Origin of the sequence: Methylorubrum salsuginis, from assembly GCF_900114375.1 — a bacterium.
Classification (GTDB): domain Bacteria; phylum Pseudomonadota; class Alphaproteobacteria; order Rhizobiales; family Beijerinckiaceae; genus Methylobacterium; species Methylobacterium salsuginis.
The window spans coordinates 1-57,382 of sequence record NZ_FOSV01000015.1; the positions used below are offsets into that span (position 1 = coordinate 1).

Sequence of the window (57,382 nt, forward strand, 5' to 3'; positions counted from 1 at the left end):
CCAAGTGGTGGCAGCTCGCCTTCGGCGTGCTCTGCATGGCGATGATCGCCAACCTGCAATACGGCTGGACGCTGTTCGTCGATCCGATCGACCAGCAGCACCATTGGGGTCGCACCGCGATCCAGTTCGCCTTCACGATTTTTGTCGCCACCGAGACGTGGCTGGTGCCGATCGAGACATGGTTCGTGGACCGCTACGGCCCGAAGGTCGTGGTCTTCTTTGGCGGCGTGATGATCGCCCTGTCCTGGGTGCTCAATGCCTACGCAGACTCGCTCTTCGTGCTCTACACGGCGGCCGTCATCGGCGGCATCGGCGCGGGCTCCGTCTACGGCACCTGCGTTGGCAACGCGCTGAAGTGGTTCCCGGACCGCCGGGGACTGGCCGCGGGTGCGACCGCGGCAGGCTTCGGCGCGGGCGCGGCGATCACCGTGATCCCGATCGCCAACATGATCGCCACGAGCGGCTACGCTAAAGCCTTCCTCGTCTTCGGCCTCGGCCAGGGGCTCGTGGTCGTGCTGCTCTCGCTACTGCTGCGCAAGCCGTCCGTCGCCGTCCCGATCCGCCGCAAGAACCTGCTCCTACCCCAGACCAAGGTCGACCGCAGCCCGCGCGAGGCGGTGCGGACGCCCGTGTTCTGGACGATGTACGCCCTGTTCGTGATGGTGGCCTCCGGCGGCCTGATGGCGGCAGCCCAGATCGCCCCGATCGCCCACGACTTCGAAGTGGCCGGCGTGACGATGAACCTGTTCGGACTGCAGATGGCTGCACTGACGCTCGCGATCTCCCTCGACCGCATTTTCGACGGCTTCGGCCGGCCGTTCTTCGGCTGGGTGTCAGACAATATCGGCCGCGAGAACACGATGTTCATCGCCTTCACCATCGCGGCGGCGGCCTGCATCCTGCTGCTCGGCTACGGCCGGAATCCGGTGATGTTCGTGCTCTGCACGGCGATGTACTTTGCCGTCTTCGGCGAAATCTACTCGCTGTTCCCGGCCACCTGCGGCGACACGTTCGGCTCGAAATATGCGGCGAGCAATGCCGGGCTCCTCTACACGGCCAAGGGAACGGCGGCCTTCCTCGTGCCGTTGGCCAGCGTGTTGTCGACGGCCTATGGCTGGTCGGCGGTGTTCGGGCTGATCATCGGCCTCAACATCCTGGCCGCAGCCCTGGCCGTCTTCGTACTGAAGCCGATGCGCCGCCGCTACCTCGCGGCCGAGGCTGAAATCGCCGAGCAGGCGGACGCTCGCAAGATCAGGCTTGCCTAGGCAGGGATAAGGGCCGCGCTCGGTTCTCGTGCCGCATCGGCTTTTTCCCGAAAGCCGGCAGCCACCTTTCGGACCGATATCCCCCACCCGCCCCTGGTCGTTCGGGGGCGGGCAGACGACGACAGGATCGACCGGCGATCGAGATGTGCCGATATCTCGGCCTTCGCACGAATGCCCGCCCCTTCCACTGACACGGACATCTCTAATCGAAGGCATCGACAGGGCTGCGGGGGCTCTTTCGGCGGGCGCGGCGTCCGCAAAGACGTCCTCAGCGGGGTCTGGCCGCCGCCCCGCCCCGGCGCAGCACCAGCGTGGCCCAGCCCTCGATCAGGCCGGAGCGGGCGAGGTGGAAGCCGCGGTGGCGGTAGGTCGAGAGGACGCCGGGCACGTCGCGCTCGATCAGGCCCGACAGGATCAGCACGCCGTCATCGGCCACCACCGCGGTGAGCGTGGGGGCGAGGCGCTTGAGCGGGCGGGCCAGGATGTTGGCGAACACCACGTCGAAGCCACGGGGGCGGTTCGCGAGCGCGTGGCGCACGCCCGGCCCCTGGTAGAGCCGCATCAGGGGGCCCAGCCCGTTGAGGCGGGCGTTCTCGCGGGCGGTCAGGACGGCTTCCGGGTCGAGGTCGCCGGCCACCACGGGGGTATGCAGCGCGCGGGCGGCGGCAAAACCCAGAATGCCGGTGCCGGTGCCGACATCGAGCACGCGGGCCGGGCGGCGGCGCTTCAATTCGGCCACCAGCGCCCGCAGGCAGCCGAGCGTGGTGCCGTGATGCCCCGTGCCGAAGGCCAGCGCCGCCTCGATCTCGATGGCGAGGTCGTTGGGGCGCACATGCGCGCGGTCGTGCGAGCCGTGGACGAGAAAGCGCCCGGCTCGCACGGGTTTGAGTCCTTCGAGGGAGGCCCGCACCCAGTCCTGCTGGTCGATGGTGTCGAACGAGACCGCGTCCGCCTGGTCGCCCACGAGCGGGCGGATCAGGTCGCGGATCATCTCCGCGTCGGGCTCTTCCGAGAAATAGGCTTCGAGACGCCACGCCCCGGTCTCCTCGACCTCGAAGGCGGCCACCGCCGTCTCCATGGGATCGAACATCTCGCCCAACAGTTCCGTCATGGCGCGCGCGGACGGTTCGTCCGTGATCAGGCGCAGGACGTGCGTGGGTCGGTGCGGCGGCAGGCCTTCGAGCATGGAGCGCCCTCTACCATCCGCCGCCCCGTCCGGCCACGGGTTTTGCAAGCAGGCCCGTCGCAGGGCCCGATGTCGCCGCCACGCCACACGCAAGCCGAAAGCCGCCTAATCCGCAGGCAAGGTGTTTAATTTGTAGTCGAAAATCGCGGAACCGCCGCGAAAAGCGAGCGTTCACACCCGCACTTCGTTCCCACACAGGCGTCCTCGAGTTCCGGTCGTCATGACACCCAGATCCGTCCGCCGCCGCGCGCCCGTCGTCGTGAAGCAGGAGCCGCGGCCCGACCGCCGCCGCCCCGGCCGCCCGGCGCTCCTCGACGCGGGCGCCCTCGAAGCGCCCCTGCCGGGCCCGCTGCTCGTGCTGCTCAGCCGCCTCCACCGCGCCGAGACGCGGCCGGGCGACGAGCCGAATCCGCAGGGCTGAGGCGCGCCCCCCGGCCGCTCCGGGAACCCGGCGGCCGCGAGCGTCTTGTCGGCCCGTCGATGCTTCGAGAGGATTGATCTGATGGCAGTTGTGTCGCGTGCGATCTACGACGAGGGCCGGGCCGCCAAGGCGCAGGGCCAGCCGGATTCCGCCAACCCCTACGAGGCCGGCTCGCAGGAGAGCCTCGACTGGCTCGAAGGCTTCACCGCGGGCGAGCCGGAGCCGTCCGCGACGGGGCCGGACAACAGCTGAGGCCGGGATAGGGGACCACGCCGCCCTGGCAGCGTCGTTCCCGTTCGGCTATAGCGCTTCCGGGCCGCCGCGACGGCGGCGCCGGAGGCTCTGGCCATGACCGCATCCCGCACCCGCCGCGCCTGGATGGCCGGCCTGCTCCTGGCGCTGACGGCGGGCAGCCTTCCGGCATCGGCCGACGAGCCGGTGACGGTCTTCGCCGCCGCGAGCCTGAAGACCGCGCTGGACGAGGCGAGCGCCGCCTGGACCCAGGCGACGGCCAAGACGACCCGCATCTCCTATGCGGGCTCGAACGCGCTGGCCAAGCAGATCGAGGCGGGCGCGCCCGCCGACCTGTTCGTCTCCGCCGACCTCGCCTGGATGGACTACGCCGAGAAGAACGGCACGATCCGCCCCGACAGCCGCGTCAACCTCCTGCGCAACGCCATCGTGCTGGTGGCGCCGAAGGGCTCGGGCCGGAAGATCGCGCTGGAGCCGGGCCTCGACCTCACCAAGGCGCTCGCCGGCGGGCGGCTCGCCATGGGCCATGTCGATGCGGTGCCGGCGGGCAAGTACGGCAAGGCGGCGCTCGAAAAGCTCGGTGCCTGGGACGGCGTGAAGGCCCAGGTCGCCCAGGCCGAGAACGTGCGGGCGGCGCTCCTCCTCGTCGCCCGCGGCGAGGCGCCGCTCGGCATCGTCTACGCCACGGACGCGGCGAGCGAACCGGGCGTCGAGGTGGTGGCGACCTTTCCCGAGGGCAGCCATCCGCCGATCGTCTACCCGGCGGCGCTCACATCGGAATCCAAGAACGCCGACGGCGCCGCCTTCCTGAGCTATCTGCGCAGCCCCGCCGCCCGGCCGTTCTTCGAGCGCCAGGGCTTCGTGGTGATCGGCACGGAGAAGCGCACCTGAGCCCGCTTCCATGCTGAGCGGGCTCGGCCTCAGCCCGGACGAGGTGACGGCGCTCCTCCTGTCGGTGAAGGTCGCGAGCGTCGCCACCCTGTGCAGCTTGGCCCCCGGCCTCGCCGTGGCGTGGCTCCTGGCGCGCAAGCGCTTTCCCGGCCACGCCCTGCTCGACGGGCTGGTGCATCTGCCGCTCATCCTGCCGCCGGTGGTGACGGGCTACCTGCTGCTGCTCGGTTTCGGCCGTCGCGGCGTGTTCGGCGCGTGGCTTGCCGAGTTCGGGATCGTGTTCTCGTTCCGCTGGACCGGGGCGGCGCTCGCCTGCGCGGTGATGGGCTTTCCCCTGATGGTGCGGGCGATGCGCCTGTCGATCGAGGCGGTCGACCGCAGGCTCGAACAGGCCGCAGGCACGCTGGGCGCCGCCCCGCCGCTGGTGTTCCTGCTCGTCACCCTGCCGCTGAGCCTGCCCGGTTGCCTCGCGGGCGCCGTGCTGGCCTTTGCCAAGGCGATGGGCGAGTTCGGCGCGACGATCACCTTCGTCTCGAACATCCCGGGCGAGACCCAGACCCTGCCGTCGGCGATCTACACGCTCACCCAGGTGCCGGGCGGGGAGGGGGCGGCGCTCCGGCTCACGCTCGTCTCGGTGGCGGTCTCGATGCTGGCGCTCGTCGCCTCCGAGATGCTGGCCCGGCGCATGAGCCGTCGGCTGGGGGCGGGGTGATGCTGGCCGCCTCAGGCATAGGCGTAGGCGCCGCCCCGCTCCAGCGCGCGCCGGTAAGCGGGCCGGGCGTGGATGCGGGCGAGCCAATCCGTCACGAGCGGGCCCGCACCGGTCCCGCGGGCGGCGAAGGCTTCGAGGGGAAAGCTCATCATGATGTCGGCAGCCGAAAAGTCCGGCCCGCAGAAGAACGGGCGCCCGGCCAGCTCCGCCTCCCAGTAGGCGGCGTGGCGGCGCAATTCCGGATCGACGAAGCGGCCGGTGACGTTTTTCGCGATCGCCCGCACCAGCGGCCGCAGCAGGGCCGGGCTGCCCGGCGCGAGGCGGGAGAAGACGAGCTTCAGGAGCAGCGGCGGCATCGCCGAGCCCTCCGCGTAGTGCAGGAAGTAGGTGTAGCGGTCGCGCGCCTCGCTGCCCGGCGGCGGCACCAGGGCGCCGTCCGCGCGCGCCGTCAGGAATTCGACGATGGCTCCGGTCTCGGCCACCACCCGGCCGTCCGCCTCGATCACCGGCGACTTGCCGAGCGGATGCACGGCCCGCAGCTCCTTCGGCGCCAGCATCGTGGCGGGGTCGCGCGCGTAGCGCTTCACCGTGTAGGCGAGCCCGAGTTCCTCGAGCAGCCACAGCACCCGCTGCGAGCGGCTGTTCTCCAGATGGTGGACGGTGATCATCGGGTCTCCTCGTGTCCCGCGGACAACGCGGGGATCCCGTTCCGGAGCCCGAACCCGTGACGATCGAGATCGACGTCGCGCTTCATCGCAGGACCTTCGCGCTGGAGGTCGCCTTCACCGCGGGCGCCGGACTCACCGCGCTGTTCGGGCGCTCCGGCTCGGGCAAGACCACGGTGATCGACCTGATCGCCGGGCTGAGCCACCCGCAGCGCGGGCGCATCGTGATCGACGGCACCGTGCTGCTCGATACGGCCCAAGGCGTGCGGATGCCGGTGCACCGGCGCCGGATCGGCTGCGTGTTCCAGGAGGCGCGGCTCCTGCCGCATCTCTCGGTGCGGCAGAACCTGCGCTTCGGCCGGCTGTTCGCCCGCGGGAGCGGCGGCCCCAGCCTCGATGCCGTGGCCGACCTCCTCGGCATCGCCCCGCTGCTGGAGCGGCGCCCGGCGGGGCTGTCGGGGGGCGAGCGCCAGCGCGTCGCCATCGGTCGGGCACTGCTCGCCCGCCCGCGGCTGCTCCTGATGGACGAGCCGCTCTCGGCGCTGGACGAGGCCCGCAAGCGCGAGATCCTGCCCTATATCGAGCGGCTGCGCGACGAGGCCGGGCTGCCGATCGTCTATGTCAGCCATTCGGTGGCGGAGGTCGCCCGCCTCGCCTCGACGGTGGTGGTGCTGGACGGCGGCCGCGTCGCGGGCCAGGGCCCGGTCGATGCGGTGATGCGCCGGGCCGACCTGATCCCCGACGCGGCGGAGGCCGGCAGCGTGCTCGCCATGACGGTCGCGGGCCACGACGACACCGCCGGCCTGACCCGGCTGACCGGCCCCGCCGGCCCGCTCTCCGTACCGCTGCTGGCGCTGCCGGTGGGACGGCGGCTGAACCTGCGCCTGCCGGCCCGCGACGTGCTGCTGGCGACCGAGGCGCCGCAGGGTCTGTCCGCCCGCAACGTGCTGCCCGGCCGCGTCGTGGGCCTGCGGGAGGAGGGGGCCGCCTGCCTCGTCGAGGTCGCCTGCGGCGCGGCGATCCTGCTCGCCCGCCTCACCCGCGCCTCGGCCCGCGACCTCGGGCTCACGGAAGGCAGCCCCGTCCACGCCATCGTCAAGAGCGTCGCGCTCGATGCCGGCCTCGGGCCCGGAGGCGGACGCCTCGAGATCTGATCCGGATCGCCTCGGACGGGCGCATCCCGGTCCGTCGCGTGCGCTGCGGCTCTCCCACCCCACGCCCGGATGGGCTACGAGCGTTCCCGCCATGGCCATGCTGTCTCGCCTCTTCGCCTACGCCTCCGCCGCCTTCGGCCTGCCGCCGGAGGCCGAGCCGTTGCCCGACGGCAGCGAGGAGCATCTCGCCGCGACCGCGCTCCTCGTCCACGTCGCCCGCGCCGACGGGGTGCTCGACGCAGCCGAATCCGAGCGGCTGGTCCGGCTCGTGCGCGGCCGCTACGCCGAGACCGACGCGGAGGCCGCCGCCCTGATCGAACGCGCCGCCGCCTTCGACACCCAGACCCGCGACCTCGCGAGCCTCGTCGAGCTGATCGGTGAGGACGGCGCGCCGGAACAGCGCGAACGGCTGCTCGCCATGGCGTGGTCGGTCGCGGGCGCCGACGGGACCGTCCATGAGTTCGAGGAGGCGCTGGTCTGGCGGCTCGGCAAGCTGCTGGGCTTCGACGAAGTCGGCATCCAGGCCGCCCGCAGCCGAGCTCAGGGCGGCGCCGCCGTCCTCTCCTGAGCGACCGCCCCGATGATCGTCAGCTTCACCGCGATCCTGCTGGCGCAGCTCCTCGGCGAGGCCCTGGCCCGCGCCGTCGGGATGCCGGTGCCGGGGCCGGTGATCGGCATGGCGCTGTTCCTGGCCTTCCTGACCTTGCGCGACCGGTGGCGGCAGGCCTCGGCCCGCCTCCTGCCGCCGCCGCTGGTCGATGGCGGGGTGGAGAACGCCGCCAAGGGGCTGCTCGCCCATCTCTCGATCATGTTCGTGCCGGCCGCGGTCGGCATCGTCGGCAAGCTCGACGTGCTGGCGAGCCACGGGGTGGCGCTCGCCATCGTGCTGTGCCTCTCGGTGACGCTGACGCTGGCCGCCACCGTGCTGACCTTCGTCGCGGTCTCGCGCCTGATCGCCCGGCGGGATGCGTCGCGGACATGAGCGGCGACTTCGCCCTCTGGGTCTATCTCAGCCGCACGCCGCTGCTGTGGCTGACCGTGACGCTGCTGGCCTACGCCGTCGCCGACCGGTTCTTCCAGGCCGCCGGGCGCCATCCGGCCGCCAACCCGGTGATCCATTCGGTCTGGATGATCGGGCTGGTGCTGCTCGTCACCGGCACGCCCTACCCGACCTATTTCCAGGGCGCGCAGTTCGTCCACTTCCTGCTCGGCCCCGCCACCGTGGCGCTCGCCGTGCCGCTCTACGAGCGCCGCGAGACGGTGATGCGCGCGCTCCTGCCGATGGGGGCCGCCCTCGTCGTCGGCTGCGTCACCGCGATGGGCTCGGCGCTGGTCTTCGCCCGGCTCGCCGGCATCCCCTACGACGTGATGCTGGCCATGGCCCCGAAATCCGTGACCACGGGCGTGGCCATGGGCATCGTCGAGGCGCTCGGCGGCGACCCGACGCTCGCCGCGGTGCTGGTGATGATGACCGGCATGGCCGGCGCCCTCATCGTCACGCCGCTGATGCGGCTCCTTCGCATCGAGGACATGCGCGCCCGCGGCTTCGCGGCGGGGCTGGCCGCCCATGGGCTCGGCACCGCCCGCGCCTTTCAGGTGAGCGAGGTCGCCGGCACCTTCGCCGGCATCGCCATGGGGCTGAACGCGTTCCTGACCGCCGTGCTGGTGCCGGTGGCGGTGAGCTTCCTGCGCTGACACCGCCGCGAATCGCCAGCAGCCGGATGTCGATCACAGGGCCGGAGCCGTGCTCGGGCCGCTGATTCGCGTGTGGGACATCGCCTTCCGAGACCGGGAGAGAGTCCCGAAGATCATTGCCTAATGATCCCGCTTAGATTTCCTTTTTACCAGATATATCTTCGACAAACCGGCAAAGCCGCGTTGCATAGAAAGCACTTATATTGGTTAATCATGTGCAAATCGGCGAAAAGACGATGTCGTGAACCGCGACATCGTCCCACCTCCCTCGACTCGCGAAGGTGGCCGGCCCCAGACATCGAGAGCGAAGTCAGTCTCCCTGCACACGGCGAGCTATCCTGAAAACAGGCGCCCGAACGCACCGGCCCGAACGCCGAAGACAGACCGAGCGGGAGATCAACGACAAAAAGCGAGTCGAAAATGGCCAACTACTTCGCGACGACGGGCGACGATATCGTCTCAGGGACCAATACCGCCAACGGCACGAGCGCCAACGACAGCATCTACCTGCAAAACGACATTACGCTGACGAGCGGCCAAGTTCCCAATCTAAATTCGCCGTCGACGGCCGGAACCCTTCGTTTCCGCGGCGGCACGCCGGCCAACTACCCGGCGACGGGAGATGCGGCCAACCCGATCAACTACCGGCTGACCGTCGTCGACTCGCTCAATATCAGCGACACGTCGCCCTCGACCGCCCAGCCGAGCTTCACCATCGGACCGCTGACGCTGCAGATCGGCAACGGCACCACGGCCGGCGGGATCGCGGGCAACATCCGCGTCGACGACGGCGGCGTCCTCGAGTTCAACCGCTCGGTCGACACCACCTATACCGGCACGGTCAGCGTCGAGGACGAGGGCAACGCGATCATCAACAGCGTCGCAGGCACGACCGTCACGCTCACCGGCGGCTCGGGCAATCCGGGCGGCACCGCGATCCGCGCCAGCCAGAACACCGGCGCGGCGGATTCCTTCGAACTCACCCTCGGCGGCGCCGGCAACGGCGTCGTCAGCGGCACCATCGTCGACCAGAACACGGCCACGAACAGCGGTGCCCTGATCAAGACCGGCAGCGGCACCTGGACGCTCACCGGCGCCAACACCTATGCCGGCGGCACCACGCTCTCGGGCGGCAACCTCGTCCTCGGCAACGCGAACGCCGCCGGCACCGGCGACATCACGTTCTCGACGCTGTCGGGCAACGCCACCGCCCGCCTCACGCTGGACACGGCGGCCCAGGCCAACGGCGTCACCTTCGGCAACACGATCGCCAACTTCAACGGCAGCAGCGAGCTCGACCTGAAGGGGCTGACCAATGCCAGCGTCAGCTTCAACAGCAGCAACAGCCTCCTGACCGTCACGGGCACCCGCGGCGGCGGCAGCTTCAGCCAGAGCTTCACCCTCGAAAACCCGACCTCGACGGCCTACGAGGCGCGGGACGACGGCAACGGCGGGACCGTGGTCGTGGTCTGCTTCGCCGCCGGCACGCGCATCCGCACCACGCGCGGCGACGTGCCGGTCGAGACCCTGGCGGTCGGCGAGCGCGCCGTCACGGCCTCCGGCGAGGCCCGCCCGATCCGCTGGATCGGCCATCGCACCATGCCCTGCCGCGGCCGCAGCGACGTGATGCCCGTGCGCATCGCCGCGGGAGCCTTCGGCGAGAGGCGGCCGTTCCGCGACCTCCTCGTGTCGCCGGCGCACGCGATCTGCGTCGATCCGATGGGCGACCGCTCGGGCGAGGTGCTGATCCCGGCGATCCGCCTCCTCAACGGCTCCACGATCACGCAGGTCGAGGCCGAGACGGTGAGCTACTGGCACGTCGAACTCGACAGCCACGACATCCTCATCGCCGATGGGCTTCCGACCGAGAGCTACCTCGATTGTGGCAACCGCCGCTTCTTCGCCAACGCCGACGTCACCGACATCACCCTCCCGCCGGATGCAAGGCCGATGGGGGCATTGCCGTTCTGCCGTCCGTTCCACGAGAGCGGGCCGGTGGTCGAGACCGTCCGGGAGCGCCTCGACGCGCGGGCGCGGGCGCTCGGCTGGCAGGTGGTCGAGGAGACCTTCGCCGGGCTGCACCTCGTCGCCGACGGCCGCACGATCCGCCCCGAAACGGCGGGCCTCACCGCCCGCTTCGTCCTGCCTGCCTGGGCCCGTGAGGTCCGCCTCGTCTCGGCGGCCTCCGTGCCGGCCCATGTCCGGCCGGGCACGCGCGACGTCCGGCGGCTCGGCGTGCCGCTGGCCGGTCTCACGATCGACGGCACGCGCACGATCGCCATCGCGGATCCGCGTCTGGAGGCTGGCTTCCATCCGGTGGGCCGCGACGGCCAAGGGAGGTCCTGGCGCTGGACCGACGGGTCGGCGGTGCTGCCGGCCTCGCTCTGGGCCGGGTGCCCCGGCCCGGTCACGCTGGAGGTCCACCTCTCCGGCCCCGCCCTGCCGCGCTGGGTCGGCCCGTCCGAGCGGATCGTGCCGGCCGCGCTTCGGCACCACGCCTGAGCCCCGCGCCGCAGCAACCGCCGGCGCCTTCCCCTTGCGGTGAAGCAGCGGCCCCGCCCATGGCGGGGCCGTTTGCCGTGGCGGCCCGTGTTGCGCCGCAACAGCACACATTGTAGGAGCGGCGGCATTCGCCTGGACCCGGTGCAAGCCCGGGTGGCTCTTCCGGCCGCCGATCCGCCGGATCACGCATTCGAGACGCGACCATCGCCCGCCTTCGGCGCGGGCCTGCGTCCTTGCGGAAATTTTCAAAGATGTCTCGTGTCAAGAACGCCGCCCGTGCGTGGCTCGGCTCGCCCTGGGCCGACACGCTGTCGGGCCTCGTCGTGGCGCTGGCGCTGATCCCGGAGGCCATCGGCTTCTCGGTCATCGCCGGGGTCGATCCCAAGGTCGGGCTCTACGCCTCCGTCGTCATCGCGATCATCATCGCGTTCGCGGGCGGGCGGCCCGCCATGATCTCGGCGGCCACCGCCGCCACCGCCGTGGTGATGGTCGATCTCGTGCGCGATCACGGGGTGCAGTACCTGTTCGCCGCCACCATCCTGATGGGCGTGATCCAGATCGCCGCCGGGCTGATGCGGCTCGGGCGCCTCATGCGCTTCGTCTCCCGCTCGGTGATGACCGGCTTCGTCAACGCGCTGGCGATCCTGATTTTTTTGGCACAGTTGCCCGAACTGACCGGCGTCACGCCCGCCACCTACGGGCTGATCGCGTTGGGGCTCGCCATCATCTACGGCTTTCCCCGGATCACCCGCGCAGTGCCCTCGCCGCTCGTCGCCATCGCGGTGCTGACCGCGCTGACCGCCTGGCTCGGGCTCGACGTGCGCACGGTGGCCCATCTCGGCGCGCTGCCGACGACGCTCCCGTCCTTCGCGCTGCCCGACGTGCCGCTGACCTTCGAGACGCTGCGGATCATCCTGCCCTATGCGGCCACGCTCGCCGCGGTGGGGCTGCTGGAGAGCCTGCTCACCGCCCAGATCGTCGACGACATGACCGACACGGGCAGTTCCAAGAACCGCGAATGCGTCGGCCAGGGGCTCGCCAACATGGGCTCGGCGGTGTTCGGCGGCATGGGCGGCTGCGCCATGATCGGGCAATCGGTCATCAACGTCTCGTCGGGGGCCCGCGGCCGGCTCTCGACGCTGGTGGCGGGCGTCGTGCTGCTGGTGCTGTTGGTGGCGTTGCAGGACCTGCTCGCCGTGGTGCCGGTCGCGGCGCTGACGGCGGTGATGATCATGGTCTCGCTCAACACCTTCTCGTGGCGCTCGCTCATCGCGCTGCGCACCAACCCGCTCTCCTCCTCGGTGGTGATGCTGGCCACCGTCGCGGTCGTCGTCGCCACGAAGGATCTGGCCATCGGCGTTCTGGTCGGCGTGCTGCTGTCGGGGGTGTTCTTCGCCGGCAAGGTCTCCCGGATGGTCCGCACCACCTCCGAGCTGTCGCCGGACGGGCGCACCCGCCTCTACCGGGTGAGCGGACAGGTGTTCTTCGCCTCGGCCGGCACCTTCGCCGAGGCGCTCGACGCCCGCGAGCCGGTGGACCGCCTCGTGATCGACCTGCACGCGGCGCATTTCTGGGACATCTCGGCGGTGGCCGCCCTCGACCGCGTCGTGATGAAGGCGCGCCGCCAGGGCCGGAGCGTCGAGGTGATCGGCCTCAACGCGGCGAGCGCGACCCTGGTCGAACGCTTCGGGCAGCACGACAAGCCGGGTGCCGAATTGCCGGCACACTGAACGGAAAGCGGCTACTTCGTCAGCGCCACATGCACCCCCGACCAGTCGGCCGGGGGCGGCACGCACTCGAAAGCGGCGACGCGCTCCAGATAGAGGTCGTAGAGGCCGCTCAAGCCGAAGGCCGCGCCCTCCGCGCGGCAGGCGCCGATGCGGGCGCGGGCGCTCGCCCAGTCGCGGCGGCGATAGGCGACGAGCATCTCGGCGTGCCGCGCCGCGAGCCGCCGGAAGGCCGCGGAATCCCGCACGTCCGCATCGCCCACGAGGGTCGAGATCGCTTCGGCTTCCGTCTTCCCCTTCACCCGGATGAGGTCGATCTCCAGCACGGCGAAGCGGTCGGCCACGGCCGCGGCGGTGGCGGCCCCCAGCACGACCTTGACCCGGTAGGCCTTGGACTGCCCCTCCAGCCGCGAGGCGACGTTCACGGGGTCGCCCAGCACCGAGTAGTCGAAGCGCAGGGACGAGCCCATGTTGCCGACGACGCAGAGGCCGGTGTTGAGGCCGATGCCGATGTCGATCGGCAGGACCGGATGCCCGCCGGTTTCGGCCTCCGCCCTGCGCCGGGCGTTGAGCGCCTCCATCCGGGCGATCATGGCGAGCGCCGCCGCGCAGGCGTTGGCCTCCTGATCGGGGTCGTCGAGGGGGGCATTCCAGAACGCCATGATGGCGTCGCCCATATACTTGTCGATGGTGCCGCGGCTCTCGATGATCGCGTCGGTGAGCGGCGACAGGAACCGGTTCATCAGCGCGGTCAGGCCCGCCGGATCGTGGCGGTAGAACTCGGCGATGCCGGTGAAGCCGCGCACGTCCGAGAACATGATGGTGAGCGTGCGCTCCTCGCCGCCGAGCCGCAGCTTGTCGGGGGAAGCGGCGAGTTCGTCGACCAAGGCGGGCGAGAGGTATTGGCCGAAGGCCGCGCGGATGCGCTGCCGCCCGGTCTGCTCGCGGGTGTAGTTGGTGAAGACCAGCACGGCGTAGACGGTGAGGCTGGCTCCCAACGGGAAGGTGGCGTCGAGCAGGATGCCGAGTTCCTTGAAACGGAACCACGCCGTCGCGGCCAGGAACACGGCGATGACGGTCCCGAGCAGCAGCAGCCGCGCGGCGCCCAGGAGCGGCGCGAACACGACAACGATCAGGCCAACGCCGAGCGCGAGCGCGATCTCCACGACGATGGCGTCGTTGGGATAGGAAAGGGTGGCGCGGGACAGCACGCTCTCGAGGAGCTGCGCCTGCACCTCGACGCCGGGCATCACCCGCTCGACCGGCGTGGTCTTGTTGTCGAGGAGCCCCAGCGCCGAGGTGCCGACCAGCACGATCTTCTGCGCCACCTTGTCCGGGTCGAGGCTGCCGTCGAGGACGGTCCGCGCCGGGACGTAGCGGGCGGGGTCGCGGCCCGAGAAGTGGAGCCAGACCGAGGCCGTGGCGTCGGTGGGAATCTCGAAGCCCGGCAGCGCCAGCGCCTGCGCCCCCGCGGCGTCGGCCCGCAGCAGCACCGCCCCCGACCCGGTGAGCACCCGCAGGATCTCGAGCCCGAGCCCCGGCACCAGCCGCCCGCCGGCCTGCACCGCGAGCGGAACCCGCCGGACGATGCCGTCGCGCTCCGGCACGATGGTGAACAGGCCCCGCCCGGCGGCGGCGCGCTCCAGTTCGGGAATGTTGTGCAGCAGGCCCGGAAAGCGGGCGAGATGGGGGGAGGGGTCCGGTCCGAGCGTGGCGAAGCCGGTGCGCGGCAGGTCGGGGGCCTCGTGCGAAGCCTGCTCCAGGGCCGACTGGCCCAGGATCACCCGCCCGGCCCGGATCGCATCGGCCAGCACCGCATCGTTGTCGGGCAGGCGGGCGAGCGCCTCGCGGGCGCTCGCCTCGAGCCCGTCGAGGCCGTCAGCAACCCGTGCGGGGGAGAGTCGGTCGGGCTCGGGGAACACCATGTCGAAGGCGATCACCGCCGCCCCGGCCTGACTCAGCCGCCGCACCATCTCGGCGACCCGGGTGCGGGCCCAGGGCCATTGGCCGTAGGCGCGGATGCTGTCCTCGTCGATGTCCACGATGGTGACCGGGCGCAGCGTCACCGGCCGGGGATGCAGCGCCTGCAGCGCGTCGAAGGTGCGCAGCCGCAGGGTCTCGACCGGCGCCGGATCCCAGATCCGCACCGCCATCAGGGCGAGGAGGACGAGAAGCGCGAGCGCCCGGTCGAGGCCGATTCTGTTGGATGATAGGGCGCGCGAAGCCGGGGCAGCGGAGCGGCGGAAGGGGCGGGGGAGGGGCAAGAGCGGCGCTCAGACCGCACGCGCGCAAGGTCGGGCTCCCCCCTCTCCCCGCGTGCGGGGAGAGGGAATGCGCGGGCGGCTCGTCGTCACGTTCGCCGACCCCTCACAGGATATGGATGTCGCTGGCATGGAGGTTGTCCAGCAGCACGTTCTTGAGCGTCAGCACCTGCGTGCGGTCGTAGGCGATGGTGACGTCGTCGCCCGATTGCGTCGCGCGGGCCAGCACCGCCTCGGCGCTGGAAAACACCGAGCGGTCGAATTCGAGGCTGTCGGCGCCCGCGGTGAAGTCCGTGATCGTGGTCTTCCCGAAGGCCGCCGTGTCGAACACGAAGGTGTCGCGGCCGGTACCGCCGGTCAGCGTGTCGCCGCCGCCGAGCCCGAGGATGATGTCGTCGCCGCCGCGCCCGTCGAGCGTCTCGGGCCGCGACGACCCGACCACGAGGTCGTTGGCGCCCTGGCTGCCGTTGAGCGAGGTGTAGAAGGTGTGGGTCTTGGTTTCGCCCGGGCGCAGGTCACCGAACTTGATGTTGAGCGAGATGCCGGTGTCGATATGGGCGCCGTCGGGGTCTTTCGGCGTATCGTAGACGTTCGGCAGATAGGCGTCGTGGTTGTAGAAGCCGTCGCTGGAGGCCCGCGCCGCCCCATCGAAGGCGATGAGATTGACCGACACGCCGGACTTCGTGCCGTAGGCCTGCACCACTGCGACGCCGCCCTTGCCCGTCGGGTTGGCCAGCACGTCGTTGTCGGTGGCGTAGTCGCCGTAGCGGATCGCGTCCTGATCGGGATCGAAGCTGCGCAGGAAGCGGGCGTCCGTCATCGTCGCGTCGGTGGTGTTCGTCAGCGTGACCGTGGTGCGGAAGTAGGTGGCGTTGGGATCGAGGTCGATCACCTGTGTTACTTTGAGGCCATCGGTCGTCGCTCCGGTCGTCGTCGCCTGGAGCCGTCCGCCGCTCGACGTGTCGGTGGTGGTCGCCTCGAACTGAATCGTGCCGGTGCGCTCGGAATTGGCGAAGCTCTTCCCGTCATGGGCGATGACGATGGCGTCCTCCGGCGTGCCCGGGATGGTGACGTCGTTGGAGGTGGTCTCCTTGCCGGTGTCCCAGCCGTCGTCGTCGATCACGAAGGACAATTGCCTGGAGCCGCCCGCCTGCGGGTGGAAGCCGTCGGGCGCCTCCGATTCCGTGCCGAGCGAGCCGTGCTTGGCGATGCCGATCTCCATGTAGGCGCCTTGGAGAAACACGTCGCCGCCGACCGTCTGGTGGCCGGCCCGCCCCACGATCACGTCGACGGTGGCCTCGGCCGTCATGCCGTCGGCGTCGCGGATCGTGTAGGTGAAGCTGTCGGGGCCGGTGAAGCCGGGCTTCGGCGTGTAGGTGACCGTGCCGTCGCGGTTGAGCACGACCGTGCCGTGGCCGGGCTCGCCAAGCGCATCGATCCGCACCGCGCGGCCGTCGGGGTCCGCGTCGTTGACCAGCACCGCGACCGTGACCGCGCTGCCGGCCTCGACGAAGGCGTTGTCGTCGCGGGCCTCCGGCGCGTCGGGCGTGGCGATCACCGCGACGTCGCGCAGGACCGGCGCGCTCGCCACCCCGTCGCTGTCGACCACCACGATCGAGACCGTGCGCGGCGCTTCCGAGGGCGCATCGCTGCCGTTGGCGTAGGTCAGCGAGGCCAGAACCGTCCGGTACTCGGACAGGCTGGCCGCCCCGTCGAGCGTCAGCACGCCGGTGCGGGCGTCGTAATGGGCGCGGATCGGGCTCCCCTCGGGCAGATCGACGCCGAGCGTGTCCGCACCCTTCTGGAAATGCTCGGCGATCCGCACGGTGGCGCGGCTCAGGGCCGCGCTGTCGGCGTCGCGGATGATCAGCCCCTCGGCGAGCCGGATCGGCGCGCCGTCCTCGTGAAAACGCGCGCCCTCGCCCGGCAGGGTCAGGACCGGGGCAGCCTCCGCGTCGATCAGCGCGAAGGTCGCGGTCTGGAGGCAGGCGCCGCCATGGCCGTCGCCGACGCGGTAGCCGAGCGTCACCGTGCCGTGCGACTGGGCACCGGGCTCGTAGCGGAAGCGGCCCTCGCCGAGATCGACGATGGTCCCGCCGCCGCTCACCACCGTGAGGTCGGTGACGGAGAGGCTGTCGCCGTCGATGTCGGAGGCGCCCGCGCAGAGGTCGGCGACGGTCAGGGTGCGGGCCTCGCCGGCCCGGCTCTCGGCGAGCGTCACGGGCCTCGCGACCGTCGGGGCGTCGTTGAGGCCGGTCACGTCGATCGAGAAGATCGTGTGCAGGATCGCGCCGTTCGGCCCGCCGACGGTGACGCTGAACGCGTCGGTGCCGACCCGGCCCTCGGACAGAAAGGCGGCGCGGTCGGCCGTATAGGCATAGGTGCCGTCGGCGTGCAGGACGAGCTCGCCATAGGTGCCCCGCAGGGTCACGCTGCCGTCGGAGAGCGTCGTGTCGGCCCCGCCGAGCACCGTGCCGGCGCGGGCGGCGAGCACGCTGAGCGTCGCCGAACCGGTCACGGCGCCGGAGCCGAGCAGGCCTCGGGCCGGATCGGTGGTGACGAGGGCGGCGTCCTGCACCACCGGCACGGTCTGGGGCGCGACCGCGAGCGGCGGCGCATCGGGGTCCGGCTCGGTCGGCGGCACGCCGGAGCCGCCCTCGCGGGGGGGCTCGTTGCCGCCGGGGACCGGCGTCACCGGGCCCGGGGGCTGGAGCGTATCGGGGGGCGTGCGCGGCCCGGTCGAGTCCGGACCGCCGCCGCCGGGCCCGTCGGGAAAAGCGTTCGGCGGCACGCCCGAGCCCGGCCCGCCCCCCGGCCCCGGCACCACCGGCAGGCGCGGCGATTCGGCGAGGGTCTTGAACAGCGACTGGACGAGGCCGTTCTCCTCGGCGATCTCGGCGGGCGTCTTCTGCGCCGTCTCGATCCGCGGCGCGCGCCCGTCCTCCGGGATGACGACGGTGGCGACGTTCGGGTCCGAGACCGTGAACAGGAGCTTCGACGGATCGCTGCGGTCGTAGACCTCGAAACGGCCCACCGTGCCGTCCGGTTCGGTCATCACCGAGAAGCGGGTGTTGCCGCCGTCCGCCTCGATCTGGATGTGGACCGCGGTGCCGCGGATGCCCATGGTGGCGACCGGCGTGCCGACCTTCATGTCGCCGGACTTGGCGACCTTGCCGGCCACGAACGAGATCGTGCCCTGGACGAGGTCGAACAGCGCCGAATTGCCGGACCCGCCCTCGGCGTAGACCATGCCGTTCAGCACCATCCGGGCGTCGGAGGCGAGGCTGAACAGGGTGCCGTCGAGGAAGGAGACGGCCAGCGAGGAGTCGCGGCCGGTCTGGAGCGCGTCGTTCTTGTAGACGAGGTCGCCCACCTGCAGCGTGACGCTGGTGCCGTTGCGGATGACGGTGGCGGTGCCGGTCAGCGTCTGGACCCGGCCGATCGGCCCGTTGCCCTCCGGCGCACCGGCCTGGGCCACCTGCTCGCCATGCGGATGCAGGCTCAAGGCCTCGATGGCGCTCCCGCTCAGCGCGGCGCCGTTCGGCGCCTCCAGCCGCGGGCGCACCTCGACCCGGAAATAGTCGTGGACGACGACGCGGTGGAACGCGTCGCCGATGACGAGGTCGGCGCCGACGCGGGCGAACTCGCCGCGGAACAGCAGGGCGGCATCGTCGAGCCGAATCGTGCCGCCCGATGCGGCTTCGTAGACGCGAGTGGAGAACAGCCCGCCATAGGACGGGCCGGGCGCCGGCGCCGGAATGTCTTCGAAAATTCTCACGGCCGATCACGTCCCGTTGGGACAGGCGCGTCCCTCGTCAGCACACCTGAGGTGCTAGAGCGAAAGCGTCTGCGCGGGGGTGCGCCCGGTCACCGGGCGAACACGGGGCGCTCAAGACATGGACGATCCGGCAACCACGTTGCTCGCAATAAAATCGGACGCGAAACCTTCGACGATCATGATGCCGGCCCTCAGAATCGTTGGATGTCTGTCGCATCCTCACCCGACCATCGTCCGAAACCGCAGGGGCGTTCAAGCGAAAACGCGCCGCCGGTCTCGGAGTCTGGTGACGGCGCCGCCGCCGCGCGACCTCCATTGCAGAAATCGGGCCGAACCTATCGGCTGTCCGCCAGAGCGCGGGCGAGGGCCACGAAACCTTCGACCGGGATTTCCTCCGCCCGCGCCGTCTCGGGCAGCCCCGCGGCGGCCAGCAGCCCGGCCGGATCGGGGCTCGCCGCCTTGAGGCTCTGGCGCAGCATCTTGCGGCGCTGGCCGAAGGCCGCGCGGGTCACCCGCTCCAGATCGGCGATGCGGCAGGGCAGGGGATCTTGTCGCGGGCGCAGGTGGACCACGCTGGAGGTCACTTTGGGCGGCGGCACGAAGGCGCTCGGCGCCACGTCGAACAGGATGGTGGCCTGCGTGCGCCAGCCGCACAGCACGCCGAGGCGCCCGTAATTGGCGCGGTCCGATTCGTCAGCGACGATGCGCTCGGCCACCTCGCGCTGGAACATCAGCACCGCCGCGTCCCACCAGGGCGGCCACGCCGCGTCGTGGTCGTCGGCGCCGAGCCAGCCGGTGAGGAGCGGCGTGGCGACGTTGTAGGGGAGGTTGGCGACGATGCGCGCCGGCCCCGCGCCGATCATCGGGCGCGGATCGAACGCGAGGGCGTCGGCATCGACCACGTCGAGGCGGCCGGGATAATGCGAGGCGATCTCGGCCAGAGCCGGCAGCGCCCGTGGGTCGCGCTCGATGGCGATGACGCGTTGGGCGCCCGCCGCCAGCAGGGCGCGGGTCAGGCCGCCGGGGCCGGGGCCGACCTCGACCACGGTGACGCCGTCGAGCGAGCCCGCGCCGCGGGCGATGCGCCCCGTGAGGTTGAGATCGAACAGGAAGTTCTGGCCGAGCGCCTTCTTCGGCTCCAGGCCGTGGCGGCGCACGACCTCGCGCAGCGGCGGCAGGCCGTCGGAACTGACGGGTTCGGTCGTCATGGGCGGGTTTTTCTACGAGCGGACGGGGAAGGGGGTGACGTTGCTCGACGCCAGCCGCCGCGCCAGCTTGAGCGCCGCGATCAGGCTGTCGGGCCGGGCGACGCCCTTGCCGGCGATGTCGAAGGCGGTGCCGTGGTCGGGCGAGGTCCGGACGAAGGGCAGCCCCAGCGTGACGTTCACGCCCTCGTCGAAGGCGAGCGTCTTGATCGGGATCAGCGCCTGATCGTGGGTCGGGCACAGCGCCACGTCGTAGGTCGCCCGGGCGCGCTCGTGGAACAGGGTGTCGGCCGGCAGCGGACCGCGGATGTCGATGCCCTCGGCGCGGAGCGCGGCGACGGCGGGCGCCAGCACGTCGCGGTCCTCGGTGCCCATGGTGCCGGACTCGCCGGCATGCGGGTTGAGGCCCGACAGGACGAGGCGCGGCTTTTCGTAGCCGAAGCGGGCGCGCAGATCCGCCTCGACGATGCGGGCCGTACGCTCGACGAGGGCTTGCGTCAGTAGTTCCGGAACCCGGCGCAGGGCCACGTGGATCGTCACGGGGACGACGCTCAAGGTCTCGCTCCACAGGAGCATCACCGGCAGCGGCGGCTCGCGGCCGGGGCCGGCCGAGAGCGCGGCCAGGAACTCGGTATGGCCCGGATGGGCGAAGCCGACCTTGGTCAGCACGAACTTGGCGATGGGGTTCGTCACCACAGCCGACGCACGGCCCGTCCGCACCAGATCCACGGCCGCCGTGATCGATTCGACGATCGCCCCGGCATGGGCCGAATCCGGCGCGCCGGGCACGGCCTCGACCGTCGCGCCGCTCGGCAGCGGCAGCACGGGGAGGGCGCGGGGAAACACCTCGACGGCATCGTCCGGCTCGACCTCCGCCACCGGCACCGACAGGCCGAGCCGGTGGGCGGTGCGCTCCAGGAAGTCGGGATCGCCGATCAGCTGGAACGGCGGCACGTCCCGCTCCGCCCGCAGCCGCCACGCGGCGAGCGCGAGTTCCGGTCCGATCCCTGAAGGGTCGCCGAGGGTGAGGGCAAGCGGGCGTTCGGCGGGGGGCATCGGGGCGGACATGGACGGGAGCTATACAGCGATCCCGCCCGCTTGCCGACGCGTGAGAGCATCGTGCCGGCGATCCCCCATCACGATGCGCTCGGTTGTCGTGCCGCATCGGCTTTGTCCCAAAGCCGGCTCCCATCTTTCGGGGCGATGCTCGCGAGCCGCCGGCCGGATGCAGTCCGGTCGGATACGGCTCTCAGCGCACCGCGGCGATGCCGTCCGCGGTCGTCACGGTGCCGACGTTCTGGCGGAGATCCGCCTCGCCGAGCGTCTTCAGTTCGAGGCGCAGCAGGAAGGTCTGGTTGCGCTCGCGCACGCCGATCGCGGTGGCGATGGGCGAGACGATGTAGTTGAGCGAGATCGTCGTGCACTCGTCCTGATAGCCGCCGCCCAGGCTCATGCCGGAGAGGTAGAACGGATTGCCGCTGCGATAGACCGGGGGGGCGCCGACCGGATTGGCGAGGTAGGTGTTGTAGAGGTCGGTGTAGGTGTCGCGGGCATCGAGATAGTGGGTCAGGTCCACCAGGGCCGAGCCGGTGAGGAACCAGTTCGGGGTGATCCGATAGGTCGCCGTGGCGGTCACGCCTTCGCGGCGATGGGCGAAGCCGAGAGCCGGCTGGGCTTGGTAGTAGGAGTAGAACAGCGAGGTCTCGAGCGGCAGGAACGGCGCGAAGCGCGCGGTCACGCCGGTCTCGAAGCGGTTCACGCCGAGGTCGCCCTGGCCGAGCCGGAAACGGCTGATGAAGCTGATGTTCTGGTTGGGCGAGAGCTGCGCGCGGCCGACGAAGTCGGAGCGGCGGTCCTCCAGGCCGGAATCGAGCCCGACATTGGCCAGATCCCCGCGGCGGAACGAGTTGACGCCCGCGATCTGGATCGACTCGCCGAACATCACGTTCGCGTACCAGCCGGACGAGGTGACGACGGAATACTGGCCGCCGAGATTGGCCCGCACGCCGCCCTCGACCCGATCGTATCCGGAGAACTTGTCCCAGGCGAACAGGGAGGTGTCGTCGAAGACGAGGCTCTGCGCATCCTCGTTGGGCAGGCGGCCGATCCGGCTCTCGGAGGGCCGGGCGATCACCTGGGCGATCGGCTCGATCGTGTGGACGCCGAGCGCGCCGAAATCGGCGACGAACGGATAGCGGTAGTCGAGGCCGATCGCCGGCATGACGCGGCCGGTCAGGCCGTCGTCGATATTGGCGATGCTGCCGGCGAACTGGTTCTGGAAGCCGGTGCGGCTCGGGTTGAGCGAGAACAGGTCGGTGCGAAGATAGGCGAACGGCGTGATGACCTGGCCGGCATCGTCGATGAAGCTGCGCCGCCAAGAGGCCTGGGCCGAGAGGCGGGTGGTGGTGCCGCCCAAGCCCCGCACGATGCAGCGCTCCCGATTGAACTCCGTGCAGGTCTCGTAGAGCGGGAAGGCCACGCCGTTCACGGTCGGGGTGAAGAGGTAGCTGCCGGTGCGCGGGATGCCCTGATAGTCGGTCGCGTCGCGGGTCAGGCTGGTGACGTTGGCCTCGAACCGCACCTCGCCGCCGATCTTGCCCGGCCCGTCGATGCGCTTGTCGTAGTCGATCACCGGCGCGACGATCGGCTGCTCCTTCTGCCAGTCGAAGCTCGACAGGGCCTTGAAGTAATAGCCGCGCGCCTCGAACCACGAGCGGTCGCCCTGGCCGATCAGGTAGCCGGTCGAGACCGCCTCACGGAAGTACTCGGTGGTGATGTTCTGGTTGCGGATGCGGTAATTGTCGAGGAACCACTTGTCGGTGACGCCGACGAGGTCCCACCCCGTGCGCCAGCGCTCGTTGAGGTAGAAACGCCCGCGCGACTCGATGGAGCCGCGGAAGTCGCGGTCGGCCGCCCCCAGCGGCCCCGGCAGGAAGGCCGAGGGCGTCGACTGGAAGATGCCCGACAGGCGCACGTTGTACGAGCCGTTGTCGAGCCGCTGGCGGTACTCGGCCTGTCCAAGCACGCCCTGGCGGCTCAGGAAGGCGGGCGAGAGCGTCAGGTCGTAGCTCGGATCGAGGTTGATGAAGAAGGGTGTGGACAAGCCGGAGCCGAGGGCCGTCGTGGTGATGAACCGCGGCGTCAGGAAGCCGGTCTTGCGCTTCACCGTCGGGTCGGCCGACTCGAAATACGGCATGTAGGCGACCGGGATGCCGCCGATCTCCAGCGCCGCGTCCTCGTACGAGATCGTGTGGGTCTCGTTGTTGTGAATGATCTTGGCGGCCTTGATCTGCCACAGCGGCGGCTTGGCCGGATTGTCCTTGCAGGGCTCGCAGGCGGTGTAGGTGGCGTAATCGAAGCTCGATTGCTCGCCCGCGATCCGCTCGGCGCGGGGCGCGGAGATGCGGGTGCGCACCACCTCGCCCTTCAGCTCGACGGTCTGCTGGATGCGCAGGGCATCGACGAAGCCGTTCTTGAAGTCGTCGGTCAGCTCCATCCGGTCGCCGGTGACCAGGGCCCCGGTCTCGTCGGTCAGGCGCACGTTGCCCTCGGCGAAGACCCGCGACGTGCCCCGGTCGTAGCGGACCCGGTCGGCCTGGAGGGTGCGGGTGCCGTAGCTCAGCTGCGCGTTGCCGCGGGCGGTGACCGTGTTGCGGTCGTTGTCGTAGATCAGCTCGTCGGCCTCGACGAGCAGCCGCTGGCCCTTCGGGTCCTGCGTTGATCCGGCGAGCCGCTCCAGCCCGGCCTGGGCCTGCGCGCGCGACGCGGCGAGCCCGAGGCCCGCCGTCATGAGCGCAGCCATCGAGACCGTCACGGCGATGTCGGCGACCTTACGCAACGCGCCACCCGTCCCCTGTGCAGCCCCCTGCACGACGCCCCCGTCCACCCGACGCTTCCCTCACCGGACAACCGCGCATCAGCCGTCCTCCTGATAAAGAAGCGTGAGCGTACCGAGGAGACTCCCTACCACGGCGGGGAACCACGCCGCCACCGTCGGCGCGACCATCCCCGATGCGCCCAGGCCCTCCATGACCTGCCGCGCGACGTACAGAACGAAGCCCGCCGCCACTCCACCGAGCACCAGCTTGCCGACCCCACCAAACCTGAAGAACCTTAAGGAAACCGTTGCCGCCACGAGAACCATCGCGAGGTAGAGCAGGGGGGTCGCCAGCAAGACATCGTACTGGAGGCGGTAACGCGTGGCATCCAGCCCCGCCCGCTCGTGGCGTGCGATGGTCTCGGGGAGTTGCCAGAAGGGCACAGATTCCGGGGGGGTGAAGCGCTGCCGGATCTGGCTGAGATCGAGGGTCGAGGCGATCAGGTAGCTGTCGTGGCTCTCGGGCGGCGAATCCTTGGTGAGGACGCGCACGTCCTGCAGCTCCCACCATCCGTCGTGCAGAATCGCACGCGCCGCCTCGACCTGGGCGGTGAAGACGCCCGCCTCGTCGAACAGGAAGGCGGTGACGCCGGCGAGCGTGGTGGTGCCCTCGATGGCGGTTTCGGCCCGCAGGATCGCCTGCCCGTCGATGCTGCGCTGGCGGATCCAGAGATCCTTGCCGGTGCCGGCCCGGGGGGATTTGGCGAAGATCTTGGCCTCGATCTCGCTGGAGCGCTGCTTGAGCGCCGCCGAGAGGGGATTGTAGGCGCCGATGGCGACGACACCGATGGCGAGCGCCACGAAGGCACCGGGCTGGAGGAACTGCCAGGCCGAGATGCCGGCGGCGCGGGCCACCACCAGTTCGAGCTTGCGCGAGAGCTGGAGCAGGGCGGCCATGGAGCCGAACAGGATCGCGAAGGGCAGCACGCTCTCGGCGACCGCGGGGGTGCGGTAGAGGGCGAGCTGGGCCATCAACCCGGGCGAGGCCCCCTGCGCGTCGCCCGCGCGGCGCAAGAGCTCGACGAAGTCGAGGGTGTAGACGAGCGCGAACACCGTGACGAACACGCCGAGGATGGTGCGCACGAAGCGCCACGCGAAGTAGCGCCCGAGCGTCGGCCCGATCAGCATCGCCCAGGCCCCCTCAGGCGGAGCCCGCCTGCGGGCGCCGCCGCAGGGAGGCGACGAGGGCCCGCCGCCCCCTGGCGAGGCGCTCGCTGAAGGCCCGGACCTGCGCCCCGCCGAAGATCAGCAGGGCGGACACCGCGATGGCGCCGAGCGGCGCGGCGTAGATCGCCGCCACGGCGCCGGGGCTGCGCACGGCGGCGCTGCTGGCGGCAAAGCCCGCGATGCGCAGGACCACGACCCCGATCACCGCCCCCGCCACCGCGAGCCCGCGCCCCTGGCGCGTGGTGCGCGGATCGCCGAGCGCGGCGAACGCGATGAAGGTGAGGGCCAGCGGATAGAGCCACGCGGACAGCCGGTCGTGCAGCTCGGCGCGGAAGCGGCCCTTCTGCGACTGGTAATAGGCCTCCGAATGGTCGGGGAAGAGCAGGGCCGTGGTCGAGCGCTCGCGCGGCTTGTAGACCACCTCCGCGTCCGGCGGCGTGAAGGCGGCCAGATCGACGGCGTAGCGCTCGTAGCTCACGATCGAGGAGTCGCGGCTGTCCTTCTGCTGGCGGTGGATGCTGCCCTTCTCCAAGACGAGATAGGTCTGCCCGTCGGCTTCCGCGACGCGCCCGCGCTCGGCCAGATAGACCACCGCCTTGCCGGGATCGCGCTTGTCCTGGATGAACAGCCCCTGGAGCGAGCCGTCGGGTCCGCGCTCGCGGAAATGGAAGGTGATGCCGCTGTCGAGCTGCGTGAACTGGCCCTCCTTGACGACGTTGGCGACGAAATCCCCGCGCACGCGGGTCAGCACGTCGCGCAATTCCTGGAAGGAAGAGGGCATCACCTGGATCGTCAGGAAGGCGGTGACGATGCTGACGGTGAGCGCGAGGGTGAGGAACGGCCTCAGGATGCGGCGCGGCGCCATGCCGGCCGCCGACATCACGATCAGCTCGGAATCGCCGTTGAGCTTGTTGAGCGCGTAAACGCAGGCGATGAACAGCGCGACCGGGGCGATCACGGTGATCAGCGTCGGCAGCGACAGCCCGGTGATGAACAGGAAGACGAGGAGCGTCTGGCCCTTGGCGGTCACGAGGTCGAGCTCGCGCAGCGCCTGCGTCACCCAGATCGTGCCGGTGAGCCCGATCAGGCAGGCGAGGAAGGCCCCGAGCGCGATCCTGAATATGTAGCGCTCGATCTGGCTCATCCCGCGCCCTCGCGCCGTCCCCGCCCTGTATTCTCGCCCCTCGGCGCGGCCAAGCCAAGCCGTGTCGCCCGGACGGTTCGGGGCGCCCGGAATGCGGCTGTTTCGGGGCGGGGGGCTGGAGGTGCGCCGCGTCTGCCGGACTATGCGCCAGTGATTTTCACTGTAATCTCCGTCATAGGAAGCCAGGAGATCGGAATGCCGACGCCGACCGGTCAGATGACCGTCACGCTGACGCGCGAGTTGGAGCAGTTCGTGCGCGACAAGGTGCGCGAGGGCGCCTTCGCGACGACCAGCGAGTACATCCGCGACCTCGTTCGCACCCGCTATCTCGCCGAGAAGGAGCGTGAGGCGCGCCTGCGCACCCTCGACGCCGCGCTCGCAGAAGGGATCGCCGACGCCGAGGCAGGCCGCGTCATGCCGGTCGGCGAGGCCTTCGCTCGAATCCGGGCTGAACTCGGCCTCGACGACGACGCTGGGAAACCGTGATCGTCATCCTCACCGAAGCGGCGGTCGGCGACCTCGTGCGCATCGGCCGCTTCATCGGTCTCGACAACCGGACGCGGGCAGCCAGCTTCGTGTCCGAACTCGAACAGCGCTGCCTCGGACTTGCCGCGATGCCGCGCGCCTACCCGCTGCTGCCGGGCCGCGAGGCTTCGGGCATCCGCCGAAGGGTCTATGGCGACTACCTGATTTTCTACCGCCTCGGCCCCGAGACGATCGAAGTGCTGCGAGTGCTGAACGGGGCACAGGATTACGAGGCGATCCTGTTTCCGGCCGACTGAGCAGCCTCATCGCCGCACCCCGCGCCGCGTTGCGTTCTCCGCCTCAGCGGCTACACAGGTCGCCGGCTTCACGCGCGGCGCGCGAAAAGCCGCCGGAACGACGGGTGGAAAGCGAAGAGCATCATGGCCGGTGGGATCGAAATCGCCTTTGAGCCGCTGTCGTCACGCGGATCCGGAGGCGACATCGTCGTGTTCGTGGGCGACGACCTCGCCCTGTCGGGGGCCGCGAGCGAGGTTCTGGGGCGCCAGGGCGCCGAGCTGGTCGCCCGCGCCGCGTCGAGCGAGCGCTTCAAGGGTAAGGCGCAGTCGGCCCTGTCGATCCCGGCGCCCGCCAACGTCGAGGCCGACCGGCTCGTGGTGATCGGACTCGGCTCCGAGAAGGACCGGGCCAAGCTCGACTGGACGACGCTGGGCGGCTTCACCGCCGGCAAGATCGGGCTGCGCAAGGCCCGCGTCGTGCTCGACTGGCAGGGGTTTGCCGGCACCGCCCGGGATGTGGCCGACTTCAGCCTGGGCGCGCGCCTGCGCAGCTACAGCTTCGACCGCTACAAGACCAAGAAGAAGGACGAGGACGAGGCCAATGCCGCGCTCACCCTGCTGACCGCCGACCCGACGGCTGCCGAGACCGCCGCGAAGGACGCCGCCGGGGTCGCCGAGGGCGTGGTGCTGGCGCGCAACCTCGTCAACGAGCCGCCGAACGTGCTCTACCCGGAGGAGTATGCCCGGCGCGTCTCCGAGCTGACCAAGCTCGGCGTCGAGGTCGAGATCCTCGATCTCGCGCAGATGAAGCAGCTCGGCATGGGCGCGCTGATCGCGGTGGCGCAGGGCTCGGCCCGCGAGCCGCGCCTCGTCATCATGCGCTGGAACGGCGGCGAACCCACTGATCCGCCGCTGGCGCTGATCGGCAAGGGCGTGGTGTTCGATTCCGGCGGCATCTCGATCAAGTCGGCCGGCGGCATGGAGGACATGAAGGGCGACATGGGCGGCTCGGCCGCCGTAGTCGGCACCCTGCACGCGCTGGCCTCGCGCAAGGCCAAGGCCAACGTGATCGGCGCCATCGGCATCGTCGAGAACATGCCCGACGGCAATGCCTACCGTCCGTCCGACATCGTCACCTCGCTCTCGGGCCAGACCATCGAGGTCATCAACACCGACGCGGAAGGCCGCCTCGTGCTCGCCGACGTGCTCTGGCACATCCAGGCGACCTACAAGCCCAAGGCCATGATCGATCTGGCGACCCTCACCGGCGCGATCATCGTCGCGCTCGGCCAGGACATCGCCGGCCTGTTCTCCAACGACGACGACCTCTCGGCCAAGATCACCGCCGCCGGCGAGGCGGCGAACGAGAAGGTGTGGCGGATGCCGCTGATCCCGGCCTTCGACAAGGCGATCGACTCGAAGTTCGCCGACATGAAGAACACCGGCGGGCGCCACGGCGGCGCGGCCACGGCGGCCGCCTTCCTCAAGCGCTACGTCAACGACGTGCCGTGGGCCCATCTCGACATCGCGGGCGTGGCCATGTCCTCGTCGCCGTCCGAGATCAACCGCAGCTGGGGCGCGGGCTGGGGCGTGCGCCTGCTCGACCGGCTGGTGCGCGACAACTACGAGCGCTGAGCCCGCGAGACCCATGTCCGCGCCCGCCGCCCGGATCGCCGCCGCCGCCCCCCTCGCGGCGGCGCTTCTGGCGCTCGTCGCGACCTACCTGACGGGCTTCGACCAGCGGACGACGATGCCGCCGGACGTGGCCGCCCGCTTCTACGGCTTCTTCCTCGACCGCTATCCGCTCTACGCCTTCGCGCTGGTCTACGGGCTCGCCCGCCTCCTCACCGCGATGCTGGCACCCGGCCCCTCGGGGGTGCCGCGGCGGCTCGTCGGCGGCCTCGTCGGCCTCGCCCTCCTGCTCGCCGCGAGCCTGCATCCGACCTTCGGCGGGATGGTGCTGCGGACGGGGTTCGATGTCGGCGCCATCGCCTTCATGAACGCCACGCCGATGCCGCTGGCCTACGCCCTCGGCACGGCGGGCGCCGCCCTGGCGTTCGGCCTGCCCGTGGGCCTCGGCGTCGTCCTCACCGGCCACCGGGGCCACGCGCCGGTCGGCGGCTGGCTGCGCCGGGCGGGGCGGGGGGCGCTGCGCGGGCTCGCCGGTTTCCTCGCCCTGTGGTTCGGCGCCGCGGTCATCGGCTTCGCCCGCGACGCCGGCTTCGGCCCCTGGCCGCGCGGGCCCCTCCGGGCGGGCGACCTCGCGGTCGCGGCCCTGCTGCTCACCCTCGCCGCGCTGCCGCACATGCTGCTCGTCGCGACGCGCTTTCCCGGCCTGCGCAAGGCCGGGTGAGGAGACGGCTCAGGCCACCGACGCCGGCTCGGCCTCCGGCACCAGCCCGAGCTGCCGATCCAGGAAGTCCTGGACCTGCTCCTCGCGCATCGGCTTGGAGAAGAAGTAGCCCTGGATCAGGCTGCAGCCGATCCCCTGCAGGATGTCGAGCTGCTCCTGGGTCTCGACGCCCTCCACGACGCAGCTCAGGGACAGGTCGCGCGACAGCGCGCTGACCGAGCTGACGATCTTCCGGCTCGCTTCGCTGCTCGCGAGGTCGCGCACGAAGCTTCCATCGACCTTGATCTTGTCGAGGGGCAGCTTCTGGATCTGGCTCAAGCTCGAATAGCCCGTGCCGAAATCGTCGAGGGAGATGCGCACGCCCGCGGCCTTGAGGTGGTGGATGTTGGCCAGCGCCTCGTCGAGATTCATCATCAGCGCCGTCTCGGTCACCTCGAACTCGACGCGGCGGGGCGAGACCCCGCTCCGGGCGAGGATGCCGATGAGGTTCATCACCTTGTCCGAGGAGACGAGGTCGTGCCCCGACAGGTTGAAGGAGATGCCGACATCCTCCGGCCATTGCTTGACCGCCTCCAGCGCCTTGCGGAGCAGGATCGGCGTGATCGTCGAGATGAAGCCGGAATTCTCGGCCACGACGATGAACTTGCCCGGCGAGACCAAACCCAGCACCGGGCTCTGCCAGCGGGCGAGGCATTCGAGCAGCAGCGTCCTGTTGCGGCTCGAATCCACGATCGGCTGGAAGGTGAGGTAGAGTTCCTCGTCGAGGTTCGCCGCGCGCAGGGTGCGCTCGACCAGCGCGTTCTCGCGCACGCTGCGCTCGTGCTCCGCGCTGAACACCACCGGTCTCATCCGGCCGGTGCGCTTGGCGTGGAACAGGGCGTAGTCGGCCCGGTCGTAAAGTTCGGTGGCGGTCTGCGCGGCCTTGGGGAAGGCGGCAAAGCCCACCGAGCAGCCGAGCATCAGCCGCAATTCGCCGACCTGGATCGGGGTGTGGACGGTCTCGATGATCGTCTGGCCGATCGCCAGCAGCCGCGCCTCGTCGTCCTCGCCGAGGATCAGGGCGAACTCGTCGCCGCCGAGGCGGTAGACCTCGCCATGGCCCGACAATTCGGCCTGGAGGCGCTCGGCCATGGCGCGCAGCAGCCGGTCGCCGACGAGATGGCCGTTGCAGTCGTTGACGGTCTTGAATCCGTCGAGATCGATGATGCCGAAGGCGACCGGTCGGCCGGCCTGCCCGGCCTCGTCCAGCGCGCGGTCGAGATCGCGGAAGCAGCGGCGGCGATTGCCGATCTCGGTCAGCATGTCGGTGTTGGCGATGCGGAAATTCTCCTCGCTGAGCGCCATGATCTCCTCCGCCTTCCGCTGCAGCGAGAGCCGCGAGGAGAACAGGTGGATGAAGTCCCTGTGGTGGTCGTAGGCGACGTAGGCGAGACCGGCGAGGCCGCCGCCGAGCAGCAACGCCACGCCGCCGACATTCGAGCCGGCATTCGCCGCGACGATGAGCGTCCCGACGACGCAGACGCCCGCGGCGATCACCGACGCGGCACGCAGATGCAACAGGCCGAACAGCAGGAACACCACCTGTCCGGCCAAACAGAGCGACAGCAGGAGCAGGGTCTCCGGCGTCGACCATTGGATCAGCCAGACCTGCCAAGCGACGATCACGCAGATGCCGAGGATCACTTCGTTGCCGACGATCCGCATCCGTCGCGAACATTCGGCCGGCGGAGGGATGTCGGCGCGGTGACGGAACAGGAAGTGGTTCCAGAACACCGCCTTGGCGACGAGGACGAAGAGCGGGAAGGGCGCCCAGGCCCACCAGGGCGCATGAAAGGCATGGACGAACGCCACCGCCAGGAGATCGGCGGTGAGGGCCACGAACAGGGCCGCACAGGCCTTGATCAGGGCTTTGTAGCGCTCCTGCTCGACCGAGTACGTGCCCGAATCTTTCTGGGCCAAGCCACGACTCCGGAAATTTATTCCCTATCAAAGCGCTAAGATTCAAAAGTGAAAAATGTTAAAACGCATTGTCGGACTCGCACCCGATTTGGCTGCATGGGAGCGATGTCTTTCGGGGCTCCCTCCGCCGATGCCGCGGACGACATCGGGTGATCGAACTGCCTTCATCTAAGCTCAACTGGTTCCGATGGGAGATCGCCCCATGGCCGGCGCGGCATCCCGGCCCCGTCCGGCCTGGAGGGGCGGGTTGATCGGACCCGTCGGAAACGCTTAAGCCTTTTGCCGAACAGGCGGAGCCGGCACGAGTCCGGCAGCCGGGGAAGGCGCCCCTTGTGGTGGGCCGGGAGGACGAGGATGGCCGAGAACCGGAGCGCGGAGCGGCCCTGGCTGTCCGCCTACCCGCCGGGCATCCCCCACGAGATCGAGGCGCAGGCGCTCGGCACGGTGGTCGATCTGTTCGAGCGGAGCGTGGCGCGCTTCGCCGAGCGCCCGGCGCTCACCTGCTTCGGCGCCACCTTACGCTTCCGCGAGGTCGGCGCGGCGGCCCATGCCGTGGCGGCGTGGCTCGCGGCCGAAGGGCTCGGCAAGGGCGACCGCGTCGCGGTGATGATGCCCAACGTCCCGGCCTGCCCGGTGACCCTGCTCGGCGTGCTGGCCGCGGGCTGCACCGTGGTCAACGTCAACCCGCTCTACACCCCGCGGGAACTGGCGGCCCAGCTCACCGATTCCGGTGCCCGCGCCCTCTTCGTGCTGGAGAATTTCGGCCACACCGTCGAGAAGGCGCTGCCGCATGTGCCCGCCCTGGAGCGGATCGTGGTGGCGGCGCCGGGCGATCTGCTCGGCCTGAAAGGTCACGTCGTCAACGCCGTGTCGCGGCGGGTGAAGCGGGCGGTGCCGCCGTTCCGGCTGCCGCCGGAGAAGACCGGGCGCTTCGAGGCGGTGGTGAAGGCCGGGCGCGGGATGAAACCGCCGACGGTGACGGTGGCCCCCGGCGATCTCGCCTTCCTGCAATATACCGGCGGCACGACGGGCGTGGCCAAGGCCGCGATGCTCACGCATGCCAACATCGTCGCCAATGTCGAGCAGAGTCGGATCTGGTTCCGCGCCTCGGAGGAGGATGCCGACCTGAGCGTGGCGGTGACCGCGCTGCCGCTCTACCACATCTTCGCGCTCACCGCCTGCTTCCTGTTCTTCTTCCGGCTCGGCGGCTGCTGCCTGCTGATCCCGAACCCCCGCGACATCGACGGCTTCGTGAAGACGCTGAGCAAGACGCGCTTCACCAACTTCGCCGGCGTCAACACGCTGTTCAACGCGCTGAACAATCACCCGAAGATCGGCAACGTGGATTGGTCCCACCTCCACTACGTCGTCGGCGGCGGCATGGCGGTGCAGTCGGCGGTGGCCGCCCGCTGGAAGGCGATCACCGGGCAGACCATCCTCGAAGGCTACGGCCTGTCCGAGACCTCGCCGGTGGTGAGCGTCAACCCGCGCGGATTGAAGGACTGGACCGGGACGATCGGCTATCCGCTCCCCTCGACCGAGGTGTCGATCCGCGGGGCTGACGGCACGGTTCTGCCTTTCGGCGTGCCGGGCGAGCTCTGCGTGCGCGGCCCCCAGGTGATGGCCGGCTACTGGAACCGGCCGGAGGAAACCCGTGGCGCCACGACCGAGGACGGCTTCTTCCGCACCGGCGACGTGGCGGTGATGACCCCGGACGGGCAGATCCGCATCGTCGACCGGATGAAGGACATGATCCTCGTCTCCGGCTTCAACGTCTATCCCAACGAGGTCGAGGACGTGCTCGCCACCCATCCGGCGGTGGTTGAATGCGCCGTCGTCGGCGCGCCGTGCCCCGAGAGCGGCGAGATGGTGGTGGCCCACGTGGTCCTGCGCGACCCCGCCTGCACGGCGGATGTCCTGCGGACGCATGCCCGCGCGAGCCTCACCGGCTACAAGGTGCCACGCAAGGTTGTTGTCCACGACGCGCTGCCCAAGACCAATGTCGGCAAGGTCCTGCGCCGGGCGCTGCGGGACGGGGCCGCCTGACGGCGCGGATCGGCTTCCGAGAGAGGGCACCGCTGGAAGGCGGTGCCCTTTTCATGTCAGCAGCTGGCGTGGCCGCACTGGCGCACGTCCTGGATGGTCTTGCGCATGGCGTCCACGCCGACGGCGCCGGGCAGGATCTCGTCGCCGATGACGAAGGCCGGCGTGCCCGACAGGCTGAGCTTGTCGCCCAGGCCCACGTTCTCGGCGAGCGCCGCCTTCACCTCGGGACCCTGCGCATCCTTCTTCAGCCGCTCGACGTCGGCGCCGAGTTCCTTGCCCACCGCCAGCGCCTTCTCGGCGTTGATGCGGCCCTTGCTCTCCAAGAGCTTGGCGTGGAAGTCGAACATCTTCTCGGGCTTCAGCTGCATCTTGGCGGCGAGCGCCACCTTGCTGGCCTCGAGCGATTCGGCGCCGAGCACGGGGAAGTCCTTGAGCACCACCCGCAGCTTCGGATCGGCCTTGATCAGCGCCTGCACGTCGCCGAACGCCTTGCGGCAATAGCCGCAATTGTAGTCGAAGAACTCGACCACGGTGATGTCGCCCTGCGGGTTGCCGGCCACGATGCCGTGGGGCGAGTTGACCAGCGCCTCGCGCGATTCCTTCAGCGCGGCGGCCTGGGCGAGCTTCTGCGTCTCCTGGGCCCGGCGCTCGCCCTCGGCGATGGCCTCCTGCAGCACGTCCGGATTCTTGACGAGGTAGTCCTTGACGATGCCCTCGATCGCCTTGCGCTGGGCCTCGGTGAAGGGCGCAGGCTCTTCCGCGAAGGCCGCCGAACCTGCGCCGAGCAGAAGAGTGCCGGCGAGCGCGAGGGCCGGAACGGAGCGGAAGGGCTGCATCGATACCTCGATTGATTGGGGGCCGGTCTCCGGCGAGGGAGGCGGCCGCGGGAAACGGCACGCGGGGTTATGGCACGGGCGGCCGCCTTCGCCGATGCGACTCTTTTCGGGCCGGGCCGGCGCGAGCGGGGACCTGAGTCCTGCCGCCGCGGTGCGGCGTTTTCGCGGCGCCCTCTCGGACGACGGTCGCCGCTCGGGGGCGAGCGGATTTTTGGTTCGATTGCGAGGTCGGGTTAGCGGATTGATAAGTTCGTCCCATCACAAGTTCGGTACGGAATCGATCGGAGGACGCATGGCATGAATCGCGGTGTGATCGTCGTCCTCAGCGACCGGCCCGACCGGAGCAAGCCGCTGGTCGATGCGATCAATGCGGTGGCCGAGTGCCGGGTCGTCGGCACCGACGAGACCTGGGACCGGATCGGCCCGTTCGGCGGCGTCGTCGCCGACATCACCCTGAGCCGCCCGGAGGCGAAGAGCTGCCTGCGCCGGCTGGCGAGCCGGCCCGGCCGCCAGCGCGCGCCGCTGATCTACCTGACCCGCAGCGAGAGCCACGCGGCCTTCACCGAGGCGCGCAACCTCGGCGCCACGATCTGCCTGTCGGCCCATGTCGAGCCGCGGATGGTGGTGGGCTCGCTCGTGCGCGAGGTCTGGCCCGAGAAATCGGTGGCCGACCTCGTGGTCACCCGCGAGATCAAGCGCGCGGGCGCGACGATGACGAACCTGCTCAAGAGCGCCGAGACCGGGCCGGTCGACATGAAGGCGGTCGACGGCGGCATCGATCCGGTGCTCGACGCCATCCACGACGGCGGCCTGTCGCGCTGGCTCGACGAGGTCTGGGCCTACGACGACGTCACCTTCCAGCACTGCCTCCTGGTCTCCGGCACGGTGGCGGCCTTCGCCCTCAGCCTGGGACTGTCGCAGGCCGACCGCCAGCTCCTCACCCGCGCCGCCCTCGTCCACGATGTCGGCAAGTCGCGCATCCCCCACGCCATCCTGAACAAGCCGGGCCGCCTCGACGACGACGAGCGGGCGGTGATGCAGACCCACGCGCCGATCGGCCACGAGATCCTCAGCGCCTCGGGCGGCTGCGATCCGATCACGCTCGCCGTCACGCGTCACCATCACGAGATGATCGACGGCTCCGGCTATCCCGACGGCCTCAGCGCCGCCGCCATCGCCGACCCCGTGCGTCTGCTGACGATCTGCGACATCTACGCCGCCCTGATCGAGCGCCGCCCCTACAAGAAGCCGATGCCGACCCGCGACGCCCTGTCGATCCTCGCGGCCATGGACGGCAAGCTGGAAGGCGGCCTCGTCCAGGCCTTCGGCCGGGCGGTCGAGAGCGCGCCTTGAAATGCGTCAGTCGCGAGATGAGGCGTCAGGGCTCGATCGCGAAATTCGGACCCCACTCAGCGGTCATGACTGTGGTACGAATGACGAGCGGTGTCACCTTACTTGCCGTCCAAGAGAGGGTACCTACGCCCAAATCATTTATTTTGAAAAGATAAGTTTCAGAAAAATTCGACCCACGAGCTGATATCAAAAACGCCATATCCTGCTTGCTAAAATTATTCAGAGATGCATTGTACCCCTCCCTGAGGTAACTGCGCACCCCATTGCCATCCCTCATGATAATATCAATCTTATTTTCATCATTGATATAAGCAGTTATGCGACCATTATCAAATCCATCTTTCTTCCATCCGCCCTGGCCTGGACCAACGATCCCAGTCTCGAAGTAGTAGCTTTGCCCAGTCGAAGGACCGCATCGTGCCAAGATTGAGGCTGCTCTGACGCCTCCGGCGGTGGTAAGCGTCAGAGCGGCGGCGAGAAGAACACCGTATTGGTCGAGGTGCATCGTTTAGGCCCGCCGCGCGGTGACTTCGGCGGGCGCCGGCACCGCGCGCCCGAGACGCCGCGCCGCCGCGATCCAACATTCGATGGCATCCTCGACATTCGCCATGGCCTGCTCGACCGTGTCCCCGTCCGACATGCAGCCGGGAAGGTCGGGCACGGTCGCGTGCCATCCCCCGCCCTCCGAGGCGGGCAGCCAGTCCAGCCTGACGTAGTAGTCACGAACGAACATCGGACGAGTCCCTGACACGATCCACGAAGGCGACGAGCTTCCTGATGTAGACCGGCCGGATCGGCCGCTTGAACGGCACGGTCAGAATTTCGGGCAGGCTCGGATGCGACAGGTCGTAATGTGAGCCCCGTGCCGGCGGGTGGCAAGCAATGCCGAAGGCACGACAGACGGCCTCCACGTCGGCAATGGTCCAATCCCCCAACGGGTTGTTCCGCATCGCCTCAAGGCGCTTCTCGGCTTGGCTCATGAAGGCGACCGTGAGGGTGACGAGGCGCAACTGTCGAACTCAACGGAAGATAGCACCGGCTCAGGCCACAGTTGAACACCCATCATCGATCAAGGCGCGCGCCGATCCGGCCGGCTTCGCTCGCGGGTCCAAGCCTCACACCGACGACGCGATCTGCTATGGGCGGCGCTCCCCGCGAACCCGGAGCCCGCCGATGCCGACCGAGTCCAGCCTCTCGCTCTCGCGCCGGGCCGAAGCCGTCGCGCCCTTCCTCGCCATGGACGTGATGGCCGAGGCCGGCGCGCGCGCGCGGCGCGGGGAGGGGGTGATCCACATGGAGGTCGGCCAGCCCTCGGCCCCGGCCCCGCGGGCGGTGATTGCGGCGGCGCAAGCCGCACTCGCCGACGGGCGCATCCCGTACACCGAGGCGCTCGGGATGCCGGTCTTGCGCGAGCGCATCGTGCGCCACTACGCCGAGACCTACGGCGTTCGGATCGCGCCGGAGCGGGTCGTGGTGACGACGGGATCGTCGGCGGGCTTCGTGCTCGCCTTCCTCGCCCTGTTCGACGCGGGCGCGCGGGTCGGCGTGCCGTGCCCCGGCTATCCGGCCTATCACGGCATCCTGAACGCCCTCGACCTGATCCCGCAGCCGATGATCCTGCGGGCGGAGGATCGCTTCGCCCCCACCAGCGCCTTGCTGCGGGAGGTCCACGCGGCGAAAAACCTCTCGGGGGTTCTGGTGATGAGCCCGGCCAACCCGTCGGGCACGGTGATCGAGCCGGCCCGCCTCGCCGAGCTCTGCGCCACCGCGCGGGACTTACGCCTGCCGTTCATCTCCGACGAGATCTATCACGGCCTCAGCTACGGCGTGCCGACCGCGACCGCGCTGGCGTTCGACCCGGAGGCGGTCGTGATCAACTCGTTCTCGAAGTTCTACTGCATGACCGGCTGGCGCATCGGCTGGATGGTGGTGCCGGAGGCGTTGGTGCGACCGATCGAGCGGCTGGCCCAGAACCTCTACATCTCGGCGCCCTACCTGTCGCAGGTGGCGGCGCTGGCGGCCTTCGACGCGCTCGACGAGATCGGCGCCGTGCGCGACGGCTACGCCCGCAACCGCGCCCTGCTCCTCGACGCGCTGCCGGGCCTGGGCTTTTCCGGCATCCACCCGGTGGACGGCGCCTTCTACCTCTACGCCGACATCGCGAAACTCTCGGGCGACGCCACCGACTTCTGCCGCCGCATGCTCGCCGAGACCGGCGTGGCGGCGACCCCGGGCCTCGATTTCGATCCGGGGGAGGGCGGGCACCACGTCCGCTTCTCCTTCGCGGGCTCGGAAGAGGCGTGCCGCGAGGCGGTGGTGCGGATCAGGGGGTGGTTGGGGCGGTAGACGGGCCATCGCTCCACCCTGAACGGGGGAGGGCGCCGAAAGGCGCAGACCGATCACATTCAACGGGTCGGATGCAACTGCATCCCCCCTCTCCCGGCACACGGGAAGAGGCCTGCATGGACCTCGTCGCCCACGCATGACACGGCGGCGAAGCCGCCGCGGGGTGAAGGGGCTTCGACGGAAGAGGCTCGTCCCAAACCTCCCCCTCACCTTCGGCAGCCGCCTCGCCGCATCGACGAAAGGGTCGGTGCGGCCCTCCCCCCGCGTGCGGGGAGAGGGAATGCGCGAGCAATGGGGCCGGGTATCACTCCCCGCCGAGGGCGGCCTTCGTGCGCGACCACCAGCCGGCCCGCTTCGGGCGGTTCGGGTCGGCGGGGGTGAGGACCACGGCCACCGGCTCGGGGGCGGGCTCGGGCGCCGGGGCGGATTGCGGCAGCGCTTCCGCGGCGACCGGCTCGGCCTCGGGGGCCGGGACGACCGGCGGCGGCGCAGCGGCGGCACCGTCGCGGGCATCGACCGAGACGGTGGTCACGTCGGCGGCAGGCACGGGCTCCTCGGGGCCGACCGGCAGGGTGTCGGCGGCGGTTTCTTCCGCGGGCGCGTCCGCCCGGACCGCATCCCGATCATCGGCCTGCGCCTCGGCCTCGCCGGAGGCCTCGTCCTGAACGCCCTCCTGCGCCTCGTCGCGGCTGCGGGCGCGGCCGCGACCGCCCCGGCGACCGCGGCGGCGGCGGCGGCCGTTGCCCTCGCCGTCCTCGTCGGCAGCCGTCTCGGTCGGCTCGGCGGCCTGTACGGCCTCACCGGTCACGGCCTCGCCGGCCTCCTCGGTGCCTTCGCCCTCCTCGGACTCGTCGGAGCCGTCCTGGCCCTCGTCGCCGTCTTGACCGTCTTGGCCGTTCTCCTCGCCGTCGGCGCGGGACTCGCCTTCGCCGCCCCGTCCGCCGCGACGGCGGCGACGACGGCGGCGGCGCCCGCCGCCCTCCTCGTTCGCTTCGGGTGCCGGACGGCTCTCGGCGGGCGCCTCCTCGGCCTCGGCCTCGATCACCTCGTCCTCGACGACGTCGTCCTCGTCATCGTCGGCCTCGTAGGCCGGCGAGATCGCCACCGCCCGCACGCCCGTCACCGGGGCGGCGGTCTTCACCGCGAGGTCGCCGCGGTCGAGCGCGAACGGCGAGGTCGCGGCGAGCCGCTCGTCGGCCGAGACCGTGATCGTCACCGAGAAGCGCTGCTCCAAGTCGTAGAGGTGCGCCCGCTTCTGGTTGAGGATGTAGAGCGCCACCTCGGTGTGGGTGCGCAGGATCAGGTTGTGCGAGGCGGACTTGATCAGCGCCTCCTCCAGCGAGCGCAGGATGTGGAGCGCCACCGACGAGGTAGCCCGCACGAAGCCCGAACCGCCGCAATGGGCGCAGGGGATCGAGGAGGATTCGAGCACGCCGGTGCGGATGCGCTGGCGGCTCATCTCCAGGAGGCCGAAGGGCGAGATGCGTCCGACCTGGATGCGGGCGCGGTCGTTCTTGAGCGCCTCGTTGAGCCGCTTCTCGACCGCGCGGTTGTTGCGCTTCTCCTCCATGTCGATGAAGTCGATCACGACGAGGCCGGCGAGATCGCGCAGGCGCACCTGGCGGGCGACCTCTTCGGCCGCCTCGAGGTTGGTCTTGAGCGCCGTGTCCTCGATGTCGTGCTCGCGCGTGGCGCGGCCCGAGTTCACGTCGATCGAGACCAGCGCCTCGGTCGGGTTGATCACGAGGTAGCCGCCCGAGCGCAGGGCCACGTGGGTCGAGAACATCGCGTCGAGCTGCTGCTCGACGCCGTAGCGGGCGAACAGCGGCGCGACCTCGCGGTAGGGCTTCACGACCTTGGACTGGCCGGGCATCAGCATCCGCATGAAGTCCTTGGCCTCGCGGTAGGCGTCTTCGCCCGAGACCAGAACCTCGTCGAGGTCCTTGTTGTAGAGGTCGCGGATCGCCCGCTTGATCAGCGAGCCCTCCTCGTAGACGAGCGCCGGGGCGGTCGAGGACAAAGTCAGCTCGCGCACGCTCTCCCACAGGCGCATCAGGTACTCGAAGTCGCGCTTGATCTCGGGCTTGGTGCGCGAGGCGCCGGCGGTGCGCAGGATGATCCCCATCCCCTCCGGCACGTCGAGGTCGGACACGACCTCCTTCAGGCGCTTGCGGTCGGCGGCTGAGGTGATCTTCCGGGAGATGCCGCCGCCGCGGCCGGTGTTGGGCATCAGCACCGAGTAGCGGCCGGCGAGCGACAGGTAGGTCGTGAGCGCCGCGCCCTTGGTGCCGCGCTCCTCCTTGACGACCTGCACCAGGATGATCTGGCGGCGCTTGATCACCTCCTGGATCTTGTACTGGCGGCGATAGGCGCGGGGGCGCTCGGGGAGCTCGGCCAGCGCGTCGCCCGCGCCGCCGACCTGGGCGACCTTCGGCTCGCCGTCCTCGTCGTGCTCCTCGTCGCCATCCTCGTCATCCTCGTCGGACTCGTCGTCCTCCTCAGAATCGTCGTCCTCGTCCGAATCCTCGTCGTCCTCGTCCTCGTCGGATTCTTCCGAATCCTCGTCCGCGTCGGGGGAGACCTCGCGAGCCTCCTCGGTGACGGGGGCGGAAGCCGCGACCGGCTCCGGCGCGGCCTCGGCGGGCGCAGCCTCGGAGGTGGGCTCGACGGCGGCAGGCTCGGCAGACTCGACCGGCGGGTTCGGCGCCTCGGAGATCGCGGCGATGTCGGAGGGCTCGACCTTCGGCTCGGCGGGCTCGGACGGCGCCGCCTCGGCGCCGGGCTCAAGCGCCGATTCGGGGAGCGCCGCGGAGGCGTCGCCGCCCGGCACGGGGGTCGCGTCCGGGGCAGTCTCGGAGGCACCAGCCTCGCCGCCCTCCGCGACGATCGCCGCACGCACGGCCTCGATCGCCTCCGGCGACTCGGAATCGGCGGCCGGGCCCTCGCCGGGCACGGCGGTGTCGGGGCTCACGGCCGACTCCGAAGAATCCTCGGCGGAGACGGTCTCGTCGCCGCGCGCGCCGCGGGCCTCGGCCCGGCGCCCGCGCGAGCGGCGACCCCGCGTGCGGCGCTCCTCGCGCTCGCGGTGCTCCTCCTCCTCGCGCGCCTCGGCCTCCAGCAGGGCGAGGCGGTCGGCCATCGGAATCTGGTAATAGTCCGGATGGATCTCGTTGAAGGCGAGGAAGCCGTGGCGGTTGCCGCCGTACTCGACGAAGGCCGCCTGGAGCGAGGGCTCCACCCGGGTCACCTTGGCGAGGTAGATGTTGCCCCGCAGAGGCCGGCGATTGGCGGCCTCGAAGTCGAATTCCTCGACCCTAGAGCCGTGGACCGTGACGACCCGGGTCTCCTCCGGATGCGTCGCATCGATGAGCATCTTGTTGTTGGCCATGACGTGCTTTCGACATGGCGGCCGACGTCGTTTCCCTCGAGCGCGCGCCGCGTGGTCCCGGCGGCGCCGCCCCCGGCCTCAGGGCCGAAAGGGGAGTGGCGCATGCCGGCCTCGTCGCCGAGGTCGCGGAAGCTGCGGGGAGGGGATTGCCGTCAACCGCCGTAAGGCGCCGGGCATCGGCGCGCTGGGGGTTGAACAGGGCCGGCACGAGGGGAGACGCGGAGCGACGCGGGAACCGCGCGCCACGAGCACGAGCAACGGCAACCGATGCTGTGCGTCCTCCCATCCTTGAACCGGCCTCGCGAAAACAGCGGACCGGCGAGCGGCCCTATGGGATTTCATGGGCGCGACGCTCCCCGGAAACGCCCGAAGAGGCCGCGAATGCCGTGACTCCCGCCCGGATGCCGGGAGGCGCGGAAGCGACGCTGAAGCAATTCGAGCGAGGCGGGCACCGTCACGGGACCCAGGCGTCCCCGAGGGCCGCCGAAGCGCCGGCTCGGGAATGGGGTCGATACCATTACAGAGTGTCGCGGGATGAATGCAAGGGGCTCATGCGTTGACGCAGCCCTTGTCGCCCGGCTCGGAGAAGGCCCGATCGCCCGCGAACCCGTTGGCCTCAAGCGGGATTTCACGATGGATAGCTACCTGTGGGGAGGGTCGCGGTGTCGTTCCCGGAAAAGTCGCTCGCATCTATCGCCAGGGAAGGGCGTCAGGCCCGCTACCGGGGCGACCCGTCCGAGGCCAATCCCTACCCGGAGGGCTCGGACGACCACGCCGCCTGGAAGCGGGCCTGGGAGTGCCCCGACGGCGAGGCCACAGAGGCGCAGGCGCCCGACAGCTGCGCCTGAGGGCAGTGTCGCGCCGGCACAACAGCATCCGGGCAACCGACGCGCACGCGGTGAGGAACGGTTAACCATCCCGGCCGTATCTCGTATCGGAGGCTCCCGGAACCTTGGCCGACCGATGCAGCCCCGCGCCCGCACCTTTCGTCTTGGACTTCTCCGCTCCCTGGCCCTGACGGGGAGCCTGCTCGCGCTTGTCGCGAGCCCGCTCCTGTCCGGCCCGGCGCCGGCGCAGGATGGCCCTGCCCGCAACGCGGCGGTCGCCATCGCGGCCGATCTCGCGAGCCAGGGCGGGACGACCAAGCTCGTCCTCACCCTCTCGAAACCGGTCGAGGCCCGCGCCTTCGTGATGGAGCGGCCCGACCGCGCCGTGATCGACCTGCCCGAGGTGAACTTCCAGCTCGGCCCGGAAGCCGGGCGCAAGCGGGACGGCGTCGTCGCCTCCTTCCGCTACGGGCTGTTCGCCCCGGGCCGCTCGCGCATCGTCGTCGATCTCGCCGGCCCGGCGGTGGTCGAGGGGATCGAGACCGCGACGACCCGCGCCGGGGCGACCCTCGTCACCATTCCCTTCCGCCGGGTCGAGCGCGACGCCTTCCGCAAGGCGTCGGTCGCGGGCGATCCGAACCCGTCGGCGGCCAAGGCCCCGGCCCCGGGGGAGGCCGCCGACACCCGGCCCCTGATCGTGGTCGATGCGGGCCACGGCGGCATCGATCCCGGCGCCATCGCGGCGACCGGCGTCTACGAGAAGGACATCGTGTTCGGCTTCGCCCAGGCGCTCGTCCAGCGCCTGGAGGCGACCGGCCGCTACCGCATCGCCATGACCCGCGACCGCGACGTGTTCGTGGCCCTGTCCGAACGGGTCCGCATCGCCCGCGAGGCCAAGGCGGACCTGTTCGTGTCGATCCACGCCGATTCGATCTCCTCGGCCCCGCAGGTGAAGGGCGCTACGATCTATACCGGCTCCGAGAAGGCGACCGACGGCGAATCGGCGCGGCTGGCCGAGCGCGAGAACAAGGCCGACGCCGCGGGCGGGTCCGACGCAGGGGAGGGGGCCAGCGACGTCGCCGACATCCTGCAGGAACTGACGCTGCGCGAGACCCGCGGCTTCTCGGCGGGCTTCGCCGGCAAGCTCATGGGCCAGCTCTCGCCCGTCATGGAGATGAGCACGAAGCCCCACCGGGAGGCGGGCTTCCGGGTGCTGCGCTCGCCCGACGTTCCGTCCGTGCTGGTCGAACTCGGCTACCTGTCGAGCAAGAGCGACCTCGAGAAGCTGCTCTCGGAGGAGTGGCGCACCAAGGTGACGGGCGCGATGGCGAAAGCCATCGACCTGTTCTTCGCCGGCCGGGCGACGCTGTCCCGCCCCACGGCCGCCAGCCCGCGCAAGGCGGCCTCCATCGCCCCAGTTTCACCATAGAACCGGTGTCGATACGGGGCCTTCACGAGAGGCCCCCGTCCGCTTCACGCCGCGCGGCTCGGGCTCGGCCTCGACACGAGCCCTGAGCCGGCCGGCCCTCACGTGCCGAGCCCGAGCCTCAAGCGCGCAGCGGACGAGCGACGGACGGACACCGGATGCGTTTCATCCTGCGATTCTTCGCTTTCCTGTTCTCGGCGGGCGCGGTGATGTTCTGCATCGCCGCCGCCGCGGGCGCGTTCTTCTACTGGAAGTACAGCCAGGACCTGCCGGACCACGCCGCGCTCGCCAATTACGAGCCGCCGGTGATGACCCGCGTCCACGCTGCGGACGGCTCGCTGCTCGCCGAATACGCCCACGAGCGCCGGCTCTATCTGCCGATCCAGGCGATGCCGAAGATCATCGTCGCCGCCTTCCTCTCGGCGGAGGACAAGAACTTCTACAAGCACGGCGGCATCGATCCCGAGGGTATCGTCCGCGCGATCCTGACCAACGCCCAGTCGGGCAAGAAGCAGGGCGCCTCGACCATCACCCAGCAGGTCGCCAAGAACTTCCTGCTCTCCAGCGAGCAGACCTACGACCGCAAGATCAAGGAAGCCCTGATCGCGCTGCGGATCGAATCCACCTACTCGAAGGACAAGATCCTCGAGCTGTACCTGAACGAGATCTTCCTCGGGACTATCGTCCCGGGGCGCAATCTGCACGGCGTCGCCGCCGCGGCCCTGGATTACTTCGGCAAGTCGGTCCACGAGCTGACCATCAACGAGGCGGCCTATCTCGCTGCCCTCCCGAAGGGCCCGAACAACTACCACCCCTACCGCAAGACGCAGGCGGCTTTGTCGCGCCGCAACGAGATCATCGGCCTGATGGCCCAGAACGGCTACATCACCCAAGAGGAGGCGGTGGAGGCCAAGAAGCAGTCGCTCGGTGTCAACCCGCGCGTCGCCTTCCCGAACGCCGCCAACGCCAACTACTTCACCGAGGAGGTGCGCCGCGAGATCTCCGAGCGCTACGGCGAGACCAAGCTCTACGAGGGCGGCCTGTCGGTGCGCGCCACCTTGGACCCGAAGATGCAGTCCTGGGCCCGCAAGGCGCTGGTGGACGGCCTTGTGCGCTACGACCAGGGTCGCGGCTGGCGCGGCGCCGAGCGTCAGGTCGATCTCGTCGGCCGCGACTGGGGTCTGGCCGTCTCCGAGATGCCCGCGCTCGGCGACATCGCCCCCTGGCGGCTCGCCGTGGTGCTGAGCACGTCGGGCGGCGTGGCGCAGATCGGCCTCCAGCCCCGGCGCGAGGCCTCCGGTGCCGTCTCCAAGGATCGCGAGACCGGATCGATCACGGCGGAAGGCGTGAAGTGGACGGGGCGCCCGGTCGCCTCGGCGCTGAAGCCCGGCGACGTGGTCTATGTCGAGCCGATGGATACGGGCCGCGCCCTCTACCGCCTGCGGCAGAAGCCCGAGGTGTCCGGCGCCATCGTGGCGATGGACCCCTATACGGGGCGCGTCCACGCCATGGTCGGCGGCTTCTCCTACGACGAATCCGAATTCAACCGCGCGACCCAGGCGATGCGCCAGCCCGGCTCCTCGTTCAAGCCGATCGTCTACTCGGCGGCGCTCGACAACGGCTACACGCCCTCGTCGGTGGTGCAGGATTCGCCGATCACCATCGAGGCCGGTCCCGGCCAGGAGGCCTGGACCCCCTCGAACTACGACGGCAAGTCCGGCGGCCCGCATACGCTCCGCTACGGCATCGAGCATTCGAAGAACCTGATGACGGTGCGGCTGGCCAAGGATATCGGCATGCCGCTGATCGCCGAATATGCCCGCCGCTTCGGCGTCTACGACGACCTGCTCCCCGTGCTGCCGATGTCGCTGGGCGCGGGCGAGACCACGGTGATGCGCATGGTCACCGCCTACTCGATGCTGGCCAACGGCGGGCGGCGCATCCGCCCGACGCTGATCGACCGCATCCAGGACCGCACCGGCGAGACGATCTACCGCCACGACAACCGCAAGTGCATCGGCTGCGAGGCGGAGAAGTGGTCGGGCCAGGACGAGCCCAAGCTCGTGGACGAGTCCGAGCAGGTGCTCGACCCGCTGACCGCCTACCAGATGGTCTCGATCATGGAGGGCGTGGTCCAGCGCGGCACCGCCACCCTGCTCAAGCAGATCGGCAAGCCGCTGGCCGGCAAGACCGGCACGACCAACGACGCCAAGGACGCGTGGTTCGTCGGCTTCTCCCCGGATCTGGCGGTCGGCGTCTATCTCGGCTTCGACAAGCCGAAGTCGCTGGGCGACCGGGCGACCGGCGGCGGGCTCGCCGCCCCGATCGTGCTCGACTTCCTGAAGGTCGCGCTGAAGGACAAGCCGCCGACGCCGTTCCGCGTGCCGCCGGGCATCAAGCTGATCCGCGTCAACGCGTCCTCCGGCACCCGCGCCGGCTCGGGCGAGGGCGGCGGCACGATCCTGGAGGCCTTCAAGCCCGGGACCGCCCCGCCCGACGCCTACGTCGCGCCGCCCTCGTCCGGCCCGCCCGCCACGGTCCCGCCGGACGCCGGCGCCGCCGCCCAGGCCGGTGGGGTGTACTGAACCGAGACGCTTTGACGACAGGAAAGAGCCGCCCCATCCGGGCGGCTCTTTTCGTTTCGGGGACAAGCGCGGGTTTCTCCTCCCCCCTTGCGGGGAGGAGAGGCGCCACATCCTTTACCGCCGGCGCGGCGGCATATCGTATTCAGAGAAAGGATCGTCGTCTCATCGTCGTTTTTCGAAGAACGGACTTTCCCATCGACGCCGAAAAACGCCCGATCATTCCTTTGACGAAGCGCAAGCGCACGGCGATGATTTCACAACGCGCGGCGAGACTGGACGAAACACCCCGATCCCGCCTCCCGCGACTTCACACCATCATCGAACCCGAGCGACGACGCCCATGTCCATCCGTGCCTCTTCCGAGCCGATCCGCTTCGCCTACTGGGTGCCGAACGTCTCGGGCGGCCTCGTCATCAGCAAGATTCCCCAGCGCACCAGCTGGGACGCCGCCTACAATCGCAAGCTCGCCCAGATCGCGGAGGACGCCGGCTTCGACTACGCGCTGACGCAGATCCGCTTCACCGCCGGCTACGGCGCCGAGTACCAGCACGAATCGGTGGCCTTCAGCCACGCGCTGGCCGCCGCCACCACCCGGCTCACCGTCATCGCCGCGATCCTGCCCGGCCCCTGGAACCCGACGCTCGCGGCCAAGCAGATCGCCACGATCTCCGAGCTGACCGAGGGACGCATCGCCATCAACCTCGTCTCCGGCTGGTTCTCCGGCGAGTTCCGCGCCATCGGCGAGCCCTGGCTCGACCACGACGAGCGCTACCGCCGCTCGGAAGAGTTCCTGCGCTCCTTGCGCGGGATCTGGACCCAGGACAACTTCACCTTCCGCGGCGACTTCTACCGCTACAGCGACTACACCCTGAAGCCGAAGCCGGGGAAGCTGCCGGAGATCTTTCAGGGCGGCTCGTCGCGGGCGGCGCGCGACATGGCGGCCCGCGTCTCCGACTGGTACTTCACGAACGGCAACACGCCCGAGGGCATCCGCGCCCAGGTCGAGGATCTGCAGGCCAAGGCCCGCGCGAACGGCCATTCGGTCAAGGTCGGCGTCAACGCCTTCGTCATCGCCCGCGAGACGGAGGAGGAGGCCCGCGCCGTCCTGCAGGAGATCATCGACCATGCCGACCCGGACGCCGTGAAGGCCTTCGGCCACGAGGTGAAGAACGCCGGCAAGGCCTCCCCCGAGGGTGAGGGCAACTGGGCCAAATCCACCTTCGAGGACCTCGTCCAGTACAATGACGGCTTCAAGACCAACCTGATCGGCACGCCGGACCAGATCGCCGAGCGCATCGTCGTGCTCAAGGAGGCCGGCGTCGATCTCGCGCTGCTCGCCTTCCTGCACTTCCAGGAGGAGGTGAAGTATTTCGGCGAGGAGGTGATCCCGCGGGTGCGGGCCCTGGAGGCGGCGCGGGAAAAGCGCGCCGAGGCGGCCTGACGCCAAAACCCTCCCCCTCTGCGGGGGAGGGTCGAGTCGCGCGCATTCTTCTCTCACCTGCGGAGACTTTGATGACCATCGCCGTCAGCCCCACCACCGCCGAAGCCGGCAGCCGGCCGCAGGGCGTGCCCGGTCCCGCGCGGCCGAGCACGCCGGCCCACATCATCCGCGACGATGCCGAGGCGATCCGCGTCGCCCACGATCTCGCCAAGCGATTTCGTGAAGGCGCCTCCGAGCGCGACCGCAGCAACGCGCGCCCGCTCGCCGAACTCGACGCGTTCTCGCAGAGCGGCCTGTGGTCGATCAACGTGCCCAGGGCCCATGGCGGGCCGGAGGTGTCCTACCGGACGCTGGCGCAGGTGATCGCGATCCTCGCCGCGGCCGATCCGTCCATCGCCCAGATCGCCCAGAACCATCTCGGCATCGTCGCGGCGATCCGCACGGTGTCCGATGAGGCGCAGCAGGCCGAGCTGTTCGCCGAGATTCTGGCCGGCACCCGCTTCGGCAACGCCTTCTCCGAGAAGGGCACCAAGCGCGCCGCCGAGTTCGAGACCCGCTTCACCGATCACGGCGACCACGTGATCGTGCGGGGCAGGAAGTTCTATTCGTCCGGTGCGCTGCTCGCGCATCTCGTGCCGATCGTCGCCCTCGATGAGGAGGGCCGCGCATGGTACGCCATCGCGGATCGCGACGCGCCGGGGCTGACCGTGATCGACGACTGGTCGAGCTTCGGCCAGCGCGGCACCGCGAGCGGCACCGTCATCATCGACGACGTGCGCGTCGAGAAGCATCGCCTCGTGCCGGCCTGGCGCGGCTACGCGCATCCGAGCGCCGACGGCGCCATCTTCCAGATCATCCAGGCAGCGGTCGATGCCGGGATCGGCCGCGAGGCGCTGGACGACACGATCGCCTTCGTGCGCGAGAAGGCCCGCCCCTGGATCGACAGCGGCCAGGAGCGCGCCTCCGACGATCCCTACACCATCCGCGCCATCGGCGACCTGACGATCCGGCAGCACGCGGCCGAAGCGCTCCTCGACCGCGCCGGCCTCGCCATCGACGCGGCGGTGGCCAACCCCACGACCGAGAGCGTCGCGGCGGCGCAGATCGCCACCGCCGAGGCCAAGGTGCTCACCACCGAGGTGGCGCTCGTCGCCGCGAACACCCTGTTCGAACTCTCCGGCACCCGCTCGACGCTCGCCGAGCACAATCTCGACCGCCATTGGCGCAACGCCCGCACCCACACGCTGCACGATCCCGTGCGCTGGAAGGTCGCCATCGTCGGCAACCACGCGCTCAACGGCGTGAACCCGCCGTTCCACGCCTGGAGCTGACCCTCCCGAGCGGACCGTTCTTCTCGAAACTCCGAACGGCTGCGCCATAGGGGCGCGGCGAGCCGCCGGATCAACCCGGCGGCTCGCGGCGTTCCGCCTGCAGATTTCGATCCATTCCAGACTGGGCGCTTGCGGCCCGTCGGGTGAGCGGGACGGCAGGCATGACAGCACGCTCGACGCGGGACACGCGCTTCGATCCGACGCGGCGCGGCATCATGGAGGGCTGCGCCGCGCTCGCCACCCTCGGCGCGACGTTGCGGGGAAAAGCGGTCGCCGCGCCCGCGGCGGGCGATCCGCAGCCGCAGACCATGCCGGTCTCGCTCACGGTCAACGGCCAGCGGCACGACCTGACGCTCGACACCCGCACGACGCTCCTCGACGCGCTGCGCGAGCATCTCGACCTCACCGGCTCGAAGAAGGGCTGCGACCACGGCCAATGCGGTGCCTGCACGGTGCTGGTGAACGGGCGGCGGATCAATGCCTGCCTCTCGCTTGCCGCCATGCACGAGGGCGACGCCGTCACCACCATCGAGGGGCTGGCCCAGGGCGAGACCCTGCACCCGCTGCAAGCCGCCTTCCTGCACCATGACGGCTTCCAGTGCGGCTACTGCACGCCGGGTCAGATCTGCTCCGCCGCCGGGATGCTGTCGGAGATCGAGGCCGGATGGCCGAGCCACGTCACCGACGACCTGACGCGGAAGGCGTCCCTCTCGGACGACGAGATCCGCGAGCGGATGAGCGGCAACATCTGCCGCTGCTCGGCCTATCCCAACATCGTCGCGGCGATCCGCGACGCCTCCACCAAGATCTGAGGGGCGGCGCCCATGAAAGCCTTCGCCTACGAGCGCCCCGCCACGGTCCAGGACGCCGCCCGGCTCGCGAGCGAGCGCCCCAATGCCCGCTTCATCGCGGGGGGCACCAACCTGCTCGATCTGATGAAGCTGCAGATCGAGACGCCCGCCACCCTCATCGACGTGAACCGCCTGCCGCTCGCCGAGGTCGCCGACACGCCGGACGGCGGCCTGCGGATCGGCGCGCTGGTGCGCAATTCCGACCTCGCGGCGCATCCGCGGGTGCGCAAGGATTATGCGGTGCTCGGCAAGGCCCTGCTCGCGGGCGCCTCGGGGCAGCTCCGCAACAAGGCCACCACCGCCGGCAATCTGTTGCAGCGCACCCGCTGCTACTACTTCTACGATACGACCCAACCCTGCAACAAACGCGAGCCGGGCTCGGGCTGCGCGGCCATCGGCGGGTTCAACCGCATCATGGCGGTGCTCGGGACGAGCGAGGCCTGCATCGCCACCAACCCCTCCGACATGAACGTGGCGATGCGGGCGCTCGACGCGACCGTCGAGACGACCGACGCGCAGGGCGCTTCGCGGACCATCCCGATGGCCGCGTTCCACCGCCTGCCCGGCGACACGCCGCAGATCGAGACGACGCTCAAGCCCGGCGAACTCATCACCGCGGTGACGCTGCCCAAGCCCGTGGAGGGCGTCCACCTCTACCGCAAGGTCCGGGACCGCGCCTCCTACGCCTTCGCGACGATCTCGGTCGCGGCGATCATCGCCAAGGGGGAAGGCGACAAGCCGCGACTGGCCAAGCTCGCCTTCGGCGGCCTCGCCCACAAGCCCTGGCGGGTCGAGGCGGCGGAGGCGGCTTTGGTCGAGACCGGCTCGGTGGAGGCCGCGTCGGAGCGTGTGCTGGAAGGCGCCCGCGGCCACGGCTCCAACGACTTCAAGATCCCGCTCACCCGCCGGACGCTGCGCGCGACCGTCGCCGAAGCCCTTCGCGCCTGAGGCCCCGATCATGGATATGAACCAGCCGATCGGCATCACGCCGTTGGACCGGGAGGGCGGTCTCGTCGGGCGACCGATCGACCGCATCGACGGCCGCCTCAAGGTGACCGGCCGCGCGCCCTACGCCTACGAAATCCGCGACCTGAAGAGCCCGGCCTACGGCTTCGTCGTGGAATCCGCCATCGCCAAGGGCACGATCCGACGGCTCGACATCGACGCGGCCAAGCGGGCGCCGGGCGTGCTCCTCGTGATGACCCACGAGAACGTGCCGGAGCAGGGCGAGAAGAAGGAGCAGGTCTGGCCGCAATTGCAGGGCACCGAGATCCGCTTCCGCGGCCAGCCCATCGCCTTCGTGGTGGCCGAGACCTTCGAGCAGGCCCGCGCGGCGGCCGCCCTGGTGAAGGCGGATTATGCCAGCGAGAAACCCCAGGCCTCGCTGCGGGAGGCCAAGCCCCATGCGGTCGAGCCGAAGGCGATGCAGACGCCGCCGGATTCGACGCTGGGCGATTTCGACGGGGCGTTTGCCGCCGCACCGGTGAAGCTCGACGTGGAATACACGACCCCCGTGCAGATCCACGCCCAGATGGAGCCGCACGCCACCCTCGCCTCGTGGGAGACGGGGCCGGACGGTGAGCGGGTGACGCTCTACACCGCCAACCAGATGCTCAACCGGGGCCAGGCCTCCCTGGCCCAGGTGCTGAAGCTCAAGCCTGAGAACGTGCGGCTGATCTCGCATTACATCGGCGGCGGCTTCGGCTCGAAACTGCAGCCGCAGCCGGAGGCGACGCTCGCGGCTCTGGCTTCCAAGAGCCTGAAACGGCCGGTGAAGGTGGCGCTGACCCGCCAGCAGGAATTCCACGTCGCGACGCATCGCTCGGACACGATCCAGCGCATTCGCCTGGGCGCCGACCCGAACGGGCGGCTGACGGCCATCGCCCACGAATCGTGGTCGGCGGCCACACCCGGCGACGGCTTCTACGAGACCTCGGCCAACGTGACCCGCGCGCTCTACGCCGCCGAGAACCGCGTGACGCGGCATCGGCTGGCCAACCTCAACGTCCCCTTCGCCTCGGCGATGCGGGCGCCCGGCGAGGCGGTCGGCCAGCTCGCCTTCGAATGCGCCATGGACGAGCTGGCCGAGCAGCTGAAGCTCGACCCCATCGAGCTGCGCATCCGCAACGAGCCGGAGCAGGATCCGGAGAAGAAGGTTCCGTTCTCGACCCGCCAGTTGGTGGCCTGCATGCGCGAGGGCGCCCAACGCTTCGGCTGGGACAAGCGCGGCGCGGTCGGCGCGAGCCGGGACGGCCGGTGGCTCGTCGGCATGGGCATGGCGGCGGCGGCACGCCTCAACCCGCTGATGCCCTCGCAGGCCTCCGTGCGGCTCAACCCAGACGGCACGCTGACGGTGCGGATGGCGATGACCGACATCGGCACCGGCACCTACACCATCCTGGCCCAGATCGCGGGCGAGATGATGGGCCTGCCGGTGGAGCGTATCCACGTCGAGATCGGCGACACCGCCTATCCGAAGGCCGCCGGATCCGGCGGCTCGTTCGGCGCCGGCTCGGCGGGCTCGGCGCTCTACGTCGCCTGCGACAACCTCCGTCAGGCGCTGCTGACGCAAAGCGGCCTGAACCCGGAGGGTGCGACGTTTGCCGAAGGGCGCGTCACGTCCGGCAACCGCTCCGAGGCTTTGGCCGACTTGGCCGGCGCGCAGGGGGTCGAGGCCAAGGGCGAGATCAAGCCCGGCGCGATGAAGGAGAAGTTCTCGCAGCATTCCTTCGGCGCCCATTTCGCCGAAGTCGGGGTCGATGCCGATACCGGCGAGATCCGGCTGCGGCGGATGCTCGGAGTGTTCACCGGCGGGCGCATCCTCAACCAGAAGACCGCCCGCTCGCAGGCTCTCGGCGGCATGATCTTCGGCATCGGCGCGGCCCTGATGGAGGCGGCCGAGATCGACACCCGCAGCGGTCATTTCGTGAACCACGATCTCGCCGAGTACCACGTGCCGGCCCATGCCGACGTGCCGGCCATCGACGCCGTGTTCCTGCCCGAGCTCGACGACAAGGCGAACCCCTTGAAGAGCAAGGGGCTCGGCGAGGTCAGCATCTGCGGCGCGGGCGCGGCGCTCGCGAACGCGGTCTACAACGCCACCGGCGTGCGCATCCGCGACTACCCGCTGACCCTCGACAAGGTCCTCGACGGCTGGGAGGGCCGAGCCCAACGGCGCACCTGATCGGGGTTTCGAAAGGACGCGTCCTTTCGCGGGTCCAGGGCAGTGCCCTGGAAGGCTTACCGGATCGCCCCCGCATCCGGCGCCACGACGGCAAACAGATCGGCGAGCGCCGCGAGGCTCGCCGCCTGGAGCGCTGCGGCCGGGACGGTGCCGCCGTCCGGGCCCGGCAGGGCGCGGGTGGCGGTGGCCGCGGCGACGACGGTCGGGCGGAAGCCGAGGCTGAAGGCGCTGCGCGCCGTCGAATTCACGCACATATGGGTCATGAAACCGGCCACGATCACGTCCGCGACGCCCGCCGCCTTCAACCGCGCCTCGAGATCGGTGCCGACGAAGGCGCTCGGATAGGCCTTGGTGACGACGGCCTCGCCGTCCTTCGGGGCGACCTCGTCGCTGATCTGGCCGATCGGCGCGGTGACGTCGTAGGGCGAGCCGGGTCCGGCATCGTGGCGGACGTGGATCACCGGGATGCCGGCGGCGCGCGCCCGCTCCAGCAACGAAGCCGCCTCGCGGATTGCCGGCTCGACGCCTTCCAGCCGCATCACTCCCTCGCGGTAGGTGTTCTGCAGATCGATCAGCAGCAGGGCCGAGCCTTTGAGCGCAGCGGGCTCCGGCGGCAGGCCGGAGAGGCTGCGAAGCGTCGTCAGATCGGTCTTGAGATCGGTCACGGCGTGGCCTTTCGCGATGGGCGTTTCCGGCCGGGATGTGAGCCGAGACGGCACGCGGGCGCAACCGGACGAAAGTCGGTCGCCGCCGATCCCGGAACCGCATAGCGAGAGGATCGTCTTCCGCCGAAAGCCGGCATCCACCTTTCGGGACGATGCTCCGGGACGGGGATTCGGCTGGCCGAGCGGGCCGTCAGCTTCCGCCGATCCAGGCCAGCAACCCCTCCACCGAGCGAAAATCCTCCAGCGCATGGACGCGCGCGTCCGGCATCGCCGCGCGCCCCATGGTGGCCAGCGCGTGGCCGGGGCCGAGTTCGAGGACGCGGGTCGCGCCGAACTCGCGGGCCGCGTCGAGGCAGGCGGCCCAGTCGATGGTCTGCGCGATTTGGCCGGCGAGCTTGTCCAGGCCCTTGGCGGCATCGAAGACCGGCGCGCCGTCGAGGCCGCTCAGCAGGCGCGGACTTCCGGGGGGCGGGCGGTGCAGGCTCTCGCGGGCGAGCGCCTCGGCGAAGCTCTCGGCGGCGGCGGCGAGGCGCGGGGTGTGCGAGGGCGTGTGGACCGGGAGCACCACGGCCCGCCGGGCGCCCGCGGCGAGCACCTCGGTGCAGAGCGCGTCGAGGGCCGCGCGGGGGCCGCCGACGACGCCGCTGTCGGGGGCGTTGCGGATGGCGAGGTCGCAGGACCGGCGCTCCGCCATGGCCCGGATGGCGTCGAGGGGCAGGCCGCGGATGCCGGCCAGCCCGAAGCCCTCGCCGGAGGCCGCATCCATCGCCTCGGCGCGATGGGCGGCGAGGCGCAAAACCGCCTCGGGAGCCAGCCGCCCGGCCACGCCCCAGGCGGCGAGGTCGCCGATGCTGTAGCCGGCCACCGCCGCGCGGCCGGGTTGGGCCGCCGCGATCACGGCCCAGGCGGCGAGGGCAGCGGTGCAGCACAGGATCTGCCCGATGCGGTTCTCGTGCAGGCGTGGGCCGCCCGCGGCGGCGAGAGCGCGCGGGTCTTCGCCGAGCAGCGGCCGGGCCGCCGCGAACACGCTCTCGGCTTCCGCCCGCTCGGCCGTGAGGGCGAACATCTCCGGATGCTGGCCGCCCTGGCCGGAGAGGAGGAGGGCGAGGGTCACGGCGCCCGCTCGAGCTGATCCACGAACAGCGTCATGGCGAGCAGGTCGGCGGCGCCGCCGGGGCTGAGGCGGCGGGCGACGAAGGCGCGGTGCAGGGCTTCCGCCCGGTCGCGCCAGCCGTCTTGCCCGACCCCGCCGGCGGCGAGGAAGGCGGCGGACGCCTCGCGGGCGAAGCGGGCGCCGGCCTCGCCGCCGCGATGGAGCAGGTTGGTGTCGTCCAGCGCCGCGATCAGGGCGAGGCAGGCCTCGACTCGCGCGGCCTCCTCACCGGCCCGCGCGCGACGCCCGCGATGGAGCGCCGGCAGGCCGACCCGGTAGAGCGTCGGGAAGCCGGCCGCGGCTTCCGCCGGTGCCCCGCCGACGCGGAAGCGCCGCCGGGCCCGCGCGCCGGGGGCGTGCAGCAGAACAGGCCCGTCGAGGATGGCGCCGGCATGGCGCGCCCGCACATGGGCGCCGAGCGCAAAGGGGGCGGGCCTGTGCCCCGGCGCCGCCAGCGCCCCGGCGGCCGAAACCAGCAGGCCGAGACCGAAGATGGCGCCGCGATGGGTGTTCACGCCGCCCGTCGCCGCGCGCATCGCGGCCTCCGCAGCGAGGCCGATACGGCGAAGCTGCGCCATGGGAAGCCCCTGGGCTCCCGCCTCGGCGAGGTCGGCGAAATAGGGTTCGAGCGCCGCCGCGCTGGCCTCGAACGTCGCGGCCTCCATGTCGTCGTGGCTGCCGCTGTCGATCCGGCTGACGAGGCCGGGCTTGGGATAGGTGTCGAGTTCGAGCCGCAGGACCTCGACCGCAAGGCGAGCGAGGGCGGCCGGATCGCCGACGGCGGGGGCGAGACGGACCGGGCGGGCGCTCATGCGGCTCCGCTCGCGAGCGAGAGACCGGCCACGGCCCTCATTTCCAGCCGGTCGCGATGCTTCACCAGCACGTCCCCATTCCCGGCCTCGGTTCCGGCCTTCTGCCACTCGCGCCACTGCACCCCGCCGCCGTCGGGCAGGAGGATCTCGCCGTCGAGGCGCATCGGCGCCGTCGCGGCGAGGGCCGCGAGCTCGCCGAGGAAGGTGTTCGGCAAGGGTCCGGCAACCCGCCAGAGCAGGTCGAGGTCGGAGGTCGCCGTGAGGTAGGGCAGGCCGGTGAGTGCCTGCCACAACAGGCCGCCGAAGGGGCACGGGACGAGGCCGTGCCGGGCCCCGAGGGCGAGGAGCGCGTCCAGCGTCGAGTGCCACGCGGGCGGCGCGGCGGCACGCGTCTCGGCCAGCGTCGGCGCCGGGCAGGGTGTGAGGATTCCTGGGGGCAGGGCGAAGCCGATGCGCCGCTTGCCCAGCGTCGGCGGCAGCGGCAGGCCGAGCGGGACCCGGGCGCGATCCTCGCCGGGCGCGCGGCGGCGCAGGATCAGCGGCCACCCGGAAGCGGCCCAGCCGGGCAGCGGCGCGAGCCCCGCGAGGTCCGGCCGGGCGGCGAGGATCGCGGTCCAGGCGGTGGGATCGACCCGGACGAGGTCGTGGCGTCGGAGACGCGCGGCATCGATCCCACCCTGTCCCTCATCCTGAACTGCCGAGGGCAGCGGGCCCTCGGGCTCGGGTGGCGCGTGGGCGAAACACTCAGCCACCGCGGGCCTGCCGCACCACCCGCTCGGCGATCGCCTGCGCCACCGGGCGCCCGCCGCGCGCGCGGCCGAGGCGGTCGCGGATGTCGCCCGCGGGCAGATCGGCGATCAGGGCGGAAAGTTGCCCGTCGAGCGGCTGCGCGGGGTCGAGCACCGCGTGGACGGCACCGGTCGCCACCATGTTGTCGAGGCCCGGCGCGAAGACCGGGGTCGAGGTCGCCATGGCCTCCAACCTGTCGAGCGGCAGCTTGGTGACGCGGGCGACGGAGGGCAGGTCCATGACGCTCGGATGGGCGCCGGGAAGGGCGGCGAGCACGCGGGTCGCGAGGGCGGTGGCGATGAAGGCGCCGGCGGCCGAGTGGCCGTAGATCAGCCCCACCGTCGGATGGCCGAGGCGGTCGGCGAGCAGCAGCGTCTTGGCCAGATGCGCGAGGCACTCGTAGAGGCCCAGAAGCTCGTCGCGGCGACTCATGCGCTGGCTGTCGGAATCGACTGCCACGAGGATCGGCGCCCGAGAGCCCGCGCTTTCGCCGGCCTTGATCGCGTCGAGGACGGCGCGGGAGAGGACCAGCGCGCCCTCGACGCCGAGCGGCGTGTCGCCGTCGAGGCCGACGACGACGAGGCGGCCGCCGCCGAACGGGCCCTCGCCGGTGATCAGGCCGTCCGTCACGCCGACGGAATGGCCCGCGGGGAAGAGTGAGGCGAGGATCTGATCGAGCGTCATCTTACCGGGCATCGTGCGAAGCCTCCGGCACGCCGGCCGCGGTCTCGAGAAAAGCGGCGTCGGTCATGGCCGGCACCGCGTCCGGGTCGTTGATGCCCAGCCGCGCCCAGATCTCGGCGCCGTCGCGGCAATCGCCGAAGCGGGCGATCCGTGCCTCCAGCCGGGCCTGCTCGGCCTCCAGCGTGGCGCGATCGAAGGCCGGGGCACGGCCGATCAGGTCGAGGGCGGCCTCGCGGAAGGCCGCGACGGTGTCGGCCACGTAGGCGTCGGCCCCACCGGTGAGGCGGCGGTGCTTGCCGCCCATGGTGCGCCAGACCAGCGCCCGGTCGCGGGAATCGAATTCTTCCGCGCCCCGGTTGGTCTCGATCACCTCCGGGCCCGAGACCGAGATGCGCCCGCCCTCAGACACCGCGAGCCGGGCGCAGGTTCCGGCGATGAGGCCGCCGCCGCCATAGGCCCCGGCCCGGCCGCCGATCAGGCCGATCACCGGGATGCCGGCGGCACGGACCTCCGCGATCGCCCGCATCGCCTCGGCGATGGCGGTCTCGCCGGCATTGGCCTCCTGCAACCGCACGCCGCCGGTGTCGAACAGGATCAGCACGGCGGACGGCTTCCCATCCAAAGCCGCGCGCAACAATCCGACCAGCTTGGCGCCGTGCACCTCGCCGAAGGCCCCGCCCATGAAGCGGC

At 70.6% G+C, this 57,382-nt stretch carries 47 protein-coding genes and 1 other annotated feature (1 of these 48 cut by a window edge); of the genes, 26 read left to right on the plus strand and 21 right to left on the minus strand.

The genetic code is table 11. The features are described from left to right. On the plus strand, positions 1-1,265 hold a 1,265-nt coding region (oxlT, locus tag BM140_RS16755; protein ID WP_114436006.1), incomplete at its 5' end, for an oxalate/formate MFS antiporter. A gap of 268 nt (positions 1,266-1,533) precedes the next feature. Here oxlT and BM140_RS16760 read toward each other — a convergent pair. Then, on the minus strand, positions 1,534-2,451 hold the full coding sequence (locus tag BM140_RS16760) for a 50S ribosomal protein L11 methyltransferase (RefSeq protein WP_091948837.1): 918 nt from the start codon (positions 2,449-2,451) through the stop codon (positions 1,534-1,536). 220 nt (positions 2,452-2,671) lie between these two features. Here BM140_RS16760 and BM140_RS16765 point away from each other — a divergent pair, with 220 nt between their 5' ends. The 4 genes from BM140_RS16765 (at position 2,672) to modB (ending at position 4,727) form a co-directional block, all read left to right on the plus strand. Next, positions 2,672-2,872 (plus strand): hypothetical protein, encoded by a 201-nt coding sequence (locus BM140_RS16765; RefSeq protein WP_091948840.1) that lies wholly within the window; start codon positions 2,672-2,674, stop codon positions 2,870-2,872. Positions 2,873-2,953: 81 nt separating this feature from the next. Next, positions 2,954-3,124, plus strand: a complete 171-nt coding sequence (locus tag BM140_RS25920; protein WP_165616482.1) for a hypothetical protein — start codon at positions 2,954-2,956, stop codon at positions 3,122-3,124. A gap of 96 nt (positions 3,125-3,220) precedes the next feature. Further along, positions 3,221-4,015 (plus strand): molybdate ABC transporter substrate-binding protein, encoded by a 795-nt coding sequence (gene modA, locus BM140_RS16770; protein WP_091948844.1) that lies wholly within the window; start codon positions 3,221-3,223, stop codon positions 4,013-4,015. 10 nt (positions 4,016-4,025) lie between these two features. After that, the gene (gene modB, locus BM140_RS16775) at positions 4,026-4,727 is read left to right on the plus strand and encodes a molybdate ABC transporter permease subunit (protein ID WP_091948847.1); all 702 of its coding nucleotides are present in this window, start codon (positions 4,026-4,028) and stop codon (positions 4,725-4,727) included. A gap of 11 nt (positions 4,728-4,738) precedes the next feature. On the opposite strand, the gene BM140_RS16780 is transcribed toward modB, so the two are convergent. Beyond that, positions 4,739-5,395, minus strand: coding sequence for a glutathione S-transferase (locus BM140_RS16780; RefSeq protein ID WP_091948850.1), 657 nt, complete (start codon positions 5,393-5,395; stop codon positions 4,739-4,741). Between the two features lie 56 nt (positions 5,396-5,451). On the opposite strand from BM140_RS16780, the gene modC reads away from it, so the two are divergent. The 6 genes from modC to BM140_RS16810 all read left to right on the plus strand — a co-directional run bounded on the left by modC (position 5,452) and on the right by BM140_RS16810 (position 12,473). Beyond that, positions 5,452-6,546, plus strand: coding sequence for a molybdenum ABC transporter ATP-binding protein (gene modC / locus BM140_RS16785; RefSeq protein ID WP_091948853.1), 1,095 nt, complete (start codon positions 5,452-5,454; stop codon positions 6,544-6,546). 91 nt (positions 6,547-6,637) lie between these two features. Continuing rightward, positions 6,638-7,114: a tellurite resistance TerB family protein gene (locus BM140_RS16790; protein WP_091948856.1), complete on the plus strand. Its 477-nt coding sequence runs from the start codon at positions 6,638-6,640 to the stop codon at positions 7,112-7,114. A 12-nt stretch (positions 7,115-7,126) separates the two neighbouring features. Next, positions 7,127-7,528 carry a CidA/LrgA family protein gene (locus BM140_RS16795; RefSeq protein ID WP_091948859.1) on the plus strand — a complete coding sequence of 134 codons (402 nt, stop codon included), beginning with the start codon at positions 7,127-7,129 and terminating at the stop codon, positions 7,526-7,528. After that, positions 7,525-8,241, plus strand: coding sequence for an LrgB family protein (locus BM140_RS16800; RefSeq protein ID WP_091948862.1), 717 nt, complete (start codon positions 7,525-7,527; stop codon positions 8,239-8,241). The genes BM140_RS16795 and BM140_RS16800 overlap by 4 nt, the downstream gene beginning before the upstream one ends. A gap of 420 nt (positions 8,242-8,661) precedes the next feature. Next, positions 8,662-10,743, plus strand: a complete 2,082-nt coding sequence (locus tag BM140_RS16805; protein WP_091948865.1) for a Hint domain-containing protein — start codon at positions 8,662-8,664, stop codon at positions 10,741-10,743. A gap of 131 nt (positions 10,744-10,874) precedes the next feature. Beyond that, positions 10,875-10,930, plus strand: a sequence feature (sul1 is cis-regulatory element that is thought to sense ions involved in sulfur or methionine metabolism; They are found in Alphaproteobacteria). A 64-nt stretch (positions 10,931-10,994) separates the two neighbouring features. Next, positions 10,995-12,473, plus strand: a complete 1,479-nt coding sequence (locus BM140_RS16810) for a SulP family inorganic anion transporter (RefSeq protein ID WP_091948868.1) — start codon at positions 10,995-10,997, stop codon at positions 12,471-12,473. A gap of 11 nt (positions 12,474-12,484) precedes the next feature. Here BM140_RS16810 and BM140_RS16815 read toward each other — a convergent pair whose 3' ends face one another. The 7 genes from BM140_RS16815 to lptF form a co-directional block, all read right to left on the minus strand. Further along, the gene (locus tag BM140_RS16815; RefSeq protein WP_091948871.1) at positions 12,485-14,623 is read right to left on the minus strand and encodes a CHASE2 domain-containing protein; all 2,139 of its coding nucleotides are present in this window, start codon (positions 14,621-14,623) and stop codon (positions 12,485-12,487) included. 214 nt (positions 14,624-14,837) lie between these two features. Further along, positions 14,838-18,509, minus strand: coding sequence for a cadherin-like domain-containing protein (locus BM140_RS16820; protein ID WP_091948873.1), 3,672 nt, complete (start codon positions 18,507-18,509; stop codon positions 14,838-14,840). A gap of 335 nt (positions 18,510-18,844) precedes the next feature. Continuing rightward, positions 18,845-19,717, minus strand: coding sequence for a 16S rRNA (adenine(1518)-N(6)/adenine(1519)-N(6))-dimethyltransferase RsmA (gene rsmA, locus BM140_RS16825; RefSeq protein ID WP_091948876.1), 873 nt, complete (start codon positions 19,715-19,717; stop codon positions 18,845-18,847). Between the two features lie 12 nt (positions 19,718-19,729). Continuing rightward, positions 19,730-20,770: a 4-hydroxythreonine-4-phosphate dehydrogenase PdxA gene (gene pdxA, locus BM140_RS16830; protein WP_091949165.1), complete on the minus strand. Its 1,041-nt coding sequence runs from the start codon at positions 20,768-20,770 to the stop codon at positions 19,730-19,732. A gap of 193 nt (positions 20,771-20,963) precedes the next feature. Beyond that, positions 20,964-23,552: an LPS-assembly protein LptD gene (locus tag BM140_RS16835; RefSeq protein ID WP_091948880.1), complete on the minus strand. Its 2,589-nt coding sequence runs from the start codon at positions 23,550-23,552 to the stop codon at positions 20,964-20,966. A gap of 78 nt (positions 23,553-23,630) precedes the next feature. Then, a complete protein-coding gene (gene lptG / locus BM140_RS16840) occupies positions 23,631-24,719 on the minus strand; it encodes an LPS export ABC transporter permease LptG (RefSeq protein WP_091948884.1) in 1,089 nt (362 codons plus the stop codon). Positions 24,720-24,732: 13 nt separating this feature from the next. Next, on the minus strand, positions 24,733-25,902 hold the full coding sequence (gene lptF / locus BM140_RS16845) for an LPS export ABC transporter permease LptF (RefSeq protein WP_091948886.1): 1,170 nt from the start codon (positions 25,900-25,902) through the stop codon (positions 24,733-24,735). A 195-nt stretch (positions 25,903-26,097) separates the two neighbouring features. Between lptF and BM140_RS16850 the strand changes: the two genes are divergently transcribed. The 4 genes from BM140_RS16850 to BM140_RS16865 all read left to right on the plus strand — a co-directional run bounded on the left by BM140_RS16850 (position 26,098) and on the right by BM140_RS16865 (position 29,016). Continuing rightward, positions 26,098-26,388, plus strand: a complete 291-nt coding sequence (locus BM140_RS16850; RefSeq protein ID WP_244535468.1) for a type II toxin-antitoxin system ParD family antitoxin — start codon at positions 26,098-26,100, stop codon at positions 26,386-26,388. After that, on the plus strand, positions 26,385-26,684 hold the full coding sequence (locus BM140_RS16855) for a type II toxin-antitoxin system RelE/ParE family toxin (protein WP_091948889.1): 300 nt from the start codon (positions 26,385-26,387) through the stop codon (positions 26,682-26,684). Before BM140_RS16850 ends, BM140_RS16855 begins: the two co-directional genes overlap by 4 nt. A gap of 123 nt (positions 26,685-26,807) precedes the next feature. Then, a complete protein-coding gene (locus BM140_RS16860; RefSeq protein WP_091948892.1) occupies positions 26,808-28,298 on the plus strand; it encodes a leucyl aminopeptidase in 1,491 nt (496 codons plus the stop codon). A gap of 13 nt (positions 28,299-28,311) precedes the next feature. Continuing rightward, positions 28,312-29,016, plus strand: coding sequence for a hypothetical protein (locus BM140_RS16865; protein ID WP_091948895.1), 705 nt, complete (start codon positions 28,312-28,314; stop codon positions 29,014-29,016). 9 nt (positions 29,017-29,025) lie between these two features. Here the strand turns inward: BM140_RS16865 and BM140_RS16870 are convergent, their stop codons facing one another. Then, positions 29,026-30,975 (minus strand): putative bifunctional diguanylate cyclase/phosphodiesterase, encoded by a 1,950-nt coding sequence (locus BM140_RS16870; protein ID WP_091948898.1) that lies wholly within the window; start codon positions 30,973-30,975, stop codon positions 29,026-29,028. Positions 30,976-31,329: 354 nt separating this feature from the next. Here BM140_RS16870 and BM140_RS16875 point away from each other — a divergent pair, with 354 nt between their 5' ends. Continuing rightward, the gene (locus tag BM140_RS16875; RefSeq protein WP_091948901.1) at positions 31,330-33,021 is read left to right on the plus strand and encodes an AMP-binding protein; all 1,692 of its coding nucleotides are present in this window, start codon (positions 31,330-31,332) and stop codon (positions 33,019-33,021) included. A 56-nt stretch (positions 33,022-33,077) separates the two neighbouring features. On the opposite strand, the gene BM140_RS16880 is transcribed toward BM140_RS16875, so the two are convergent. Next, on the minus strand, positions 33,078-33,857 hold the full coding sequence (locus tag BM140_RS16880; RefSeq protein WP_091948904.1) for a DsbA family protein: 780 nt from the start codon (positions 33,855-33,857) through the stop codon (positions 33,078-33,080). Between the two features lie 309 nt (positions 33,858-34,166). Between BM140_RS16880 and BM140_RS16885 the strand changes: the two genes are divergently transcribed. Continuing rightward, entirely contained in the window at positions 34,167-35,210 is a 1,044-nt protein-coding gene (locus BM140_RS16885) for an HD-GYP domain-containing protein (RefSeq protein ID WP_091949171.1), read from the plus strand. A 25-nt stretch (positions 35,211-35,235) separates the two neighbouring features. Here BM140_RS16885 and BM140_RS25470 read toward each other — a convergent pair whose 3' ends face one another. From BM140_RS25470 to BM140_RS16895, 3 genes are read right to left on the minus strand one after another with little or no spacing between them, the layout of a single operon-like run. Continuing rightward, the gene (locus tag BM140_RS25470; protein WP_131803863.1) at positions 35,236-35,715 is read right to left on the minus strand and encodes a hypothetical protein; all 480 of its coding nucleotides are present in this window, start codon (positions 35,713-35,715) and stop codon (positions 35,236-35,238) included. Positions 35,716-35,718: 3 nt separating this feature from the next. After that, positions 35,719-35,943, minus strand: a complete 225-nt coding sequence (locus tag BM140_RS16890; RefSeq protein WP_091948908.1) for a type II toxin-antitoxin system HicB family antitoxin — start codon at positions 35,941-35,943, stop codon at positions 35,719-35,721. After that, a complete protein-coding gene (locus BM140_RS16895) occupies positions 35,930-36,220 on the minus strand; it encodes a type II toxin-antitoxin system HicA family toxin (RefSeq protein ID WP_244535469.1) in 291 nt (96 codons plus the stop codon). Before BM140_RS16895 ends, BM140_RS16890 begins: the two co-directional genes overlap by 14 nt. Positions 36,221-36,383: 163 nt before the next feature. Here BM140_RS16895 and BM140_RS16900 point away from each other — a divergent pair, with 163 nt between their 5' ends. Then, positions 36,384-37,556 carry a pyridoxal phosphate-dependent aminotransferase gene (locus BM140_RS16900; protein WP_091948911.1) on the plus strand — a complete coding sequence of 391 codons (1,173 nt, stop codon included), beginning with the start codon at positions 36,384-36,386 and terminating at the stop codon, positions 37,554-37,556. A gap of 304 nt (positions 37,557-37,860) precedes the next feature. Here the strand turns inward: BM140_RS16900 and BM140_RS16905 are convergent, their stop codons facing one another. Next, positions 37,861-40,944 carry an Rne/Rng family ribonuclease gene (locus BM140_RS16905; protein ID WP_091948915.1) on the minus strand — a complete coding sequence of 1,028 codons (3,084 nt, stop codon included), beginning with the start codon at positions 40,942-40,944 and terminating at the stop codon, positions 37,861-37,863. Positions 40,945-41,606: 662 nt separating this feature from the next. Between BM140_RS16905 and BM140_RS16910 the strand changes: the two genes are divergently transcribed. The 8 genes from BM140_RS16910 to BM140_RS16945 all read left to right on the plus strand — a co-directional run bounded on the left by BM140_RS16910 (position 41,607) and on the right by BM140_RS16945 (position 52,589). Next, complete coding sequence (locus BM140_RS16910) at positions 41,607-41,792, plus strand: hypothetical protein (protein WP_091949177.1); 186 nt, start codon at positions 41,607-41,609, stop codon at positions 41,790-41,792. A 115-nt stretch (positions 41,793-41,907) separates the two neighbouring features. Beyond that, positions 41,908-43,200 (plus strand): N-acetylmuramoyl-L-alanine amidase, encoded by a 1,293-nt coding sequence (locus tag BM140_RS16915; protein WP_091948918.1) that lies wholly within the window; start codon positions 41,908-41,910, stop codon positions 43,198-43,200. 155 nt (positions 43,201-43,355) lie between these two features. Next, the gene (locus BM140_RS16920; protein WP_091948922.1) at positions 43,356-45,782 is read left to right on the plus strand and encodes a penicillin-binding protein 1A; all 2,427 of its coding nucleotides are present in this window, start codon (positions 43,356-43,358) and stop codon (positions 45,780-45,782) included. Positions 45,783-46,122: 340 nt separating this feature from the next. After that, on the plus strand, positions 46,123-47,223 hold the full coding sequence (gene sfnG, locus BM140_RS16925) for a dimethylsulfone monooxygenase SfnG (protein ID WP_091948925.1): 1,101 nt from the start codon (positions 46,123-46,125) through the stop codon (positions 47,221-47,223). 71 nt (positions 47,224-47,294) lie between these two features. Next, entirely contained in the window at positions 47,295-48,554 is a 1,260-nt protein-coding gene (locus BM140_RS16930) for an SfnB family sulfur acquisition oxidoreductase (protein WP_091948928.1), read from the plus strand. A gap of 161 nt (positions 48,555-48,715) precedes the next feature. After that, on the plus strand, positions 48,716-49,366 hold the full coding sequence (gene paoA, locus BM140_RS16935; RefSeq protein ID WP_091948931.1) for an aldehyde dehydrogenase iron-sulfur subunit PaoA: 651 nt from the start codon (positions 48,716-48,718) through the stop codon (positions 49,364-49,366). Between the two features lie 12 nt (positions 49,367-49,378). Further along, positions 49,379-50,353, plus strand: a complete 975-nt coding sequence (locus BM140_RS16940; protein WP_091948934.1) for an FAD binding domain-containing protein — start codon at positions 49,379-49,381, stop codon at positions 50,351-50,353. Positions 50,354-50,363: 10 nt separating this feature from the next. Then, entirely contained in the window at positions 50,364-52,589 is a 2,226-nt protein-coding gene (locus BM140_RS16945) for a xanthine dehydrogenase family protein molybdopterin-binding subunit (RefSeq protein WP_091948939.1), read from the plus strand. A 56-nt stretch (positions 52,590-52,645) separates the two neighbouring features. Here the strand turns inward: BM140_RS16945 and BM140_RS16950 are convergent, their stop codons facing one another. The 6 genes from BM140_RS16950 to BM140_RS16975 all read right to left on the minus strand — a co-directional run. Further along, positions 52,646-53,254 carry a cysteine hydrolase family protein gene (locus BM140_RS16950; protein ID WP_091948942.1) on the minus strand — a complete coding sequence of 203 codons (609 nt, stop codon included), beginning with the start codon at positions 53,252-53,254 and terminating at the stop codon, positions 52,646-52,648. Between the two features lie 190 nt (positions 53,255-53,444). Beyond that, the gene (locus BM140_RS16955) at positions 53,445-54,368 is read right to left on the minus strand and encodes an acyltransferase domain-containing protein (RefSeq protein ID WP_091948944.1); all 924 of its coding nucleotides are present in this window, start codon (positions 54,366-54,368) and stop codon (positions 53,445-53,447) included. Further along, complete coding sequence (gene mdcB / locus BM140_RS16960; RefSeq protein WP_091948947.1) at positions 54,365-55,219, minus strand: triphosphoribosyl-dephospho-CoA synthase MdcB; 855 nt, start codon at positions 55,217-55,219, stop codon at positions 54,365-54,367. Before mdcB ends, BM140_RS16955 begins: the two co-directional genes overlap by 4 nt. Further along, a complete protein-coding gene (gene mdcG, locus BM140_RS16965) occupies positions 55,216-55,890 on the minus strand; it encodes a malonate decarboxylase holo-[acyl-carrier-protein] synthase (RefSeq protein ID WP_091949180.1) in 675 nt (224 codons plus the stop codon). The genes mdcB and mdcG overlap by 4 nt, the downstream gene beginning before the upstream one ends. A 73-nt stretch (positions 55,891-55,963) precedes the next feature. After that, the gene (gene mdcE, locus BM140_RS16970; protein ID WP_091948950.1) at positions 55,964-56,692 is read right to left on the minus strand and encodes a biotin-independent malonate decarboxylase subunit gamma; all 729 of its coding nucleotides are present in this window, start codon (positions 56,690-56,692) and stop codon (positions 55,964-55,966) included. 1 nt (position 56,693) lies between these two features. Continuing rightward, positions 56,694-57,382 carry the 3' portion of a biotin-independent malonate decarboxylase subunit beta gene (locus tag BM140_RS16975; RefSeq protein WP_091948953.1) on the minus strand. 220 nt of this gene lie beyond the right edge of the window, so the window shows 689 of its 909 coding nt (coding positions 221-909); its start codon lies beyond the right edge, outside the window — the gene reads right to left on this strand; the stop codon is at positions 56,694-56,696.

Excerpts from the sequence above, each read along its gene's own strand:
- BM140_RS16930 (WP_091948928.1), top strand. The coding sequence starts at position 47,295 with ATGACCATCGCCGTCAGCCCCACCACCGCCGAAGCCGGCAGCCGGCCG.
- BM140_RS16795 (WP_091948859.1), top strand. The coding sequence starts at position 7,127 with ATGATCGTCAGCTTCACCGCGATCCTGCTGGCGCAGCTCCTCGGCGAG.
- BM140_RS16915 (WP_091948918.1), top strand. The coding sequence starts at position 41,908 with ATGCAGCCCCGCGCCCGCACCTTTCGTCTTGGACTTCTCCGCTCCCTG.
- BM140_RS16945 (WP_091948939.1), top strand. The coding sequence starts at position 50,364 with ATGGATATGAACCAGCCGATCGGCATCACGCCGTTGGACCGGGAGGGC.
- BM140_RS16850 (WP_244535468.1), top strand. The coding sequence starts at position 26,098 with ATGCCGACGCCGACCGGTCAGATGACCGTCACGCTGACGCGCGAGTTG.
- BM140_RS16880 (WP_091948904.1), bottom strand. The coding sequence starts at position 33,857 with ATGCAGCCCTTCCGCTCCGTTCCGGCCCTCGCGCTCGCCGGCACTCTT.
- BM140_RS16875 (WP_091948901.1), top strand. The coding sequence starts at position 31,330 with ATGGCCGAGAACCGGAGCGCGGAGCGGCCCTGGCTGTCCGCCTACCCG.
- BM140_RS16760 (WP_091948837.1), bottom strand. The coding sequence starts at position 2,451 with ATGCTCGAAGGCCTGCCGCCGCACCGACCCACGCACGTCCTGCGCCTG.
- BM140_RS16890 (WP_091948908.1), bottom strand. The coding sequence starts at position 35,943 with ATGTTCGTTCGTGACTACTACGTCAGGCTGGACTGGCTGCCCGCCTCG.
- BM140_RS16815 (WP_091948871.1), bottom strand. The coding sequence starts at position 14,623 with ATGGCGGTGCGGATCTGGGATCCGGCGCCGGTCGAGACCCTGCGGCTG.
- lptG (WP_091948884.1), bottom strand. The coding sequence starts at position 24,719 with ATGCTGATCGGGCCGACGCTCGGGCGCTACTTCGCGTGGCGCTTCGTG.
- BM140_RS16765 (WP_091948840.1), top strand. The coding sequence starts at position 2,672 with ATGACACCCAGATCCGTCCGCCGCCGCGCGCCCGTCGTCGTGAAGCAG.
- rsmA (WP_091948876.1), bottom strand. The coding sequence starts at position 19,717 with ATGACGACCGAACCCGTCAGTTCCGACGGCCTGCCGCCGCTGCGCGAG.
- BM140_RS16860 (WP_091948892.1), top strand. The coding sequence starts at position 26,808 with ATGGCCGGTGGGATCGAAATCGCCTTTGAGCCGCTGTCGTCACGCGGA.
- BM140_RS16905 (WP_091948915.1), bottom strand. The coding sequence starts at position 40,944 with ATGGCCAACAACAAGATGCTCATCGATGCGACGCATCCGGAGGAGACC.
- BM140_RS16900 (WP_091948911.1), top strand. The coding sequence starts at position 36,384 with ATGCCGACCGAGTCCAGCCTCTCGCTCTCGCGCCGGGCCGAAGCCGTC.
- modA (WP_091948844.1), top strand. The coding sequence starts at position 3,221 with ATGACCGCATCCCGCACCCGCCGCGCCTGGATGGCCGGCCTGCTCCTG.
- lptF (WP_091948886.1), bottom strand. The coding sequence starts at position 25,902 with ATGAGCCAGATCGAGCGCTACATATTCAGGATCGCGCTCGGGGCCTTC.
- BM140_RS16865 (WP_091948895.1), top strand. The coding sequence starts at position 28,312 with ATGTCCGCGCCCGCCGCCCGGATCGCCGCCGCCGCCCCCCTCGCGGCG.
- BM140_RS16800 (WP_091948862.1), top strand. The coding sequence starts at position 7,525 with ATGAGCGGCGACTTCGCCCTCTGGGTCTATCTCAGCCGCACGCCGCTG.
- modB (WP_091948847.1), top strand. The coding sequence starts at position 4,026 with ATGCTGAGCGGGCTCGGCCTCAGCCCGGACGAGGTGACGGCGCTCCTC.
- mdcB (WP_091948947.1), bottom strand. The coding sequence starts at position 55,219 with ATGAGCGCCCGCCCGGTCCGTCTCGCCCCCGCCGTCGGCGATCCGGCC.
- mdcE (WP_091948950.1), bottom strand. The coding sequence starts at position 56,692 with ATGACGCTCGATCAGATCCTCGCCTCACTCTTCCCCGCGGGCCATTCC.
- BM140_RS16805 (WP_091948865.1), top strand. The coding sequence starts at position 8,662 with ATGGCCAACTACTTCGCGACGACGGGCGACGATATCGTCTCAGGGACC.
- BM140_RS16780 (WP_091948850.1), bottom strand. The coding sequence starts at position 5,395 with ATGATCACCGTCCACCATCTGGAGAACAGCCGCTCGCAGCGGGTGCTG.
- BM140_RS16920 (WP_091948922.1), top strand. The coding sequence starts at position 43,356 with ATGCGTTTCATCCTGCGATTCTTCGCTTTCCTGTTCTCGGCGGGCGCG.
- sfnG (WP_091948925.1), top strand. The coding sequence starts at position 46,123 with ATGTCCATCCGTGCCTCTTCCGAGCCGATCCGCTTCGCCTACTGGGTG.
- pdxA (WP_091949165.1), bottom strand. The coding sequence starts at position 20,770 with ATGCCCCCCGCCGAACGCCCGCTTGCCCTCACCCTCGGCGACCCTTCA.
- BM140_RS25920 (WP_165616482.1), top strand. The coding sequence starts at position 2,954 with ATGGCAGTTGTGTCGCGTGCGATCTACGACGAGGGCCGGGCCGCCAAG.
- BM140_RS16940 (WP_091948934.1), top strand. The coding sequence starts at position 49,379 with ATGAAAGCCTTCGCCTACGAGCGCCCCGCCACGGTCCAGGACGCCGCC.
- BM140_RS16790 (WP_091948856.1), top strand. The coding sequence starts at position 6,638 with ATGGCCATGCTGTCTCGCCTCTTCGCCTACGCCTCCGCCGCCTTCGGC.
- BM140_RS25470 (WP_131803863.1), bottom strand. The coding sequence starts at position 35,715 with ATGCACCTCGACCAATACGGTGTTCTTCTCGCCGCCGCTCTGACGCTT.
- paoA (WP_091948931.1), top strand. The coding sequence starts at position 48,716 with ATGACAGCACGCTCGACGCGGGACACGCGCTTCGATCCGACGCGGCGC.
- BM140_RS16810 (WP_091948868.1), top strand. The coding sequence starts at position 10,995 with ATGTCTCGTGTCAAGAACGCCGCCCGTGCGTGGCTCGGCTCGCCCTGG.